This window comes from Nocardioides marmoriginsengisoli, from assembly GCF_003725695.1.
Lineage (GTDB): Bacteria > Actinomycetota > Actinomycetes > Propionibacteriales > Nocardioidaceae > Marmoricola > Marmoricola marmoriginsengisoli.
The window spans coordinates 167,539-218,941 of sequence record NZ_RJSE01000001.1; the positions used below are offsets into that span (position 1 = coordinate 167,539).

The window sequence follows — 51,403 nt, forward strand, 5'->3', positions numbered from 1 at the left end:
AGGTGCCGGTCGGGCCGGTGCTGTCGAGGGTGATCGCGGTGAACGGCACGGACTCCACTGCGCCGAGGGTTTCGCCGCTCTTCGCGCGCACCGCGAGCCAGTACTCGCCACCGGAGACGAGGTCGGCGGTAGCGAGGTCGGCGGTAGCGGGGGCACCCGCGTTCGCGGCGAAGTCCTTGCTCTTGACGACGGAGGTGGCTGCCTCGTCGTCGGTGATGAGCACCTTGTAGGTGGTCGCCGTGTCGTTCGCGGTCCAGGATGCGTTGACAACCCACTCCTGGCCGACCTGGCTCTGCGAGACGGCCAGGTTGGTGACCGGATCGGTCGGGGCGGCCTGAGCCGGCGCGATCACCGTCAGGCTGATCGCGGCGGTCGCAAAGGCGGCGACGGTCGCGGCGTACGGGCGGAACTTCACGGGTACCTCCGAGGGGGTGTTCGGGCCCGCAGGGCGTGCGGGCGCTCATTGATCAGACCCGATCCGGGGGTGGCTGTCACGCGAATACCGATATTCGGACCCGAAGGGAGCCGGAAACCTCCTCGACGGGCCGCGGGCCGGATGACATGGTGGTCACCGAAGTCGACGACGGAGGACGTACCCCATGGCTGAGCAGAATTCGAACGACGACCTCAAGGCGAAGATGCGCGAGGCGCTCGACCGCAAGAAGGCGAACGACCGCGGGGTCCCGAAGGACGCCCCGGGCAAGGAGAAGGCGCACGGCTCCGAGGTGGTCGGCGGCGCTCCGAAGATGCATCGCCGCAAGGCCGGGGGTGGCGGGTCGTGAGGAATGCCACGCCTGCCGGGCTCGCCTGAACGGCCCGCTTTCGGCACGATGGGACGGCCCCCGGAACGGGGAGCCGCCCCTGACGAAAGAGTGAGCCATGCAGTTCGGTCGTAGCTACGAGGAGTTCGAGGTCGGTGCGACCTACAAGCACTGGCCCGGCAAGACGGTCACCGAGTACGACGACCACCTGTTCTGCCTGCTCACGATGAACCATCACCCGCTGCACCTGGACGTCAACTACGCCGAGAAGACGACGCAGTTCGGCAAGAACGTCGTGGTCGGCAACTACGTGTACTCGATCCTGCTCGGCATGTCCGTCGCGGACATCTCCGGCAAGGCGATCGCGAACCTCGAGGTCGAGTCGCTGCGCCACGTCGCGCCGACCTTCCACGGCGACACCCTGTACGGCGAGACCACCGTGCTGGAGAAGACCGAGTCGAAGTCGAAGGACGACCGCGGCGTCGTCTACGTCGAGACCATCGGCTACAACCAGGACGGGAAGATCGTCTGCGTCTTCCGCCGCAAGGTGATGGTGCCGAAGAACAGCTACCTGGAGTCGCGCGGCGGCGAGCAGCCGGGTCGCCCGGTTCCGGTCCCGGACAAGAACTGGGCGGGTCCGAGCGCCTAGCGCCCCCGCGCGAAGGCTCGGGCCAGCGGCAGGATGCCGAGGATCAGCACCATCGGCACCGCGAACCCGATCCTCAGGTCGTTGTTGCCGACGGCACCGGTGAGCACGGAGCCGAGCAGGGCGCCGAGGTAGTTGAACTGGTTGAACCGGGCGATCACCGCATCGACGCGGGCCTGCCGGGTCACCGGGTCCTCGTCGACCCCGCCGGCGATCCGGGCGGCGGCGGAGAAGCTCAGCGGGGCGATCACGCCGACGCCGCTGCCGAGGATCAGGAAGCCGAGCACGGCCACCGGCCAGGTCGGCGCGAACACCACGATCGCCAGCGCGAGCGCAGCGACCACACCGCCGATGCGGAGGATGACGACCTCGCCGTACCGCCCCACCAGGTTGTCGCCGGCCAGGCGCATCCCGCCGCTGGAGATCAGGTACGGGACGACCGCCAGGGCGAAGAGCCCGGACGGGGTGTCGTCGAAGACGTGCTCCAGGTACAGCGGCCCCCAGGTGAACGCGGCCGTGTCGACCATGTAGAAGAGCACCATCCCCAGCCCCACCAGCAGGATCGGCCGCCACGGGATCTCCAGCTTCGGCGCGTCGGCGGCGGGGTCGCCGACCCGGCGCAGGAACGGGCGGGTCAGGACGATCAGCGGCACCACCGCGAGCACCGCCCCGGCCCCGATCGCCAGGTGCGAGGTGGCGAGGGTGACGCCCGCGCCGAGCAGCCCGCCGACCGTCCATGCGCCGTGGAAGGACGGCAGGATCGGCCGCCCGTACCGGTGCTCCAGGGCGACGCCCTGCATGTTGGTGGTGGCATCGACCATCCCGAGGGCGACGCCGTACACGGCCATCGACGCCGCGAAGAACCCGAACTCCGGCGCCAGCGACATCACCGGTACGGCGAGCGTGATCAGCGCCAGACCGGTGCGCAGCAGCGTCGCCGAGTCCCGGGTCCTGGCCAGCGTCTCGGCCAGGACCGAACCGGCGCCGGCGAGCAGCACCATCATCAGCAGCAGCAGGGTGAGCTCGTTGTCGGAGAGGTCCCACTTGTCGGTGAAGTCGGGCAACCGGGTGGTCAGGTTGATGAACACCATGCCCTGGGTCGCGAACGCGGCCGCCACCGCGAGCCGGGCGCGGCGGAGCTCGGGGCCGATCGTCGCGGGGGTGTCCGAGAAGTGGGGACTTGTCACCGAGCCAGGATCGCAGAAGGCTCGGGGCCATGAGTGCGAATGCAGCCGGTGAGCTCTGGGTCGTCCGGCACGGCGAGACCGAGTGGAGCGCGAGCGGCCGGCACACCTCGACGACCGACGTCCCGCTGACCGCGGCCGGCGAGGAGTCGGCCCGCGGGCTGGCGGCCAGGCTCTCCGGGACGGCGTTCGACCTGGTGCTGACCAGCCCGCGGCAACGGGCCCGTCGTACGGCGGAGCTGGCGGGGTTCGCGGACGCGGTCGTCTCCGCGGACCTGGTCGAGTGGGACTACGGCGACTACGAGGGCATCACCACGGCGCAGATCCGGGAGAGCGTGCCCGGCTGGACGGTGTGGAGCCATCCCTGCCCGGGCGGGGAGGACGCGGCCCGGGTGACGGCGCGGCTGGACCGGGTGGTGGCCGACGTACGGGCCCGCGGCGGCCGGGTGCTGGTCTTCGGCCACGGACACGCCTCCCGCGCGCTCGCTTGCCGCTGGCTGGACCAGCCGGTGACGGAGGGGCGGCTCTTCCGGCTCGACACCGCGACGGTCTCGGTCCTCGGGTACGAGCGGGAGTCGCCGGTCGTGGCGCGCTGGAACGCCTAGGCTTCAGCCGTGTCACTCGTGGCTTCCTGTCCCCGCTGCACGTCCGCCATCGTCGAGGCCGACGACGCCTGGACCTGCCCGGTGCACGGCACCATCCACCCGCTGTGGCGTCCGGACACGGCCGACTACGAGACCTTCGCCGAGCTGGTCGGCCGCTCCGCCGACCTGCCGACGTACCTGCCGTGGCCGATGAGCCCGGGCTGGTCGATCGCCGACTTCGGCTGCGTCGAGGGCGGCGACCGGACCTACGCGACGGTGACCACCACGGTCGGCACCAGCGACCTCGACGGACCGGTGGAGGTCACCGTGATCTCCGAGGACCCCGGAGTGGGGCTGGGGGCGCGATGCGCCGGGACCGCGTACGACGACCCGGGCGAGCAGATCGGGCTGGGACCGCACGCGATCCACGTCCGGGCCGGCGGGCGGGCGGTGCCGATGTGGGCCGTCGACCCGTCGATCGAGGACGACCTGCTGGCCAAGTCGGTCTTCGCCGGTGAGGCGGACGGCCGGTGGTTGTGGCTGGTGATCCGGCCGGCCTCGGCGGCGCTGCTGCTCCGCGACGACTGGCTGCTGGCCGACGTCACCGGGTTCGGCCCGGAGGCGCTGGAGATGCCGTTCGGCGGTGCCCGGCCGAGCTGGTGACGGGCTACTGCACCGGCTTGCAGTCGTAGACGCCGCCGCACCAGACCTTGCGCGCACCGGAGTCGCCGACCCGGAACACCTGGTAGGCGGTCGCGAGCGAGGCGACGATCGCCAGCGCGGCGACCACCTTGATCGCGGTGGAGGGCGTCGAGCTGCCGCTCTCCGAGGCCGGCGCGGCCTCCCGGCGGTCGAGGACGACCAGGGCGATCAGCAGGGCCAGCAGCGGCAGCGCGAACCAGATCAGCTGGTCGCCGAGCTGCTGGTGCTTGCCGACATCGAGCTGGAGGGTCTTCTCGAACTTCTTGCCGCTCTGGGTCGCGACCGGGACCAGCGCGGTGGCGACCACGCCGATACCGACCACCAGCGGCCCGTAGGTCCGGCGCCAGGCCGGCCGGAGCGCGATCGCCAGGGTGCCGAGCACCGTGAGCGGGAGCAGGACGACGACGCCGTGCACGACGAGCGGGTGCAGCGGGATCCCGGTGATGGTGTCGAACATGGTCCCAGCCTGACTCACGGAGCCTGAAAAGCCGAGCACCCGGCGCTGTCGGTCCTCCGGCTCGCGGTTCGTCAGGGATGCCTCGGCGGCTCTACCCTCAGGGCATGGAATTGGCCCTGTTCACGAGCGTCTTCGTGACACTTTTCGTGATCATGGATCCGGTCGGCACCATCCCGATCTTCCTCTCGCTCACCGGCGGCCGGTCGCCGCAGGTTGCCCGGCGGCTCGCCTGGCAGGCGGTCACGGTCTCGTTCGGCGTGATCAGCGCGTTCGCGTTCTTCGGCCAGCAGATCCTCGGCTACCTGCACATCTCGCTGCCGGCGCTGCAGTGCGCCGGCGGTCTGCTGCTGCTCCTGGTCGCCCTGGAGCTGCTCACCGGCAAGGAGTCCGAGCAGGTGGCGAGCGGCGAGACCAACGTCGCGCTGGTGCCGCTGGGCACGCCGCTGCTCGCCGGACCGGGCGCGATCGTGGCGACGATGGTGTTCAGCAAGCAGGTCGACGGGTGGGGGCAGTTCTCGGCGGTGGCGCTCGGCGTGATCGGCGTGCACCTGACGATCTGGCTGGCGATGCGGTTCTCGCTGCCGATCCTGCGGTTGATCCGGGAGAGCGGCGTGATGCTGGTGACGCGGATCGCCGGTCTGCTGCTCTCCGCGATCGCGGTGCAGATGGTGGCGAACGCAGTGCGGGCGTTCATCGCGGGCGAGGGGTAGCTACCTACGTCCCATGCTCTGGAACCGCTGCAGCAACCCGCCCGGCACGTACTTCGCCCCGGTGACGATCGCCTTGTAGCGCAGGGTCGGGACGCTGATCGCCTTGCCGGCGTCCAGGTCGGCGAGGGCGGCGCGCACGAACTCCTCGGCGTCCAACCACAGGAAGTCCGGGGCGGAGTCGCGGCCGACCTCCATCCGCTCGTGGAACTCGGTGCGGACGAACCCGGGGCAGAGCGCCATCACGTGCACCCCCTGCGGCTTGTACTCGTTGTGCGCCCACTCGCTGAACCGGGTGACGTAGGCCTTGGCGGCGGAGTACGTCCCGCGGGGGAGGTAGCCGGCGACCGAGGAGACGTTGACGATCTGGCCGCTGCCGCGCTCCACCATCGGCCCGAGGGCGGCGTGCGTCAGCCGCATCGGCGCGACCACCAGGACGTCGAGGTGCGCTTGCTCCTGCTCGACGGTGTTGTCCAGGAAGCGGCCCTTGAGGCCGAACCCGGCGTTGTTGACCAGCAGGTCGACCGGCCGGTACGCGTCGGCCAGCCGCTCCTCCACGACCTCCAGCGCCGCCCGGTCGGTCAAATCGGCAGCAATCACCTCGGTCCGGACACCGAACTCCTGGGTGAGCTGGAGAGCGACCTCGCCGAGCCGCTCCTCGTTGCGGGCGACCAGCACGATGTCGGTGCCGCGCGCGGCCAGCTGGCGGGCGAGCTCCAGGCCGATGCCGGCGGTGGCTCCGGTGATCAGGGCGGTACGAGAATTCGAGGGCGACATGCGCCACAGCATTCCCGGCAGTGGTCAACGGACACAAGGGGCGGCTGGCATGATGGTCCGTGATGTCCACGACCCGCGTGATCGCCGTCGCCAACCAGAAGGGTGGCGTCGCCAAGACGACCACTGTTGCCTCCCTCGGCACCGCGTTCGCCGAGCTGGGTCAGCGGGTGCTGCTCGTCGACCTGGATCCGCAGGCGTGCCTGACGTTCAGCCTCGGCATCGATCCGGAGGACCTGGACCTCTCGATCCACCACGTGCTGACCAAGGGGCTGCCGGTCACCGAGGTGATGGCCACCACCGAGGACGGCGTCGACCTGGTCCCGGCGACGATCGAGCTCGCCCGGGCGGAGGCCGACCTGCTCACCCGGACCGGCCGCGAGTACGTGATCCGCTCGATGGTCGAGGACCTCGACGGCGAGTACGACTGGGTCCTGCTGGACTGCCCGCCGTCGCTAGGCGTCCTCACCGTCGCCGCGCTGACCGCGGCGACCGGCGTCCTGATCCCGTTGCAGTGCGAGACGCTCTCGCACCGGGGCGTGGGGCAGCTGCTCGACACCGTCCACGACGTCCGCCGGTTCACCAACCGCGAGCTCGAGGTCTGGGGCGTCCTGCCCACCCTGTACGACGGCCGCACCACCCACGCGCGCGCGGTCCTGGACACCATCTCCGAGACTTACGACCTGGCCGTCATCGAGCCGCCGATCCCGAAGTCGATCCGGTTCGCCGAGGCCCCGGCCGCCGGCCGCTCGATCCTCACCACGGCGCGCTCCACCAAGGGCGCCGAGGCCTACCGCGCGGTCGCCAAGAACCTGGTCGAGCGAGGCTGATCGGCCGTGAGCAAGCACCGCCTCGAGCCTCCGCCGCGGGTACGCCCCCGGGTCGGTCGGATCGCCGCGGCGGTGGTCTCGCTGACGGTGACGGTTGTCGCGCTGCTCGGCGGGCTCGACGTGATCCCGCTCGGCGGGGCCGGATCGGCGCTCGAGGGCGACCAGACGCCGACCTCGGCGACCGCTGACCTCAAGGCCGACCCGCCCACCGGCTCCGACCCGGTGACCCCGAAGTCGACGCCGTCCTCGACCCCGACGCCGGCCGCCCCGAAGACGACCACGACCAGCGAGCAGCCGCCGTCGGACTCCTCGGCGCGGACCTCCGGCACGGCGCTGCCCGCCGGCTCCGGGTCCGGCCGCCGGGTGGTGTTCTCGATGAGCGGCCAGCGGGTCTGGCTGGTCGATGCGAAGGGCGCCACGATCTCGACGTACCTGGTCTCCGGCAGCCTCACGAACAACCTGAAGCCCGGCAAGTACGACGTGTACTCGCGGTCGCGCTGGGCCGTCGGCATCGACGACTCCGGGGTGATGCAGTACTTCGTCCGCTTCACCCGGGGCGACAACGCCGCGATCGGCTTCCACAGCATCCCGACCAAGGACGGCAAGGCGCTGCAGACCGAGAAGCAGCTGGGCACGCCGCAGTCGCACGGCTGCATCCGGCAGAAGCTGAGTGACGCCGTACGGATGTGGGGCTTCGCGCAGGACGGCACCGACGTGGTGGTCCTGGCGTAGGTCACCGGGCGCGGCGTGCGGGGACGCCCGCGCAGGCGCGGCGCCTGGTTGGCCGGCTACGCCCCGCTCGCCACTGCGGTGCTGCTACTCGGCGGCAGCCGCGGACGACCCGCCACCACCGCGGGTGCGGCGCCGGTTGCGGTTGCGCCGCGGGCGGGAGGCAGCGTCGCCGTCGGCCGCCGGGGCGGACGATCCGGCCTCGGTGCGCTCGCCGCGGCCCTCGCCACGGGAGCGCCCGCCGCCACGGCTGCCACCGTCACGTCCGCGACCACCGTCACGGCCGCCACGGTCGTCCTTGCGCGGCTGGCGCGGGATCACGATCTGACCCTCGGGAATGACGCGGCCCTTGGTGCCGGGCACGATGCCCATGTCGTGGAAGAAGTGCTCGGAGCTCGAGTAGGTCTCCGGCGGGTCCTCGAACGGCAGGTCGAGCGCCTTGTTGATCATCTTCCAGCGGTGCAGGTCCGCCCAGTCGACGAAGGTCACCGCGACCCCGGTGGCGCCGGCCCGGCCGGTCCGGCCGATCCGGTGGACGTAGGTCTTCTCGTCCTCGGGGCAGGTGTAGTTGATGACGTGGGTGACGCCGGTGACGTCGATGCCGCGGGCGGCGACGTCGGTCGCGACCAGGACCCGGAGCTTGCCCTCGCGGAACTTGGCCAGCGCCTTCTCGCGGGCGGCCTGGGCCATGTCGCCGTGCAGCGGGCTGGCGTCGAAGCCGCGCTCGGTCAGGTCGTCGGCGACCCGCTGCGACTGGCGCTTGGTGCGGGTGAAGACGATCGTCAGCCCGGAGCCCTCGGCCTGCAGCATCCGGCCGATCATCTCGGGCTTGTCGAGGTCGTGGGCCTGGTAGATGAACTGGGCCGTGGCCGGCACCGTCTGGTTGTCGTACGACGACTCGGCCCGGATGTTCATCGGGTGCCGCATGTGGGTGCGGGCCAGCGAGACGATCGCGGACGGCATCGTCGCCGAGAACAGCATCGTCTGCCGGGTCTCCGGCGTCTTGGCGAGCAGCCGCTCCACGTCGGGGAGGAAGCCGAGGTCGAGCATCTCGTCCGCCTCGTCGAGCACCAGGCTCTTGACGTGCGAGATGTCCAGCGCCCGGCGGTTCATCAGGTCGATCAGGCGGCCCGGCGTTCCGACGACCACCTCGACGCCGGTCTCGAGCGCCTCGAGCTGCGGCTCGTAGGGGACGCCGCCGTACACGGTGAGCACGCGGATGCCGCGGTCCGCACCGGCCAGCTGCAGGTCGCTGGAGACCTGGAGCGCGAGCTCGCGGGTCGGGGCGACGATCAGGGCCTGGGGCTTGCCCGGGGCGACCAGCTCGTCGTAGTCCGGGTCGTGCGGCGCGACGGAGCGCTGCAGCACCGGGATGCCGAAGGCCAGCGTCTTGCCGGTTCCGGTGCGGGCCTGGCCGATCAGGTCGGTCCCCATCAGGGCGACCGACAGGGTCATCTCCTGGATGGCGAAGGGAGTGGTGATGCCGCCGCGCTCAAGCGCGTCGCAAATCTCGGGGAGTACCCCGAGCTCTCGGAAGGTAGTCAGGATCTTGCCGTTCTGTGTGCTCGAATTTCTCGAGGGGTCGAAGGCGCGGCTGCCTCCCCGTTCGCCTGAGCGGTGTCGTCCAGGTGTATTCCCCGGTCGTGTCCGGGCGCTGACGGGGGCCGTCTGCCGTCCACAGTCTATCGGTACCCTGCCCTCATGACCGAAATCCCCGCTTCTGAGTCGACTTCTGGACCGACTTCTGGGCCCGCGACCGACGTCCCCGTGGCCTTCCAGGACTCCGGCTACCGAGCGGCCGTGGTGGACCTCCTCGGCGCGATCGCGTACGGCGAGATCTCGGCGTTCGAGCGGCTCGCCGAGGACGCCAAGCTGTCGCCGACGCTCGCCGACAAGCTGGCGCTGGGGAAGATGGCGACGATCCAGTTCAACCACGTCGAGCCGCTGATCGCCCGGATCGCCGACCTGGGGTCGGAGCCGATGGAGGCGATGGCGCCGTTCGTGAAGCCGTTCGACGCGTTCCACGCGAAGACCGCCCCGAGCAACTGGCTCGAAGGGCTGGCCAAGGCGTACGTCGGCGACGGGCTGGCCTCGGACTTCTACCGGGAGGTGGCCGCGTTCCTAGACGCGGACACCCGCAACCTGATCGTCACCTCGCTCGCCGACTCGGGGCACGCGAGCTTCGTGGTCGAGCGGGTCCGGGAGGCGATCGCGGCCGACGGCCGGGTCGCCGGGCCGCTGGCCCTGTGGGGGCGCCGGCTGATGGGGGAGGCGCTCTCCCAGGCGCAGCGCGTGGTGGCCGAGCGGGACTCCCTGGCGGCGCTGCTGGCCGGCGGGGTCGACCGGCCCGGCCTGGACCTGGTCGCGCTCGGCAGGATGTTCAACCGGCTCACCGAGAACCACGCCAACCGGATGGCGGAGCTGGGGCTGGCCTCCTAGAGACCAGCCCCGCTCGCTCAGGCCTTCTTGGCGCGCCCGGTCGCAGTGGCCGCGACCACGACCAGGACCGCAGCGGCGCCGATCTGCCAGACGTGCCGCCACCAGTCGACGCCCTTGCTGGTGTTCAGCCAGTCGTAGTCCGCGTTGTTCTTGACGTTGTCGGCGACGTCGAAGATCGCGAAGTAGAGGTAGCTGCCCAGGAAGATGCCGCCGATGCCGCAGAGCACGGTCAGCCACAGCGGGATGCTGTCCCGGTTGCCCGGTGCCACGAATTTGCCGAGAAGACCGATGATGACACCACCGATGATTGAGCCCACGATCGTCCAGAACATGATGAGTTCCCTTCGTGTCGTGCGACGGCCTGAACCGCCGCTGGGACTCACTATGCCGCTAAACGACCCCGAGAGGGCGTAGCCGGCGGCCGATCAGGAGCGGAAGCCGACCTGTCCGGCGGTGCTGGTCGAGATCTCGATGTAGGCGATCTTCTCGGCGGGGACGACGATCCGGCGGCCCTTCGCGTCGGTCAGGCTCAGCACGCCACCGTCGGTGAGCGCGCCGCGGACCTGATCCTCGACCGCGGCCGCGTCCAGGTCGGTGTCGACGACGAGCTCGCGGTTGGCGTGGGTCACGCCGATCTTGACCTCCATGCGGAGGACCTCCTGTGTTGTTCCGGTGTGGGTGGTGCGGTGGTTCGGGCGGACGCGGTCTCAGCCGGGTTCGTCGGTCCGCGGGTATCCGCGGATCCCGCGCCACGCGAGTCCGGCGACCAGGCTCGCGGCGTCCGCCTGCTCCATCGTGTCATTGCCCTGCAAACGGCTCTCCAGCCAGAACCGCGCGCTGACCTGGCCCATTCCCACCAGTGCCACGGCGAGCAGCCGGGAGGCCTCGTCGGGGAGGCCGGTGTCGTCGTGGATGACGTGCGCGATCAGCTCGGCGCACTCCAGGGTGACCCGGTCGATCCGCTCCCGGACGGCAGGCTCGTTGGTCAGGTCGGACTCGAAGACCAGCCGGAACTCGCCCTGCTCGCTGGCCACGTAGGTGTAGAACGCGGTCATCGTGGCCGCGACCCGCTGCTTGTTGTCCTCGGTCGACTCCAGTGCCTCGCGGGTGCCGGCGATCACCTTCTCGACGGCCTGGTCGAGGAGCGCCAGGTAGAGGTCGAGCTTGCCCGGGAAGTGCTGGTAGAGCACCGGCTTGGAGACGCCGGCGCTCTCGGCGATGTCGTCCATCGCGGCCGAGTGGTAGCCCTGGGCGACGAAGACCTCCAGTGCCGACTCCAGCAGCTGGGCGCGGCGGGCGCGCCGGGGCAGGCGCGCACCACGAGCGGGTTGGTCGCCGCTGGTCGAGCGGGTGGCCGGGGTGGTCACGCGAAGCCTCCGTGCGGTTCTGGTCAGGGGTGGGCGGTCCTGACTAGCGTCCAGACCGGTCTGCGGGGAGCCTACTCTCACGTACTGCCGGGTAGACGGAGGTTCCGGGGGTTCCAGATGGCGGACCCGGGGGTCTGCCGCCCGCCGGGGCGGGGAACACTGGAGGCTACGGCGGTGTTGCACCGGCGTACCGAGTTCCAGAAGATTCGCACCGAGGAGTGTCGTGTCCCTGCCCGCACTGGTCGAGCCGGCCGCTGAGCTGACCATCGACGAAGTACGCCGTTACAGCCGCCACCTGATCATCCCCGACGTGGGCATGACCGGGCAGAAGCGGCTCAAGAACGCCAAGGTCCTGGTGATCGGCGCCGGCGGACTCGGCAGCCCGGCGCTGCTGTACCTGGCCGCGGCCGGAGTCGGCACCCTCGGCATCGCCGAGTTCGACACCGTCGACGAGTCCAACCTGCAGCGCCAGGTGATCCACGGCGTCAGCGACATCGACAAGCCGAAGGGGCTCTCCGCGAAGGAGTCGATCGCCGAGATCAACCCGTACGTCGAGGTGATCCTGCACGAGGAGCGCCTCGACAACGACAACGTCTTCGACGTCTTCCGCGGCTACGACCTGATCGTCGACGGCACCGACAACTTCGCGACCCGCTACATGGTCAACGACGCGGCGTACTTCCTGAAGATCCCGTACATCTGGGGCTCGATCTACCGCTTCGACGGCCAGGCCAGCGTGTTCGCGCCGAACCTGGTCGACGACGCGCCCTGCTACCGCTGCCTCTACCCGGAGCCGCCCCCGCCGGGGATGGTCCCGAGCTGCGCCGAGGGCGGCGTGCTCGGCGTGCTCTGCGCGAGCATCGGCTCGATCCAGGTCAACGAGGCGATCAAGCTGCTGACCGGCATCGGCGACCCGCTGGTCGGGAAGCTGATGATCTACGACGCCCTGGAGATGGAGTACCGCAAGCTGAAGGTCCGCAAGGACCCGAACTGCGCGCTCTGCGGTGAGCACGCGACCGTCACCGAGCTGATCGACTACGACGCGTTCTGCGGCGCCGTCTCCGAGGAGGCCGCCGACGCCGCGGCCGACGCCACCATCTCGGTGGTGACGCTGGAGCACATGCTCAAGGAGCGTGAGGAGGGCACCCGGGACTTCGTCCTAGTCGACGTCCGCGAGCCGAACGAGTACGAGATCAACTCGATCCCGGGCTCGGTGCTGATCCCGAAGGGTGATTTCCTCAACGGGTCCGCGCTGGAGCAGCTGCCGTCCGACAAGCAGGTCGTGCTGCACTGCAAGAGCGGTGTCCGGTCGGCCGAGTGCCTCGCGATCGTGAAGGGCGCCGGGTACGCCGACGCCGTGCACGTGGGCGGTGGCGTGGTGGCGTGGGTCAACCAGATCGACCCGAGCCAGCCTTCCTACTGACGTCTCGACGAGCTCGACGTCCGAGCCTGACGCGCCCGCCCTCGTGACCGAGGGCGGGCGCTGTCGTTGTTCAGGGCCTCAACGTCGTCACGGGGGTTCCTGAATGCCTGCTCTGCCGAAACGCCTGCTCGCCGTCCTGCTCGGGCTGGTGACGGCAGCCGTCGTCCTGGTTCCGGCCGCCTCCACGCAGGCCGCCCGTGCCTGGGCGCCGGAGTCGACGGCGGTGATCAAGCCGGGCGTGCAGATGCTCACCGCGGGGGCGCAGTGCACCGCGAACTTCGTCTTCAGGGACGCCGCCGGGAACGTCTACGTCGGGTACGCCGCGCACTGCGCCGGCAAGGGCAAGTCCGACGACGTGAACGGCTGCACCACGCCGAGCCTGCCGATGGGCACGGCGGTCCAGTTCGTGACCGGCGGCAACTTCTTCCGGCCGGGCAAGGTCGTCGGCACCGGCCGGCTGGCCTACTCCTCGTGGGCGAGCATGCAGAAGCTCCGGACGAAGGACGCGAACCGCTGCGCGCTCAACGACTTCGCGCTGGTCCGGGTCGACCGGGCCAGCGTCGCCAAGGTGAACCCGACGATGCCGGTCTGGGGCGGGCCGAGCAGGATCGTCTCGGGAACGCTCGCGACCGGATCGGCGATCTACACCGTCGGCAACTCCTCGATGCGCACCGGCAAGGCGGTCGCCAAGACCGGCAAGATCCTCGGCTCGGCCGGCGGTGGACTCGGCTACCACATCCGGACCGGCAACCCGGGCATCCCCGGAGACTCCGGCAGCGGCTTCCTCGACGCCCAGGGCCGGGCCGCCGGGGTGCTCTCCACCCTCAACATCGGCATCTCGCTGATGCCGGTGACCAACACGATGGGCAACCTCGGCGCCGAGCTGGCCTGGGCGCAGCGGTACGCCGGCATCAAGGGCCTGGTCCTGGTGCCCGGCACCCGGCCGTTCAAGCGGTAGCGCCCGTCTAGGCTTCCGGGCATGGCCCGGCGTCTCGACCCCGACGACTACGTCGAGGCGGTGCTCTCGATCGTCGAGCAGGTGCCGCCGGGGATGGTGACGACGTACGGGCTGATCGCCGTGGCGATCGGTCAGGGCGGTCCGCGCCAGGTCGGTGCGGTGATGGCCGGGTACGGCGGACCGGTGCCGTGGTGGCGGGTCGTCCGCGCCGACGGGTCGTTGCCGCCGTCGCACGACCACCGGGCACACCAGGAGTACCTCGGCGAGGGCACGCCCTTGCGGCCGAGCGGTGCCGTCGACCTCAAGAAGGCGGTCTGGATCCCGTCGGATATCCACAGGCCGCTGCCCTGATCGGTGGACAACTCGACGTTTCTGTGGACAGCGGGACGCGAACTGTGGACGACACGCCGAGAAGCGAGATTTCCCTGAAATAGTTGGGGAAACCCCCTTGCGCCGGGGTCGAGAACTGGCATAGAACTTCTCTCACGCGAACCCTTCGGGGGGAGCCGATCAGCTAGGAGCAGGAGTTCCATCCGACGGGGCAACTCGTCGCCACGGCGGTGATGCGCGGTGGGGATCTCAGGCGAGCAGCAGGTCGATCGGAGGCATCACCCGAGGATCAACCCGAAGGCCCCGTCCAACTCATACTTGGACGGGGCCTTCACCCATTTGCGCTCAGTAGCCCTCGCTATGCATTGGTCGGGGAGCAACGGGGGAGCAACGCTGATCAGCGTTCCCTAGACGTGAAGCCCGCTCACCTGCAACGCTCGCAGCCATGAAGTTCGCCCTCGTCGCCGCTCTGCTCGTCCTAGGTGCTGGTTGCGGAGGAGGCGCGGCCAAGTCTGACGGCGGGAACAACGAGAACCCGGCATCGTCGTCGTCGTTGCGGGAGACCTGTCCGTTGATCGAGGCTGCGATTCCAGCGGACGTGATGGCCGAACCATCTGTATGGACCAAGGCCGGCGCCGAGCTGCGCGAGCTCTCGTCATCGGGGGATGCCGAGACGAAGAACGCGATCGACATCCTGCTCCCTGCGATTGACGCCCTGGCGGCTGATCCGGCGCCAGGGGCGGACGCCCTGGCGGCCTTCGATGGCCTTACGACTGCGATCAGGACGATGGCGGACCGTTGTGAGGCTGTCGGTTCATCAGCGCTGCAGTAGGTCGTCGTGGAGCTAGTCGCGGCGTACGGAGAGTAGGTGCCAGCCGTCGGGGACGCTGGCCTTGGCTTCGCCGACGAGGGTGTCGTAGTCGTCGCCTTCGAGGGTCCAGTGGTGGGCTTCGGCGGTGGTGTCGGCCGCCGGGCGGGAGGCGAAGTGCAGGATCACCAGGTGAGGGTACGCAGGATCGAGATCAAGCCTGGTCGGTGGGAGGCTCGTCGCCAGGCGCGTCTGCGGGCTTGGGCTGGGGCACGACGTACTCGGTCAGAGGCGGCATCGACTCGGTCGGATGGTCCGCGGGGCCCCCGATGATCGGCTGAGGGGGCGGGCCGGCCATGTGGAACTCGCTGACCCACTGCTTGTTGTGCTGGCCCTCGATCTCGAGCTTCCAGTGGTAGGTGACGCCTGGCTCGAGCTGGATGCCGTTCGGGAACTGCATCACGACCTGGACCCTGCCACCGAAATCGGGAGGCAGGTAGACCCCGGTGAGTCCGTTGGGCGATGCGCTCACCATCTGCTGGACTCGTAGCGAGTCTTGCTGCCCTGTAGGACCGATCATCTTCACGATTTGGTCGTTGTCGCTGCGCCGTAGTTCCAGCGAGATCGGGAACTGCTGGCCGATGTGCTTGGCGGGAACGTCGATCATTACGACGACGGTCTGAGGGGCGCTCAGCCCGTTGGGATTCATGCCGACGACACGGAATCCGATGCCGAGGGCGCCGACTTTGCCGTTGCCTTCATCTGATGCGTAGTCGGCGATGAAGATGACGGCTCGCGAGTCGGTGAAGATGCTCATGCGTGCTGGGGTACCCCGGAAGTGACCGAGACTGTGTGCTGGAGCGGAGCTCCGCCGACGCGGGTGATGGTGTGTGCGCCGAAGGTCATAGGCTGGGAGAGACGTCCTCCGGCCGGGATCGTGGGACCAGTCGTTTCGACGGGATCGAGTGCCTCGAAGCGAGCGAGGGTCTCTTCGCGCGAAAGGTTCTCGTCGTCTGTCCAGTCCTGGTCCATGTCCCCATTATGAGCACACGTTGGTAGCCGGGTGTAGACAGATGACCAAACGCGCGCCAGTTCAGCGCACCCAGCGCGCGGTCAGCACGACCCAGGTATCGGCGGCTGTCCCGGCCCAAGTTGGTACTGGAAGGAGGGTGGCGAGCACCGTGTCACCACACGCTGCAGTGCCGATGGCTACAACCCGCCACCCGTGTTCAGGGTGGGTCTCTTCAGCGGTGCGGGCCTTGGCGGGCCACTGGATGGCTTCCCTGACCTGCTCGAGCGTGATTGTGTGCTTCTCGTGGAGCTTGGCAACGACCGAGGGGTCCGCGATCACCAGTCCTAGGTAGATCGCTGGCCCCATGGCGGCATCCTTCCATGACCGCGAGCCGTTTCTCGAACATCTGTTCTATCGTGCGTTGATGAAGACCCGGCACGTGTGGATGCTGCCGCCGCTCGATGTCGGGCTGCCGCGGCAGGGTCTGGTGCTGACCTGGCGGCGCCGGGTGGTGAACGCCTCGCCGCCAATGTGGGAGGCGTACGTGCTTTGGATCGACGAGCGCCGCGAGGAAGCCCGGGTCGAGTGGGTGCCGGCGTCGTACCTGCAGCCGGTCGAGTCGGAGGCCCCGTTGGCTGGACGTCAGCGTGGACATCAAGGTGGTCCAGGAACGGGGTAGATAGCGCGTTCTTGCAGGTCAGGGCCGTACGTCGAGGGGACACTATCCGGGACATTCGGGGGCGCCCGAGCACGACGAAACGCCCCGCCGCTCTCCGAAGAGAGCGACGGGGCAGCGTCGTACAGCGGCAGGCTAGGTGCGTGGTCGGCAGATGTGGACCCAGTAGCCGGCGGCCAGGGCGGCGAGCGCGACCGCGAGGACCTGGTCGCCGTACGGGATCTGGTCCTTCACCGATCGGGTGATCTCGCTGATCGTGTCGCCGTCAGCGTCACCCCGGTTGCGGAGCAGGTTCCGGGCCCCGAGGTGGACGACGTCGAGGACGAGCTCGAGCGGCGGGGACTGCATCAGTCCTCCCGCCACGGCGGCAGGTCGACGGTCTGGCCAGCGAGGCCGTGGGTGCAGTCGCCGAGGAACTCGATCCGGCCGCCGCGGACGAACGAGTGACACAGCGGCGTCATCGTGATGTTCTCCGGGGCGGTCAGCGCGTCACCGTCCAGGTCGCCGTTCACAAACGTCCGATGCGGGTGCACGAGCACGGACGGCTCGAACGTGGGCCGCTGCAGGTCACCGTTCCAGGTCCAGCTGTTCGGGGCATCGACGGTCACGCCGTGGACGGTGCCGCAGCCCGGGCATCGGAAGTGGACCCGGCGGCCGGGCGCGGTGCCGTTGGTGGCCGTCTTGGCGACGTCGACCACGGATCAGTCCTGGAGCAGTGCCGGGTCGACGGGCTCGGGCCGGTTCCGGGCGGCGAGCAGGTCGGAGTCGAGCTTCCTCGTCGGGATGACCTTCCTCCGGGCGGTCTCGGCGCCGAAGATGATGAGCGCCGCGGCGCCGGCGAAGCGGACGTCGACCAGGTCGATCAGGCCGCGCTCGTGGAGGTACCCGGCGACCAGCACGGTCAGGCCGTAGATCCGGACCCGGATCGGCTCGTTGCGGAGGGCGTTCAGGATGGTCTTCAGCATGGGTGGCTCCTCAGTGCTCGATGATGTCGAAGTGCAGGGTCTGGTCCTCGCCGCGGCCTTGGGCGGTGGTGATCCGGTTGACGACCTCGTAGGACTGGCCGAGGGTGCCGCCGGAGAGCCAGATCGTGGCGGTGGTGTCGGTGTTGGCTTCGTCGGTCTTGGTCAGGCCGGCCGGGACGATCCACTCCGAGGTCGCGATGGTGTCGCCGTCCTTTAGCCACGGGCCCTTCGGCCCGGTCCCGGCCCAGTTCGCGAGGTAGTCGAGCTTGGAGTCCGGGTCCTTGGTGAAGTAGTTGTCGTCCTCCGGGCTGCAGGTACTCACTGGACCTCCACGGTTCGGTTCTCGGCGGGCACGTTGTAGGTCCGGGGACGGGCGAGGACCTGGACGGTTCGGTTCTCGGCGGGCACGTTGTAGGTGCGCTCTGGGGGTGTCGGTGCTGCGGGGACGAGCACGACGCCGTTGGCGATGAGGGAGCTGGTCCCGGCGAGCAGGAGCGGGCCGCTGGCCAGGACGCTGGCCGCGGTGGCGAGGAGGGTGCCGAGTCCGGCGAGGGTGAGGTTGGCGGGGATCTCGGCCTTGGTGCTGGCGCTGAGGGTCCCGTGACCGGCGAGCACGACGGCCGCGAGCTCCTGTACGAGCCCGGAGACTGTCAGCGAGCTGGTGCCCGAGATGATGACGGCCGCGGGCCGTACGAGCGCGCCGCCGACCGCGAGGGTGCTGGTGCCGGTGAAGGTTGCCGGGGCGGACACGGATCCGGCCGAGTCGGTCGCCAGGGTGCTTTCCCCGGCGAGCACGATCGCGGCAGGGATGCTCTGGTGACCGGCGACGGTGAGGCTGCTGGTTCCGGCGAGCACGACCGAGGCGGGCACCTCAGCGCGCGCGGTCGCCATGAGGGAACTGGTGCTGGCCAGCGCCACCGCGGCAGGGACGTCGACGCGCACCACGGCGGCCAGGGTGCTGGCCCCGGCCAGGATGAGAGCGCCGGTGATCGTCTGCTGTCCGGACGCCGCCAGAGACCCAGTTCCTACGAGCACGACCGAGGCGGGGACCTGCTGGGTGCTTCCCGCCGCCAGGGTGCTCGTGCCTGAGATCGCGATGGCCGCGGGGATGTCCTGGCGGCCGGCCGCGGTCAGGGCGCTGGTGCTGGCGAGTACGACCGTGGCGGGGATGCTCTGGCGTGCAGCTGCGGCGAGCGAGCTCGTACCCGCCAGGGTGACGGCGGCGGGACGCTGGACGACCGGGGCCACCGCGAGCGAGCTCGTGCCCGCCAGGGTGGCGGCGGCGACTGCTGCGCTGCTCGCCGAGGCGGCCAGGGTGCCCGTGCCAGCGATCATGACATCGCCAGGCACGTCCTGGCGGCCGGTCACCGTCAGAGCGCTGGTGCCGGCGATCGTGACAGCAGACGCGGTGTCCTGACGCCCGCTCGCAGTGAGCGTGCTCGTCCCGGCGAACGCAACCGTGCCGGGGACGTCCTGTCGGCCAGCTGCGGCGAGGGTGCTGGTCCCGGCCATCGTGACGGCGGCGGGGATGCTCTGCTGCCCGTTGGCCGCCAGGGTGCTGGTGCCTGCCAGCGTCGCAGCGGCGGTGACCGGCGCAGGAGGGTTGATCGAAGCCAGCAGGCCGGCCGTGACCGAGATCGTGGTCCAGGTCCACGTCCGGGTGCCGGTTGCTCCCGGTGTCGCGGTCTCGTGCGCGCCGGCGAACGACTGGGTGGAGTTGTCCTGGAAGTCCTGCGACATCGAGCCCGGCGGAGTCACCACGCCCGCCGACCCGACGCGGTAGAGGAGCGAGAGGAGGTAGGTGCCGGTGGCCACGGTGAGACCGGGGATCGCGTTGGAGGTCGCAGAGGCACCCTGCTGGAACGACGCGGCATCCCACGGTGAGATCGGGTCGGCGCCGGTGACGCAGTCGATCGCCGCGCGCAGGTTCGCCGTGCCGGAGGTGACCGAGAACGTGAACGACGACCCCTCGGACCCGTCCGCGATCCGGTAGAGGTACGCCGCCTGTGAACCCGCCGAGGTCCCGGGGACCAGCGCCCACCCCGCGGGGATGTTCCAGGTCTTCGCGACGTTCGCCGACAGCGCGGCGATGAGCAGATCGCCGACAGCGGTACCGGTCGGCTTGTTGACCGTGACCGAGGTGACGATGTTGGCGGTGCCGACGGTCGGAGTCCGGTGCGCGATCGCCACGAGTCACCCCTCCACAGTGTCGACGGTCAGGTACCAGCGCAGGGCCCCGACCCGGGGCCCCGCGCGGTGGTGCAACTGGTGCTACGCCTCGGTGCCGGTCAGCGACCCGGACGGGATCATCGCGGTGTCGCCGGCGTTGACGGTCTTCGCGAGGTTCGTCCCGCCTCGGAACGTCATGTTCTTCGGGGTGCCGGTGGAGTCGGCGACGAACACGTCGTTCCAGGTGCACGCCGGCATGTTCGAGAACGTGATCGCCGCGTTGCTGGACTTCGACCCGGCCGAGGCCGCGGCCATCGACCCGGCGATCGACTGCCGGGCGTAGGACCCACCGGCGACCTCGGTGCCGGCCGCGCTGGCCGTGCACAGGGTCGTCGTGAGGGCGACCTTCATCGGCAGGGTGTAGTTGACCCGCGCCGAGACCGGGCCCAGGGCGAGGGTGCCCGACGCGCCGGTGTCGTAGACCGCGTCGAGGACGTCGTTGGCGAAGGCGGTGAACTTGGACATCTCAGTTCTCCTCGAGGTCGTTGTCGTTGGGCTGGGCCTGGATGAACTCGCGCAGCGCCTCACCGCGGATCCCGGAGTGGGCGGCCTCGACGGCCGCCGCGGCGACCGCGTTCTGCGGGCCGACGAGCTCGGCCGCGAGCTCGTCCGGAAGGCAGTCGTGGTGGAACGAAGGCTCCGCGATCGTGGTCCGCTCGTCCTTCTTCCAGTTGATGAAGCCGACGTGGATCATCGGATCCGTGTCGGTCTGGCCGCAGCCGTCGCACGTGAACGGCTCGGGCGTCGGGGTCTCGCTCATCTGGATCTCCTTGCTTCGGGTACGACGAAGGCCCAGCCGGAGCGACTGGGCCTGAAGAGGAATCGGTGGTGCGGGTGCGCGCTACTTGTTCTTCGGGGTAGCGGCCAGACCGACCCGGATGGTTCGGAGGAACGCCCGGACCCGCGGGCGGGTGATCGGGATCTTCTTGGCGTCCGGGTGGTTGATCGCGTCGGTGAGGCGCTTCCGGGTGCGGGTCCAGGGAGTGCTCTGCGGTGTGGCCACGATGGGCTCCTTCGGTGGCTTGGGGTTGCGCGCGGCTCGGGCCGGGTCGGCGGAGACGATGCCTTCGGGGAACTGGGGGAGGCCGTAGCCCTCGATCGTGTCGAGCGTGCGCCGGCGCTTCAGCTGGTAGACACCGTTGCCCTGGGGAGAGCCGTCGGTGTTGGTGTTCCCCTCGACGGTCCAGATCCAGGTGTCGTCGAAGTCGATGACGAGGAAGGTGTGGAACATGTCGCCGTTGCGACCGAGGAAGCCCTGGCCGCCGATGGCCGGGTACTCCGACCACTGGCCGCGGGCCTTGAACCAGCGAGCGCCGGTATCGGTGCTCGCTGTGCACGGGTAGAGCCGCCCGAACCCCGCCTTCAGGGCCAGCCAGGAGATGAACGTGGCGCACCACGCCTGGAACTGGGACCACTTCAGGCTCGGCACAGCAGGGGAGTACTTCTGCTCGTTGGTCCAGGTGCCGTCCTCGCGGCCCTCGCGGTACCCGACCTCCCCCAGAGCGAGATCGATGATCTTCTTCGCAGACGGGCTGCGGTACTGGTGCTGCATCGGTCAGTCCTCCGTGACGGTGAAGCGGACGATCGGGTGGTCGGAGCCGAGGTTGTGCGGGGTCCGGTCGACCTCGATGTCGTCGAGGTGGCAGCCCCGCGACATCGGCCAGTCGATCCGAGCTCCGACCACGCGGTGCTTCTTCATCCCGGCCTTCCGGGCGACCCACGACGGGGTCCCCACCCCGTAGGCCGCGGTGCCGGCGTTCCAGTCCCCGGCGATCACCAGCGCCACCCCCGGAGTGCGGTTCGCGACCCGGCGGGCGTGCTTGACGAGCGCGGCCGCCGTGCGCCGGTACGCCGTGATCCGCCGAGCAGCCCCACGGAATCGGCTGGAGTGGTTCAGGACCTGCACCGGGGCGTGGACCGTGGTCACGCGGAGCCAGTCCGACAGGCCGACCGAGACGATCGAGCGGGCCGGGAACCGCTTCCCCTTGCGGGTGAACCAGTACGACTTCACCGCGATCGACATGCCGGGCCCGTGGGGGACCGCGTGACGGACCAGGATCCCGTTGTCACCCCGGTCGGGGGTGGCCGGGAACGCGATCAGGTCGTAGCCCTCGATCGTCCGCAGGGCCGCGTGGTGGCCGGCGATCTCCTGGAGCAGCACGAAGTCCAGGTGGTGGGCCTCGCAGTACCGCTTGAGCTGGTTCGCCAGCGCCTGCCGGCCCTCGGGGTCGCGGCGCAGGATGTTGAACGTCGCACCGCGAAGGACGCGGGGTGCTCTGCGTTCGGGCATGGGGAACCTCCGTGGGGTCGTGATGGGCCGCGCGGGTGAGCGGGTCAGGATCCGGGCGTTGCCGGGTCGGCCGGGGTGGACTCCACGGCGGCCTTGATGGCGGGCCAGACGAGGTTCTGGCCCTCGGCGAGGGTCCGGAGAATGTCCTCGAACCTGTCGAGGCGCTCGGTGCTGCCGGTCAGGACCTCGTCCATCTGGCCTTCGATCCGCTCGAACCGGTCATCACCAGAAGCGAGCCGGCCCTCGATGCGGTGCACCGAGTCCTTCAACGACGAGCCGTCGTTGTTCATGACCTCGTGCTCGATGACGTGGAGCTTCCCGATCGCGTACTCGACCTTGCGGTCGGTCTCAGCCTGGAGCTCGCCGATGCTCGGACGCTTCTCGGTGAGGACAGCCTTCGTGACGGTGTCGATGATGGGATCTCGCCCGATCAGGGTGTCGCGAACCGAGATGACGTCCTTGCGGAACTCGCGCCACTTCGGCCGTCCCCAACGCCACGCGGCACCGAGAAGACCTACGAGTCCGACAGCGATCGAGATCAGCTGGGCGGTCTCAGACACGAATGGTCTCCCTCTGCTGGGGCGGATGATCGACGCAGGGCGCAGGCCAGCGGACAACGCACGCCGTGACCGGTTCAGCTAGGCGGCGGCTTCGTAGGTGAACTGGCCGCTGATCCAGTCGCCGGCAGCCGGTACGACGGGGGCGGTGGACCCGAGGAGTGTGCTCGTGCCGGTCCCAGAGAGTCCGCGGATGTTCAGAGTCGACGCGGTCGGGAGGATCACGAACCCCGTGGGGTAGTCGAGGGACGCGGAGACGTCGCGGAACCAGATGTTGCCCCGGGCGATGTTCGAGCTCGGACTGTTCAACGCCGGCACCGGGAGGGTGAACGTCCAGGTGCCGGTCCCGATGTTCAGGCCGGTCGTGCCGAGCAGCATGTAGAAGTCGACCGTGACGAGGTTCCCAGGCTGGACGTTGTACCGCATCGAGAGAGCGCCGCCGGACCCGATCGCCGGGGAGCCCCCCGCGGCGGTCCACACCGGTGTGAACGGGGTGTACCCGTCCGAGGAGGAGTTTCCGTCCCAGCCCATCAGGACACCGCCAACGAGAGCACGTCCCCGAGGTTGCGAGCTGCGAGCTCGGTGGGTGCCAGCTGGATCGTGTCGGACCCGACCTCGTACTCAGCCTTGCCGATGATCCAGTCGACGTAGGGGAGCACGATGCCCTGCTCGTTGATCACGCTGAACGAGCGGACCATGTCGCCGGCCTTCACGAACGACAGGCAGGCAGGGGTTCCTCCCGGAGTGGTGAGCTGCAGTCGGGCCGGGTTGACCGCGTTGGTCCAGGCGTAGCGAGCCTTGCCCTTCGCGAGCATCCCGTTGCCGATGTTCGTGACGTTGCCGCTCGTGGTGACCCCGAGGCTGGTGACGTCGACCGGGACAGCGCGACGGCGGGTCGCGGTTGCCGTGGGGTCGTTGACGTGCACGGTGGCGTACGAGGCGGCACCGGACTTGTAACGCAGGTAGAGGTCAGAGGCGTAGTCGTCGTCGGCGAGCCCGATCTGCGTTGCCCCAGGCGCCAGATACCAGGTCGGGGTGGTCGGGTCTGTGGCGGCGATCACCCGACCGTCCGGGTCGACGCGCCACCGCTTGCTGACACTGGTTGCCCATGCGTCGAGCAGGTCACCGACGTAGTTCAGCTTGTCGGTGTCGTTCGACCCGGAGAACGGGACCGCGGAGAGGGATGCTGGCCGTGACCCTGCGAACCCATCGGCGATCGCCTGGTCCACGGCCACGTTCGGCGTGCTGGTCGTATCGCCTCCCGAGTCCAGGCACAGGTGTGCGGAGTAGAACTCGTCCGCGAGACCGATCGCCGAGAACTCCCACCCGTCCTCGGAGACCTTGGGCTGGTTGAGCATGCCCTTCCAGACGTTCACGGGACCGACCTTGATCTCGACGACCTTGCCCATCCGCAGCGACGGGTGCGTGAACGTCGGCGGCAGATCCATCTGCCAAGACGCGTCCTCGGATCCACCATCGGCGGTCGAGGAGTACTTCAGTCCACCCCATGCGCCGATGGTTGAGACCCAGGATCCACCAGCGGTGAGTTGCTCGCTCATGCTGCGGCCACGCGGGTATGGAAACGCGGGTAGTGGCTGAGTGTGATCGTCGTTTCTTGGGCGTAGGAGGTGACGGTGAAGACGTTCATCTCGGGCGGCACGAACTCGTGGTTCCCGAAGGACTTCAGCTCGGCTGCTGCGTGGTAGCTGTCGGACCGGTCGGCCTCGGTGCCGAGCCAGACGGTCGGAACGGGTGATTCTAGGGTGGGGGAGTCCAGCCAGAGGCGGTTAGCAAGCGTTCCGGGAGTCGGTGCACCGGTTCCGCACTCGACCCTGGTCAGCCGGCCGGTGTCGATGTTGAAGAGCCACGCCTCGTCGATCAGGCATGACGAGTTGCACGAGAGTTCGATCCGTACGAGGCCGCCTGAGCCCATCTTGCGGGGCGGCAGAGTCATCGTTCCGATCTCGTAGATGTCCCACTGAGGCGGGCTGGCGATGACGCGGGTGCCCGTCTGCACGCCAGGCAGGTTGACTCCGGCCTGTCGGGACTTCGCGGCCCAAGTGATCGTCCATGGCGAGATCAGGACTGACCCGATGCCCAGGCGGGCGAGCAACAGGTACCCGCCGGGCGGCAGTCCGGTTGTCGGAACGTCAAAGGTGTGCAGTGTGTTGATGTCGCTGCTGAACCCAGAGATGAGCGTCGAATCAACGGTCGGGGAGTTGCCTGACGTCAGCAGTCGCCGCAGTGATGGTTGCTCCAACCCAGGGGTCGCGGGGCACGTGTAGATCAGGGCGGTGCCAAGCGCCTTGGTCTCGTCCGAGAGTACGAGGCTGCCCTGAGTGCGGGCCGATCCAGCGACCTGGAGGATCCGGGAGAGCTGCCGGTTCGTTGCCTTCGTGCCGAGCATGTTGGATCGGGAGACGTCGTAGGCGTTGATGCGCACGCTGTTGGTTGAAGAGGTCCCGCCGGCTTGGACCGTGATCTCCAGCGAGTTCAGTGTCGAGATCCCGAGAGCGGCAGCGTCGAACCAGTAGAGGTTCCCCTCCTGGACCGCGACCGGCGCCACGATCCCGTTCAGCTTGAACGTCATGCCGCTCGTGCCGTAGGCGTACTTGGCGTTGGTCAACGTCGACGTAGCCTCGATGCGGATGTACGGACTCCCAGCCAGGCTCGTCGACAGGCCGGTCCGCACCATCGAAACTCGGGTGGCAAGGTTGGTGAAGATGTCCGACGCAACACCCGAGAGCCATCCTCCACCGATGACCCCAGGAGGCGCCGAGGTGGGGGGACCGCCCGCCGGCTGCTTCTGGAAGGCCCACCCAGTGGCCGACGTGCACGCGTCGATCGAGGTGATGACCTGCGTGCCCGACTGGGTCGACTTCGTCGCCGACACCATCGTCTGTGCGCGCACGTACGGCTCAGCCTGAATCTTCAGCCCGTACGTCGCGATGACCCGCAGGTCGTTCAGGTCGTTGGGCACCTCATCGAAGCTCGACATGACGACCGTGAACACGCACGGCTCACCAGCGCCGTCAGGCGGCGTCCACGTCAGGAGGTTCCGGCGGTAGGACTCGAACATCAGCGCCTGCTCAGCCACCGCCAGAGCGTTCGAGTCGTCCGCGAGCACCTGGATCCGCAGGAACATCTGCCGGTTGTCCTGGCCGGTGAGCGCGACGATCGCGCCGTCCTGGAGCCACGAGGTGATCTTCTGCTCGATCGGGACCGGGTTGCCCCAGTCAGCGTCATCGCCGAGTGCCTGGAACTGGAACCCGGTCGCCGCCTGCTCTGCATCCGTGCCGATCAGGTTCAGGGTTCCGAACGCGAGGGCGTGCTGTGGGTTCGAGATCATCGCTTCCCCTTCGGGCGCTTCGGGCCGACACCGTTGATGGCACGCGCGATCGCTGCACCGGTAGCGTTCGGGTTCTTCTCGAGCAAGTTGCCGACGCGCTGCATCGACCGGTCGAGGCGGTTCAGAGTTGCGAGCTGCGCCTTCGAGGTGGCAAGCGCCGGACCGAATGCAGCAGCCGCACCGGCGTTCCCGACGCTCGTGGTCAGCCGGTCGCGCTGGTTGTACAGCGACTCGTACCGCGCGACGTCAGCCTTCGGGCCAGTTGCAAAGTTCTGTACGTCCTGCAGCGACCCCTCGCTCAGCAGGTACGCCAACGCATCGCTGTCGAGACCCTTCGCCGTCAGCTGGTCGATCGCACTCTCAAGCGACCTCAAGCTGCCGATGTCGCCAGTCAGAGTCGAGAAGACATCCCCCTTGCCGGCCTTCATGCGGTCAGCCGCAGACATCCACACCGAGGAGTCCGTCTTGCCGAACAGGTCCGAGTTGTAGTTCGACGAGATCGAGTCCCGAACCGACTGCGCCTGATCGAGCAACGCCTGCCGCTTCGACGTCTCCTTCTCGACCACCTTCGTCGAGGCTGCGATCGCCTTGTTCCACTGACGAAGCGTCGTCGGGAACTTCATGTCCAGGTCGTCACGGATGTACGACGACAAGCCCGACGGGTACCTACCGGCAGTACCGCCGTCTGCAAGGCGGCCGTCGTTGATGGCCTTCAGCAGACCGCGGTGGCGGTCTGCCTGCCCGTGCCGGTTCGACACGACTTCTTCGCCGTCCGCGAGCAGGTACAGGTGCCGGTCGGCGTACGGGAGACCTGTCTTCGGGACCGTGGTCCCGTCAGCCGATTCGCCGAGGTTGCCCAGGATGTCGAACTTGCCCGAAGGCTTGTCCACGTTCAGCCCGACGTGGATAGTCCGCTTCTTGCGCACGAACCCGTCCAGGGCGACGCTGAACGTCGCAAGCTTGCGCTCGGCAGCAACCTTGTTCAGGTCGATCTTCGCCACGCCCTTGGCCTGATTGACGAGTCCCACCTGGTCCGCGAAAGCCTTCGCCGCGGCGCGGGACTTCCCAGCCGCGATCTGAGCCTTGATGAAGTCATCCCGCGCCTGGTCCATGAAGGTGAACTTCTCTTGGCCAGTGAGAGTCTTCGAGAGCTCCAACGCTTCCTTCGCGATCCGAGTCAAACCATCCCGGTTAGCTCGACCCTTCTCGGTATTGATGTCCAGGGTTCGACCGTTGTCCTTCAAGCCCTTGGTGAAGTCATCGACTGCGGCGGCATAGCTAGTTGCTGCATCGAACGAGTTGATCGCGTTGTACGCGCGCTCCAGGCTTGCGGTGAACTGGTCGACGGACATGGAGGCCGTGTCGATGCCGGCGGCGGTGGCCTTGAACCCAGCCGCGAGGAGGTCTGCCTGAGCGTTCGCGCGCGCCAGGTTGGTGCCGGTGTTGATCCGGTCGATCTTCTCCTGCGCCCGGTCCGCGGCGGTCTCGACACCGCCGAGGCTGCTGATCCACCCGCCGACGACGGGGATGAAGGTCGCCTTGCTGCGCCAGTCGCCGTTGAAGATGTCGGAGAGGGTGTCGCCCAGTCCGTCGTGGTGCTGGGCGTCGTCGAGCTCCTTGTTCGCTGCAGCGAGCTGTGCCTGGAGGGTGTCGAGGTTCCCTGAGGTGATCGCGCGGTCGATCTCGCGCAGGGAAGCGGCGAAGCTGTCGCTGCTGGCCTTGGCATCGAGGAGGAACCCAGCACCGGCGCCGAGCGCGGCACCCCAGGGGCCTGCCATGGTCCCGGCCAGTGCGAGGCTGACGGTGTTGGTGAGGCCGATCTTGTCCGCGGCGCCTGTGCTGGCCACGGCTAGACCCGCGAGCGGGGCGACGGATCGGCCAGCGGTTGCCCCGAACGTGCGGACGCTCTCGCGGGCCTTCAACGTCTCGTCGGAGGCGTACTTCGAGGACTGCCCAACGCGGTACGCCACGGTCCCGAACTGCTGCATGGTCGGGATCTGACTCTTCAGGGTGGACCCGGAGAACCCGCCCTCGGGGAGGTACTTCTGGCCCAGGGCGCTGGCCTGGAGGCTTGCGGTGACCTTCAGTGCCCGGTTGTACAGCGAGAGCGCTGCGAGGCCGGCGAAGATCGGGGTCCCAAGGTCGGAGTCCGCGATCGCCGAGAGGACGTTCGCGACGGCCTCCAACCCCTGGAGCACCGGACCGCCGAGCGGGGCAGCCGCTTCGACGATCTGCAGCGCGGCGTCGCCGAGCGCACCGAGGGTGTCAGCAACCTGGGGGCCGGTCTCTTCGACGTAGGCGAGGAACTCGGCGAACCCTTCGGTCTGGCCGAGCCCGTTTGCCCACCGGTCCAGGTCAGCAGTCGCCTCGATCAGCCACCGCGAGAAGTCCTGGTTCAGTGGGGTCGTGGACATCCCCAGCCCGGCGAGCGCGTGGGCGGTGTTCCCGGCCGCGGTCGCGAAGTCGGCCAACGCCGACGGGCCCTCGACTGCGACGAAGTCCAGGAACGGTGCCCACCGATCCGACCCCAGCGACTGGCCGGCGTCTCCGGCGATGGTGCCGAGTTCGGTGGAGATGGCCGACACGATCCGCTCGACCCGCGGCAGGGCACCTTCGAGGCCGTCGAGGCCCTCGGTCAGCCCGGGGAACAGGCCAGTCGCGGCAAGGTCGCGTAGTTCCTTGAGCTCGGGGACCATGCTGCGGAGCTCCCGGACGAACCGGCGAGCCTCGGGCGAGATCTGCGCCATGGCCTCACGTGCCGCGGTGAGGTTCGCGGTGGTCGGCTCGAGCGCAGCCTTGTTGACGGCCTTCAGTGCGTCCCCGACGCCCTGGAACGCCAGGACTGCGGTCCCGGCGCCGAAGGCAGCGAACCCGAGGGCTGAGGCCAGGCCGGTGACCGCCGGGACAGCGACCGCTCCGATCGGGACGAACGCTGGCCCGAGGATCGCAGCGACCTCGGCGAGGATCCGAAGCCGCCCGGAGAGTCGGTCGATATCCTTCTCGGTACGGCGCGACGTCTTCCCGACGCCGTCGACGTCCCGATCGAGATCGCGGGTCGCCTTCGATGACTGGACGGCCTCGTGCGAGAGCCCGTCGAGGCGCTTGTTCAGGAGCTCGGTCGCGGCGGCGGCCCGGATGATCGGTGCGGTGAACTGGTCCTCGAGTTCCAGCACCACACGCTCACGACGAGTCGCCATTCGGGTCACCTCCTTCGCCGTCAGATGAGTCGTGGTTGCCGAACACGCGGCGTGCGTTGAGGAAGTCGTCCGTGGGGTTCAGGTCGACCTCTGCGACGGAGATGTCGACGCCGTCGAGGTAGTGGAAAGGGGTCGCCGGTGTGGCCTCGGCCGACCAGTTCCTGAAGTCCCCGTTGTGGAACGGCCGCTCCTTGTGCAGTGCCTCGTAGCGGCGCTTCGCAGCGGCCTCGTTCATCGCCGCGAAGCAGACCTCCCGTTGCGGGTACCAGTCCTTGTGTGGGTCCGAACAGACGTCACGCTGGTTCCCGCAGGTGTGCTGGGTGGCCTTGTGCTGCCACTCCGAGACCCAGAGGTCCTGCTGGTCCTCGGGCAGGTCGTAGAACGCGGAGAGGCTGCTCAGGCCAACCGAGCGGGCGAGGTGGAGGTCTCGTCGGACGTCGGCGCGAGATGCGACGAGAGCCGCACTTTTGGGTCCGGCCCCGGGCTCTGGTTCAGGTTCACCGCCGCCGCGTACAGCTTGGAGAAGTCGCCGTCCGAGACGCTGTCGGTGAGCTCCACGATGTCGGTCGGCGGCACGTAGGTGCGCTCCACGACCTGGTCCAGGATCACCTTCCGGGCCTCGTCGTCATCACCGATCCGGCCAAGGTGCATCGAGACCGGAACCAGGTCGTCCCCGAAGGTCTCCCGGTTGAAGCCCTTCGCGGCATCCTCCGGGTGTGGTGTCGGGGGCCCGTCCTCGTTCTCGACCATCCGAGGCGGGTGGGCGTTCAGCAACACCCGGTACGCCTTCCGAGCCAGCGCGGTCAGCGTGACCTTCTCGGCACGTTCGGTGGCCTCGTCCATGAACTCGTCGAACGACGTCGTCGACTTCGTCAGGTTGGGGTCCTCCGCGTCCCCGACGCGCGCGGGTGCAGCGGACTTGACGGCCTTCTCGACGGCCTGAGCCTTCTCGGTCATCGGGTCCAGGTCGTCGCCCTGGAACAGGATCACGGTGGTCGTGCGGGGCTTGATCGCGCCCATGGATTCTCCTTCGACAGGTCGACAGGGATGGTCGACAGAAGGGCGTGGAGCCCCTGGGGCGTCGGCTGTCGAACCCGACGCCCCAGGGAGACGAATCAGGCCGTGATCGCGACCTTGAACGCCGGCGGTGCGGTGATCGCGAACGTCGAGGAGAACCCGACCTCCGCGGCCTCGCCGTCGCCCTGGACGATCGGGAACGGCGGGCCGAACTCGACCGGGAACGCGGACACGAACTGGCCCACGGCGAAGTCGGTCGCGACGAGGATCCCGAGGCGGCGGACCAGGAACCCGGCCGTGCCCTCGGGGAACTTCTCCCACGCCTTGACCCCGTTGGACAGGGCTGCACCCTGCTCGTCGAACGCGGCGAGCATCTCGCCGCCGCCGTAGGTGGTCGTCCCGATCTGCTGGAACGTGGTCGTGTCGCAGATCCGGCGCTCGCGGTCGACGAGGTTGGTGTTCTTCGACGGCTTCGTGGTCGAAGCGAACAGCATGCAGGACACGTCGAGTCCGGTCGCGGCGTTGATCTCCGCGATCGCCGGGGTCGGCAGGTTCGCGATCGCGGGGACCCACAGCCACTTCTCGCGGCCGTACGCCTTGGTCGAGGTCGGGCGAATCGGTGCGGCCATCAGTTGGCCTCCTTCTCGGGCGTGGCCTTCTGGCCGGACGAAGCGGAGGCAGGACTGCCGCCGCTGGCGTTGCTCGACAGGGACTCGGGGGATCGGTAGTACTTCGGCGGAAGCGGCGACCCGTCGGTGTGGACGGCGTCCTTCTTCAGGCGCTCGTGGACCTCGGAGCTGAGGGTCGAAGCGACGATGGAGTACTCGTGCTTCGTCTCTCGGTCCTTGACGCGGATGTAATCGGGCATGGCAGAACTCCCTTGCGGGTCGGGTGCGGAGAGGTGGGACCGGGCCAGAGCGGGCCGGTCAGAGGGTGTAGGTGAAGGCGTCGAGGCCGGTGAAGTAGCCGCCGTCATCTGGGGCGATGACCTCGGACGTCTCGAACAGCGGTCCGGTTGTGAGCTCGCCGGCGACCATGAGCGGGACGTCCTCGAGCGCGGTCGTGCACTTCGACTGCATCAGCCGGGCGTCGCTGACCCGCTTCGCGACGTAGCGGGCTGTGATCCGCCACCCGGTTGTTCCGGTCGTGCCGTCCTCACGGATCTCGCCGCCGAAGCGGCGCGTCACGGAAACCTCGACGTACTCGGCCGGGCGGGGCGATGGGACGTCGTCGAAGTCGTAGGCGTACCGGGGCTTGGTGCCCGGGTTCAGCGCAGCGTTCAAGACCGCGAGCACGGCTGTCGCGTGCTGCTCTGGGGTGGCGATCACCAGAACCACCGATCAGGGAGCTCGCCGACCTCGTGCGCGAAGGTCGCACCGATCAGGTCCGCCGAGCGGGCCAGATCCAGGTGTGGCTTCTGGTTCCGGGACCCGTACTCGAACGACATGTCGCCCTGGGCCTTCGACGCGTCAGGCCCGTACTCACCCGAGATCAGCCCGCCACCGGTCAGCGCCGACAGCGTCCCGTGCATCTCCGTGGAGAATGCCCGGTCGTAGAGCTTGCCGTGGGCCCCTGAGGACCGTCGGGCGAAGTCCCGAGCGACCGAGTTGCCGACCTTGAGGCCCTCACGGACCGTGCGGACCATGTCCTTGGCCGCGGTGACCGGGATCGAGGCCAGGTCGGATGCGAGGTCATCGATGCTGTGACGTACGCGGACCTGCATGCCAACCTCCCAGGGGTATCCTCAGAGTGAGTGGTCTGCGGTGTTGGCAACGGCAGACCAAAGCTGCTGACCTAGTTGTGTGGAGCGGTCCAACGTCAGTGAGGTGCCGCAGTTCGGGTTCGACTCCCGAGCGCAGACCACTCAGTCGGTCACCTCAACTACGTCCAAACGGCGCGCGGTAGCGAACGACTTCGCCGGAACCTCGACCACCAGGTAGCGGCGCCCCAGCAGCGCCGGGTCATCCGCGCACCCGACTGAAGTGACCTCGTACTCCCAACCGTGGCCACGCTGCCGGCCAGGCTTCGGGATCGCAGCTGAGATCGGGACGTGAAGGCCGGCCTCCAGGACCGGGCGTTCGACGTCACCGATCCGGAGGTACCGGGTCGCGGTGTCCCGGCCCTGCGCAGAACCAGACTGGATCTTCCCGCGCACCTGGCCCATGTCTTCGTAGTCGGGGACCTCGTACCCGTCAGGATCTTGAGTGAACGTCCCCGTTGGCCTGAACAGGGTCAGGCACAGCGTCATGAGGGACTCGGCGTCGGCTTGGTGCTCGGCGAGCTCGGCCGCGGTGAACATCTCAGAACCCCTGCCGGACGCGGATCGTGCCGTACCGCTTCCGACGGCGGGTGGTCCCGCCGAGCCGTGCGGCCTCTTCGGGGGTGAGGTAGATACCGGCCCGGGCGCCCTGCTCGGAGTACCGCTCGGTCCGGGAGGCGTCGTCGACCGACCGGGTCCAGGACTGCAACCCCTTCGGGTTCCGCGACGCCCGTGCGCCGACTTCGAACGCGATCGCGCGCACCCACGCCGGGACCGGCTCGACCGGGTTCTTCCACGCCTCGGTGACGACCCCGTTCACCAGCACGGCGTAGGTGCGTGCGTCCGCAGCCGAGGGTGACCCTGCACCGGGGTAGGAGGCGAGTTCGGGACCAGTGATGATCTGGATCGGGTCACTCATCCTGCTCGCCTCCTACCGCCGGTGGTGGGGTCAGTTGCCGGTGTCGGACTGGGCGACGTCGTCGGCCTGGAGCGCGGCCACGAGGTCGGCCACGTGGCCCTTGCCCTCGACCACGATCAGGTCGTCGTCCTCACGCCCCTGGTTCCGCTTCTCGACCTCGGCCTGCAGCTCGCCCTTCTTCAGCGCGCTGTAGTCCGGGGTCGGGGCGGCCGGAGGTGCACCGGCGCCGTGGTTGTCGTTCCCGGAGCCGTCCGCGCCGTCGTCGGTACCGTCGTCGTCGGTACCGGCAGCCGGATCGGCCGGCTCGACCGGGGCCGCGGGAGGCGTGGCCGGTACGACGGGCGTGGCTGCCGGTTCGGGCGTCGCAGGGGTCTCCTGGACGGCCTCGCCGTTGGCGGCGACGAGGTCCTCGGCCTGGACCAGGTCCTTGGCCCAGTCCGGGACCGGCTTCCCGGCGACCAGGGCGGTCGGGATGTCGGTGTCCGGGTGTCGACGCACCACGGTGTACCGCATCACCCGGGCGCTCATGCGAGCACCTGGATCGCCATCGACGCGTTCGGGTTCGCCAGGACGGGCTCACCGATCGAGTCACCCTCGACCTCGACGGACGAGCCGACCTTCTCGTCCTTGAAGACGCCGCAGACGATGCCCGGCTGCTCGTCGGGCTCGATGCCCCACGACGCGAACCCGGACGAGACCGTCTTGCCCCAGTAGGTGGCCCCGAGGATCGTGCCCTCCTCGTTCTCGACGTCCGTCGGCTCCGGGAGGAAGTAGATCTTCTTCGGGTCCAGGACCCGGGTCGCGACCCCTTCGACCTGGTAGGTCCGCTCGTACACCTCGTACTCCGGGATCCCGGCGCCGTCGGAGTACGACTGGACCTCCGAGGTCAGCGGCGGACGCGACGCGGAGGCCCCGACGAGGGTCTTGAACTGGTTGCCGGCCGCGTACGCGTTGTACGCCGCACGGGAACCGAAGACCACACGGCCCGGCGCCTCGTCGTTGTTGAACGACCGGTAGACGTCGATCCAGGTGTTCACCGCCGCGAGACGGTCGATGGCCGGGTCGGACCACCACTGGCCAGCGCCGGCCGCGATCGACAGCGCCACGTTGCGGCCGAAGTCGTCGAGGATCCAGAAGTTGTCGGCGTCGACGACAACCTTGCCCTGGTCGATCGCGATGCCCCGGGTCAGCTCCTGGCGCATCGAGATGGCCTGGACGTTCCGGCGGATCGCCGACTCGATGCTCTTCTTGACCCGGTCGTCGGAGAGACGAGCCAGCTCCTTCTGAGTGATCTCGTCGATCGGCTCGCTCCGGGCGATCGAGGGCAGGTCGATGGTCTTCGCCTGCGGGACCTGACCCTTCCCGATCTCGGGGCGAGCGTTGAACGCCCGGTAACGGGCCGCGTCCACCAGGCCGGTCTGGCCCGGGAAGAACTTCACGTGGTCGCTGTCGACGAACACGTTCGGAAGGAACCGGGCGAGAGTGCCGCCGCGGCTCTGCTCGACGAGGTACTGCTCGTCGCGCGCGATACCCGTCGCCTCGACGGGGTCAATCAGGTCAGTCCAAAGCGGCATGACGGATCAGCTCCCGAAGAAGAAGCGCGGCTGGACCGCGGTGGTGGGGACGGTGAAAGCGACCGGCAGCTTGACGGTCTTGATGTTTCCGCGGGTGATCACGGCGACGTTGACGTCCTCGACGCCGTCGGTCTTGTGGTCACCCTTGAGGAACCCGAGCACGGCGCCGGAGACGTCGGCCCAGGGGCGGATGTCATCGAGGTCGTCAATGCGGACGGGCAGACCGGACGGCAGGAAGCCGTTCGGGAAGTGCGTGCCGGCGGTGAAGTCCGAGATGTCGATGACACCGGTGATGGCCTCGTCGAGGCCGTCGGTGTTACGCATCCAGGAGAAGTCACCGGTGCCGTACTGCGTGGTCTTGAGACCGGGCATGATGGTGTCCTTTCGGGACGGGTGGATGGGCTACTTGTTCTTCGCCTCGCGTGCAGCGCGACGGGCTTCCTGGACGGCCTTGACGGACTGCTGCCCGCCGCCTCCGCCCTCGGTGCGGCTTCCGCCGCCGAAGTCGCGCTTGCGCTGCTCGGTGCCGCCCGTGCCGGGCTTGGTGAACTTCTTCGCGAAGTTCGTGATCTTGGTCGTGTCGACCCCGTCGTCGGTGATGAAGGCCGCGACGTTGAATCCGGTCACGAGCTCTTCGACCTCGGTGTCCGGCATGTCGCTGGACTCGAGTGCTCCACGGAAGAGTGCCGTGGCGGTCTTGATCCGCTCGGAGGCGATCGCCTCCTGCTTGCCCTCCTCCTTGGCGGCCGCGATGGCCTGCTCGGAGGGAGTCATCTGCTCGCGCTTGATCTTCGCGAGCTCCTCGAGGTCGGCCTTGACCTGCTCGTCGGTGCGATCGCCGACGACGCTCTTGTACCGGGACTCGTGCTTCTTCGAGTGGTACCGGTGGTAGGCCGCCTGCTGCGCGTCGGTCATCTCCGCGACTCGGGTGTCCTTGGGGTACCCGAGGTCCTTCCCGTCGGCGTCGAGCGCGTTCTTCGACTCCGCGGCCCGCTTCTCAGCGGCAGCCTTCTCCTCGGCCGCAGCCTTGTCGGCGGCAGCTTTCTCCTCGGCGGCCTTCGCCGCAGCGTCGTCGTCGGGACCCTCCATGAACCACCCACCGAAGCGGGACCGGTTCCGGGCGAAGGTCGCGTCGAGGAACGCGGCGTGGGCAGGGGTCAGCACGGACTTGTTCATGCGGGGGTGCTCCTTGTCGGAAAGGCATCGACCATGACGGTCTGGACATGCGAAACGCCCCAGACGTGACGTCAGGGGCGTTCAGGTGGTGCGTCTGAGGTTCCTAGTACGGACGCTGTTGCGGTGGAGCGTCGTGGCGACGTTCCAAGGACAGGCGGTGCCGGCTAGGAGGCGGCGGAGATCCCGTGGGACTCGAGCTCGGTCGCGGTGGGTGCGTCGGTGATCCCGACGTCACGCCGCAAGATGGTGCGGACCTGGCTGATGAGGTCGTTCAGAGCGGCCGGGGTGGTGGCGGTGAGGTCGATCGCGAGCTCTTGGCCGGGGTAGACCTCGGCGGGCTCGATGAGCAGCTCACCGGAGCCGAGACCGAGGGGCTGGAGGGCAGCACGGACCCGGTCCTGCACGGAACCGTCCGTCAGGACGAGAGTCTCCTCAGCGCCTGCCATGCCACCATCCTACGCTCGTGCGGTCCCCGAGGATCACGATCACCTCGACGAGTTCCTCCCCGTACACACCGAGGGCCTTCCGGATCCCGCGTGCTGCCGCACCAGGTTCCACACCCTGTCGGCGGCCGTCGATGATGATCCTCTTGGACTGCCCCCGTGCGCTCCGGATGGCGTTGTAGATCGCCGTCTCGGTGCCTACCGACTTGAGCGTCTTGATCTCCACGGTGACCGCAACGCCATCGAGGACCGAGTCCGGAGTTCGGATGTCCTGGACCTGGCGTACCGACCGGACGTTGCTCACGCCCCGGCGTGCCAGCCAGTCGACGACCGACTGCTCGCCCTCGTCGAAGTACTCGTACGGGTCGTCGCCCGCCAGCAGCCCGCGCTGCTCGAGGTCGGCGTAGGAGACGACCGGGTTCAGCGCCGGATCACGGATCAGCTGACGGGAGAACACCACCGACTCGTCAACGGGCAGATGACGCGACCCGTCGTCCTCCGGAACACCGGTTGCGCTCCTGGCCGGCGGGCGACCGTCTCCGCCGCCGCTGCCCTTCTCGGCAAGGTCCTTCGGCCCGGTGAACTTCTGCCCCTTGACCGTGAGGACCGGACCTAGCTCGCCATGCTCGTGGACCTGGACCCGGACGTTCGAGAGCGCCGACTTTCCGGTCTCCCCAGCCTCGGCGTACGCCGCGTTCCGGTCCTCCTCGTTCAGACCCTTCGCCGGGTCGACGCCGCCGATGATCGGCATCGTGAGGCACTTGCAGCGGACGTGGATCGGGAGGAGCTGCCCGATCGTGTAGACCTGCAGCGACGCCGCCAGACACAGCCCACAGGACCCGGTGACCGAGAGCTCCGGGCGCAGGATCCGCCGGTACCGTTCGACGTCGAGCTCGGCCATCGCGTCGGCCTGCGCCTGCCGGGCGGCGAGCATCAGGTCGGCCTCGATGAGGCTCATCTCCCGGGCCATGGCCGCAGCGATCGCCGCCGTGTCGTCCTGGGTCTTCGCGTAGTCGACCCGGTACGCCTTCGCCGTACGTGAGTGCACGGCCACCGGGTCGGCGCCGTTGCGGATCTCCGGGGTTACGATCCGCGGGATCTTCACGCCACGGGTGTCGGCCAGGATCGCGGTCATCTCGCCGAGGTACTGCGCCATCAGCTGGGTGACGACGTCCTGGGCGTTCCGGGAGACCTCCGCGGCCAACGCTGCCTGTGCGGCCACGGCGGCCGGGGTGTACCAGCTCGCGAACCCGGCCCATACGTCCGCTGCCTGCTGGGCGGCAGCGTCGGTCAGGCCGGCGACCTGGGATGCGGTCTGCTCGACCCAGAACGCGGCAGCCGCACCAGCAGCAGCCTCGTCGACCGTGGCCATACTCAGCCGCCGGCGGGAGCAGCGCGCCGCTCAGCAGCAGCCTTGGCGGCCGCGTCGGAGAGCATGTCGCGCGAACGCTGCGGGCGGAGCCGGTCGACCACGTCGCCGGGGGAATACTGCATGACGTCGGTCATGATCGCCTCCCACGGGAGGACGCCGTTGACCTTCGAGACGGTCTCGCCGATCTCCTGGAGGCTGTGCAGCTGCGTCGGCCCCCAGATCACCTCGATCTGGGAGACGTCCGCGCGGTCGGTGTCGCCCTGGAACTCGAACGCCATCGCCATCGTCTCGGCCCACGACGCGTCAGCACGGTCCTGGCGGTCCCAGAGCTCGAAGGTGTGCTCTTCCTTCTGGGTCGAGGCGCCTTCGGCGGACCCGTTCGCTGCGTCCGGGGTGATCAGGTGCAGCGGCTTCGACGCAGTGAACGCGAGCCACTGGAGTTCGCCCTTGATCGACTCGGTCAGCTGCTGGGTGTTGGTCTCCTTCGACTCCCAGATCTCAGCACCCTTGGGCAGCTTCCACATCGCATCCGGAGCAGAAGTGAAGACCTGAGCCCACTCCTCGTCGGACATCTCCATCGGGTCAGCGGCCTCGTCGCCATCAGCCGACGGCGGCACCTCGTCGTCTTCCTCGGCCATGACGATGGCCCGTTGCCGGAACGCCTGGATCTTGCCGATCCACCACTCGTTGAACAACTTGTCGTTGATCCGGTCGAGAGTGTTCAGCTCGCCCTCGATCTCCGAGACGCCGTTCTTGTTCTGGAACCGGACCATCGCGACCTTGTTGCCCGGGATGTCGTCCCACCGGTCGTAGTCCCACTCCCACCGCGACGACAGCGCCCACCGGCGGCCGGTGAACAGCGTCGAGGTTGGCACGTCACACCGGGCGACATACAGCTCGCCCGGCAGGAACAGGTACGCGTAGTCAGCGTTCTCGATCTCGTCGCGGAACATCTTCAGCCCGGCCAGCGTCTCCCCGGTCGCCGGGTCGTGTGCGGTGATGCACTCCAACGGCGACTCCGAGGTGATCAACGACCACGCCCGGGTGTCATCCGGAGGAGTGACGATCGTGTACGCGTCACCCAGGCCGAGCATGTTGTCGTGGACCTCACGGGCCCGCAGCTTCAGCTTGTTGTGCCGCATCAGGTCCCGGGCCTTGAGGTCGCCAAGCTCGTCGTCGACCGCCGCGGTCCGGAAGTCCCGCAGCCCCATCCGGTTCGTCGTCGACGACACCAGCTTCGGAGCGATGTTCATCCGCCCCATCCGCAGGAACTGCCGGAACGGCGCCGACCACTCCGAGTGGATGTCTTCGCGCAGCGGCGGATCCCCGGCCAGGTAGTCCGCCAGCAGATCCAGACCGGGCCGGACCCGGTTCGGCTTCAAGCCATGGCGGGCGAACTTGTACTTGCCCCGGATCCCTGCCCGCCGCTCGTGGAGCTTGACTCCCAGCGTCAGCAGCCACCAGCCGGGGGAGTACGGCTCTTCGGTCTCGATCGACACGGGCCAGCCCCCTTTCCAGGTCAGTGGTTCAGCGGATCCGCCCGATCGCGGCCTTCTTCTTCCGCCGCGGCGGCTTCGCGTTCGCCTTCAACGCGGCCAGCCGGGCCTCCCACGACAAGATCGCCGCCATCTGGGCGTCGAACTTCCGGTCGGGGTGCAGCTTCTGCAGGATCCAGAGCCGGCGAGGTTCCTCACCCGCGGCGTGCTCGTCCTCGTCCCAGATCTTCAGGTATCGCCGACCCGCCGCGGCGTAGTGCTGGGCGAAGGTGGCCTCGTTCGGGTGGTCCTCGCTGAACGTGACCGCCTCGGACCCGAGAGCCTCGTTGTAGGACTTGATGGCCCTGGCCATCGGGACCTTCCGGATCGTCCACCACTCCTCGACGCACGGCCACCGACCAGCCCACGACCCCAACGTCTCAGTCCAGTGCGGCGGGTCCCCGTTGAACCTCCACACGTTGTGCGTCTTCATCAGCTGCTCGACCGACGCGGTGACTTCGTCCTCGTCGATCTCCCACGGCTGATCGTCGGGGAGATTCGCCGGACGCTCCCAGCACGCCCAGAGCTCTTGGCGGCCGGTCACGATGTCGGTGATCACGATCGCGGTCGAGTCCCGGAACCGGGCCCCGTCGAACCCGGCCGTCACGAACGAACCCGGCTTGATCCGGCCCTTCCGCAACAGGTCCTTGCGTCGGTTCGGGTCGAACGCCTGCTCCGAGGACCGGGTCCACCGGTTAAGCCAGACCCGCTCGAGGAAGTTCGTGTCCGCGTTCGGCTGATCCCACTGCGACGCGATGTCATCGAACTGGCCCGGCCCGTACTCACCGATCGGACCAGTCGCCTCGCTGATCGCTTCGATCCGCTGCTTCTTGTCCTTCAGCTCGTAGGTCCCGCCGGCGTGCCGGTAGAAGTAGAAGAGCCGCGGGTCCTCGATCTCGCCCCGGTCGATCGCCGTTGCCTCGGCGTGCAGGTCCTCCTGGACCGAGTTCTCACCCGGCTCACCGGCCGTCCCGACGTAGAACTCCCACGCATCCTCGAGCGGCCGCTTCGGGAGGTTGGCCCGCATCGTCCGCACGGCCTTCTTCTGCCGCGGCAACGTCAGCTGGTGAGGCTCGTCGACCGCCTGGAACGTGGTCCGTGCACCATCACGAGCGGACGGACTGTTCGACACCGGGACCGCGACCCCAGCCTCAGCACCCGTCGGCGACAGCCGCTGGACCCGCTCGTTCGACACATCGAAGAGGTCCGCGTCCGGGCCCTCGCGGATGATGTACATCAGCGCGCCGTACGCCAGCTCCTCGACCTGGTCGACCGTGACCGACAGGATCGGGATGTACGGCCGCTTCACCGGCCGCCCGACCGGCTGCCCGTACGCGTCGAACCCGTCGCACCGAACCGGAGCCTCCGGGTGCAGCTCGGTCGCGATCACCCACGCGAGCTTCTCGGTCTTCGACAACCCCTTGCGGCACGAGTACCCGCCACGCTTGAACCGGCGCCGGCCAGCCCACTGGTGACCCTGCGGGTAGATCTCGTACAGCGAGTACAACGCCGCACGAATGTCGACGTCGAGCACCGCAGGTTCGCCCTCGATCGACCCCGGCCCGAAGATCATCCGCTCTTCGATGAAGTCGCACACCGAAGGACCGAGCGTCGGCCACGGGGCGTCCGGATCGAACTTCGGGACGACGAGGGTCGCCACGAGCTGGTCCCGCTACGCCGAAGAGACCAGGTGCAGCCGCGGATCCGGCTGGCCGGCCGCCGGCTTCGGCGCTGCCGGCCGGTCCGACTTCCGACGCTTCTCGCCCCGGGCCCGCGCCTCGTCCGCAGTCTCGATCGTCCACTCCAGACGACGACGCGCGTACGGCGACAACCCCAGGTCGACCCGCTGCAACCGGTACTCGGTCGCCGCTTCCTTGCGAGCCTTCGCCGTGTCCGCAGTCCAGATGTCGTTGTAGATCAACGCCAGCACCAGCATGTTGTGCTCGTCGGAGTCGTCCCACTCCATCGCCATCGGCGAGGTCCACGCGTCGAACCACCACGCGGTCGTCTGCGGATGCCAGTCACCCTCGAGCGCGAAGCCCTCTTCGTCGTACCCGGCGACGAACTTCGGCATGCACGGGACCTCGCGGTCGGTCGCGACGAGCCGCTCGACGAGCTCGGCCTTCGCGCCCTTCTTCGAGATCTGCTGGTCGGCCGGCCGGTCCATGTTCGCGACGTCGATCGCCTCACGCAGAACCGCGACCGTCATCGCCTCGAACTCCTCACGCGACGGCGCATCGGAGTCGACCCGGCGAAGGGTCGCAGCAGTGGTGGCGGTGTTCCGGCGCCGGCGAACCGACGGATCCTTCTTGCGAGCAGCCATGACGTGGACCTCCCGTGACGGGATGAGTGGGATGCCCGTGTCGGGCCGGGTGGTTTTCGCGCCGCGGCGACCACGGCTGGGCCCGTTCGAAAAGTCTGGGGAACCGTACGCGGCGGATTTCACAGCCGCCCTCGGTCCTCCACACGCGAGGCGGGGGAGGGGGTCCGAGGCGGGGTCTGGCTGCCGTTCTGCGGGCCTGGGGAGCGCCTCGGTGGGCTAGGGCACGCGCCCGGCGTTGGCTTGCTCCTGGGTGCGCCTGCGGTGGCAGTTGGAGCAGACTCCGCGGAGGTTCTTCGGGCTGTGGTCCTCGTTGCTACCGATGTGGTCCACCTCGGTCGAGGCGATGGTGCACGACACCCAGCCCTTGTTGGTGTGCCACTCACCTGGGTAGCGCAGCTTGCAGACTGGGTCGCGGTCGAGCATCCGCTTGGCCAGGCTGTTCCACCAGGGCGGGAGCGTGGCTCTGCGGTTGCTGCCTGCCCAGGGCTTGGGCTTGTGCTCGGCGCAGGGCATCGGCTCGTCGCACCCTGCCCGACCGCAACGCTGCAGAGCGCGAGGCATCAGTCTGGTGCCGACACCGTCAGGCCGTCGAGCAGCCACTCGGTGAGCCATCCCACAAGGTAGGCGTGGGGTTCGTCGTGAGAGCCGATCTGGTGACCGAGGTGCTCGAACAGCATCCCGGCGGCGTGGGCCGCTTCGTGGGCGGCGGTGTTGATCAACGAGCCTTGGGAGGTGTGCTGCTTCAGGTTGATCCAGACCACGATGTGGGGCTCGACAAGGCCGGGACCGTCAGGGTTCCAGGTCACGAACTGGGTGAAGCCGGCCGAACCTGGTGCCTTCTCGTCGAGGAACGGACGGAGCTTCCTCAGCTTGCTCCACTGCTTGGCGGTGGTCGTCCGGTAGACGTACGTCTCGTAGATGTCGAGGAGGTGGTGGCGCGCTCGGGACACTGCGATTCACCCCCTGGACGCACGAAACCGGCCTGTGTGGGTATGCGGTCGCCACCAGTCCGGTGATGTAACGCTAGCACTCAGGTCGTGGTTTGTCCGTCTCTATGGTCCGAGTCGCCAGGTCTGGTCGTAGTCGGCGTGGTCGGCGTAGATGGCTGCGAGGGCGCGGAGGTTGAGGCAGCCTTGCGGGTGCTCGGTCTCCATTCCGCAGCCGTCGCAGTAGCGAGCACGAATGGGGTGCATCGAGATGATCTGCCGTTTGGCTTCGCAATCGGCGAGCACGCGGGGCCGGATGCCTCGATACTGCGGCTTGAAGTCAGGACCCGGCCCGACGAACAGCGAGACGTTCGCGGCCTGCGCCTCATCATCGGATACCCGCGCCAGTAGGAACTCGATCAGGGTCATGAGTTAGGTTCCAGACGGACGCCGTGGTTGCTGTTGATGACGGTGCCGATCGGGTTGCCCTTGGCGTCGTAGACGACGCCGTTTGTGGCGTTGATCCGGTCCCACATCGCAGCCAGTGCAGCATTGCGGGTTGCCGCTTCGGCCTCGCGCTCACGTGCGATGCGTCGACGTTCTTCCTGCTCGGCTGCTTCTCGGTCCTTTCGCTTCTGCTCGGCGCGTTCGCGGGCAACCTGCTGGGCAGCCTCGTACAGCGCTGCGAGCTCTCCCTGAGCCCTGGTGAACTCGTCGAAGGTTCGTTTCCATCGGTCGACTTGGTCCGGTGATGCTTCGACCTCGTGCTCGCCGTCGGGTCGGATGGAGTAGACCGGGTACCACTCGTCGGCGTCGATCCTCGTCTTCATGCGGTCAGCCTTCCACGGTTTCGGGTTCGGGTGGTGAGGTGGAGTCGCCAGAGGTCGGGCCACCAGATCATGCGGCGCCGGGTGCCGAGCTCGCACCAGCCTTCGGTGATGTCGTCCAGGCTGGGGGACCAGACCCGTCGCAGGTCACCTCCGCAGAGGATTGGTTCGCCGTCTCGGTCGTAGCGGTACTGCTTGGTCGTCTTGTCCTTGAGGTGTCGGGGGCAGGCCGCATACTCGGCCGGGTCGTACTTCGCTCGGCAGAGCGTGCACTGGTCGGCCTTGTGCTCTGGCACCTTCAGCCACTGCCTGACCGATGCCTCGGGGCGTCCTTGGGCCTTCAGGGTCGCGATCGCCTCGCTGAGGACGACGAACTTCGCGGCGCCTTCGGAGCGGAGCTGCTTGGCGTGGGCTTCCTGGTACGCCTTGTCGTCGTACCGGGCCTTGCAGGCGGGGCACTTCCATCGGTCCATGGCGGGGTCGCTGGCCCAGACGGGTCGGGGCGGCGCGACGGTGTGGCACCACGGGTTCGGGCAGTGGTCGCCTTGGTGGTCGAGGGGGACCTCGGTCGAGCAGCTGATGCAGGACCAGGCGGCCGGTGCTCGTGGTGCGCGGACGCGGATCAGCTGGCGCGGGTTCTTCGTGCAGGTGGGTCGGTCGCAGACGACTCGGGTCCGGTCGGGTCGGCTTCCGGCGTGGAGGAGGTTCTCGAGGCGACGGCGGGCGGTGTTGATGTCCTCGGCGCAGGCGTTCCAGTTCGGTTCGTTGGTGTGGGCCCAGCCGAGTGCCCAGCGGATGAAGTTCGCCTCGGTCTCCAGGGTCGGGTGTTCGGGGCTGGCGGTGTCCCAGTGCTTGCGCCAGCGGTCGGACCAGTACCGGAGGGTCTGGAGCGGTGGTTCCCAGTCGTCGTCGTCGGTCTCGATGTCCCGCTCGATCTTGGTCGGGTTCAGGCCGGCGCGGAGGGCCGCGGCGATCGCGTTCTCCTCGGCGTCGTCGACCCACTCGGCGTGCGCTGTGGGGCTCGCTACGGATGCGAGGGCGACCATGGCGTACCCGCCGGGCATGAGGCGGTCGTTCGCGAGCTGGATCGCCTGGTGCGTCAGCGCGGCGGAGAGTTCCAGGATCTCGGTGAGGTCGCGGTTGACCTTGGTGACCGGGTCGGCGGGGGAGTTCTGGGTCATCGAGTGGCCTCCTGGTTGGCGAGTTCAAGTAGCACGTCGGCGTGGCAGGGCTGATCGAGCGGGCACCAGCAGACGAGATCCCGGCCAATGAGCTCAGTTCGTGCCATCTCCGGCGAGATGGGCATCGTGACGCTGGGGACGCCACGGAACCCGGCCATCCGCATCGACGGCGACAGGCTTCCAGTGAGCAGGCGCCGGAAGCAGTCGACGACCTCCGCTGGAGTCATGTATCGGACGGTGCACCGTGTGACGCGGCCGTCAGGGTGGAAGTAGTCGTGCCGGGATCCGTCTGCGCTGATCCGGCCTTCGTACTCCCACGGCGCGGTGGGGTCGGTTGCCCCGGGGACGCGGGCCAGGCCGGTGTGGTGACGGAGCTTGAACGGGTTACCCCACTTCGTGCCGCGTCCGACGTAGACAGCACCTTCGGGCATCTTCCAGCCCTTCTCTCGGCGGCGCTGGATTCGTTTCGGGGTGCTCACGGTGCCTCCAGGAGGAGTTGCTGGCGGATCAGGGACTCAAGGTCGTGTCCGGGAGTCCAGAGCCCGAGGCGGCCGGTCGCCGGGATCGGGGTCGGAAGCGGGCGGGGGTTCTCCAGCACCAGGTGCACGAGCTCGCGCCTGGTCTTCCCGCCGTGCTCCTCGTAGGACTGCTCGGCCCACGGGGAGTCGCAGCATGCGGCGTTGGTCGGCTGGCCGGGGTGTTCGGGTTCCCCCTCGGGCAAGGCCCGGTGCACGTCGACGAGATCGACGACGCCGATGATGCCGCCGAGCGGGACGGTCGGCTCGTGGCGCCACGGACGGCCCGCGTAGGAGTAGACCGCCGGCGACTCGGAGTCGACCTTCATTGCAGAGTCGAGCACGAGCTGGCTTTCTAGGCCGCGCTCGCTGACCCTGGCGCCGGCGTGGATCGCGAGGAGACCCCGGTAGGTCCATGCTTGGGTGCGGTTCTCGACGTCCTTGCCGCCGTGGATGATGGCCCACGCCCACGGCTGCTGTACCGTCAACGCCTTCATGCTGCCCTCCCGCGGTAGTTGATGGTGATCGGGACGATCAGGTGGCCGTCGCGCATGTGCACGCCGCGGCGGCGGCAGAGAGCGCAGATCCGGTCCTTGTGCCTGGTGCGGCGTGACTTGGTGAACGGGGTGTTCGTGACGGTCTCGTCCCAGCAGGCCAGGCAGGGGTGGGTGCGGCGGCTCATCGGGGTGCGTCCAGCTGTTCGGCCTTCGCGATGGCCTGTTCGGCCTCCTTCTTCAGGCGGGCGGCCTCGTTCAGCTCGTCCTGTCGCTCCGACGCTTCGGCGAGGGACTCGTACCAGCGCTTGTCCGGCATCGCGGCGTCCGGGTCGGGCATCAGGACCCGGGGGTCAACGCCCGTGATCAGGGTGACGTCGGCGAGCTCGGCCAGCTTCTTGACGGTCTTGCTGACGTTGATGGTGTTGTCGTCTTCGCGGTCGAGCACGAACATTCGCTCGCGCTTCCCGTTCAGGAACAGCGAGCAGTAGCCGAGGCTGGTGTTGCTGACGAGAAGGATCCGCTCGGCGTCGGTCGGGATGGTGGTGGGGCGCTTCGAGTGGACGGGGCAGGGCAGCGATGGGTAGCCCAGGCACGGGATGCACGTGGTCATGCGGACTCCTCGAGGGTGATGGGTGGCTGCTCGGTGTCGCCGGCGGCGTTGTTGCAGTCGGTGCACTCGGTTCGGAGGTTGGTGTGGTGGTCGGACCCGCCGCGGCTGTAGGGGATCGGGTGGTGGCCGAGGGTGAGCTGCTCCTGGTCGCGGCAGTCGCAGAGGACGCAGGCCCAGCCGTCGCGGTTGTAGACGTAGGCGCGGGTGCGCTTGGGGATCTTGATCCGGGACAGGGGCCGGAACTGGCCGGCGAACACGGACCCGCGGATGTCTTGTTCGGCGAACTTGACCTGGTCGCGGGTGAGACCGGTCAGGGTGATCGCGCGGTTTCGGTTGTAGTAGCGGCCGAGGTTCCCGGTGCCCCGGATGTCCTCGAGGAGGGTCAGGGCGGTGTCGGTCAGGGACGTGGCGGGGGTGGTGTCTTCGAAGGATCGGGGGCGGAGGCGGCGCTTCTTGGCCCAGGTCAGGCTCATGCGTTCTCCAGGGTTGCGGCGGCGATCCGTGCTCCGAGGAGGGCACGGTCGGCGAGGTCGGGGCGTTTCCGGATGAGGTTCACGAGCCGTGGGGTTTCCATGAGCTCGGTCAGGGACCAGGCCGCGGCCCGGGTCTTGGGGAGCGGGTTCGCGTTGGGCTTGGTCCGGGGGTGGGTGCGGTGTCCGCACCTGGTGCAGCTCATCGGAACTCGTTCTCGGTGCGGCGCCGGTAGGGGCGGGCGGGTTTCATCACGATGTTGTCCCAGGTCTCGGTGCCGTTCTTTCCCGTGCCGGTGTAGGCGAACTCGTAGCGGATGATCCGGTTCGTGACGGGGTCGCGGGTGATCTGACCGGGCCGTACGTCGAGGTATCGGCGCATGGATTGCAGGTCGCGGAGGATCTCGGTCGCGACTTCCTCGACGGTGCCCTTCGCGATCGACGCCTCGGGGGTGTTCGTGCCGCGTTGGATGCGGAGGTGGATCACGTGGGTCAGGATCGGGTCCGGCAGCCGGAACGTCTCGGTCGGGAGGGCGGTCATCGGCGGGACCGTCCCTTCGTGCGGCGCCGGATGGCTTGTACGAACTTGGTGGTGTCGACCGTGAGGTTCACCAGCACCATTCCGGGGTGGGCGACGCGCCGGCGGCCCTGAGGGATCGACGCGCGGGCGGCTTCGGGTGCACCGCAGCGCATGGCGTCCGGGCCGACTTCCCAGTCGGAGATCGCGTCGTTGATTTGGTCGAGTACTTCCTTGGTGCTCACGGGGTTGCCTCCTGGGGTTGCCTGGTCGGGTAGCCAGCTGCGGCGCGGGCCTTGTCGGCGGGGGTGAGGTCGGCCGGGATGTCGGGGTCGGGTGGTGGGCCGTCGTGCTCGCCGTAGCCGACGGCGTACTCGGTCTTGTGGACCCGGCAGTACGGCTCCGCGAGCTCGTCGGGGTGATCCCGGCACCTCGTGGGGTCCTTCGGCACCGTGGTGGCGGGCTTCGGGAGGAACGGCCGCGTGATCGCGGCCGGGGTCTTCGCGTCCGGGTCCGAGGCGTGCGCGACGACGATCTCGATCGCGGTCATCAGATGCATGCCCGTCAGCTCGCGGGTGAAGACCGTGTGGATGCCCTGCCGGTCCCAGGTTCCGCAGCCGTAGGTGTCTTCCCGGATCCGGCACGCCAGGTGCACGAGAGCGGAGATGTCGCGGTCGTTGACGGCCATCAGGCTCCTCCGAGGATCAGGCGGAGGCGGGGCAGGACCTCGACGGGTGCGCCTTCGCCTTCGGGTGGCGGGGTCCAGTCCGGGTCGAGCTTCTTCCAGGTGTGCTCCCAGTCGATCTCGGGGATGTGTCGGGCGAGTACTCCGCCGGCGTTCGCGGCCGGGATCGTGATCTCCTCGACCTGGCCGATCGCGTCTCGGTTGGCGCGTACCCGGTCGTTGAACCAGTCGCGGTGTCGGCGGCACGCGGCGAGCCACTGCTTGCGGCCGGTCGTGGGGTCGGTCATCAGACCGCGGATGCTCCCGGACTGGTTGCAGGGTCCTTCGCGGCGGATCATCGGTGCACCGCAGCGACGGCCCGGGTTGGTCAGCTCTGCGTCACGGATCGCGTCGTAGCGGCGGATGTCCTTGCGCAGGACCTCCTTCAGCTTCCAGTTGCCGCGGGTCGGGCCCCAGGCCCGTTCGGCGTAGTCCGACCACTTCCGGGTGCTCTTGGGCTTCCGGTTGCCGCGGGTCGGGAGCTTGACGATGTTCGGGTCCGGGTCGGGGGCGGTCTCGTCGGCGACGATCTTCAGGACTGCGTAGTCGAGCAGCGATACCCCGAGGGCGAGGAGATCACCGGTGCAGTCCGGGTCGGCGAGCATCGCCGCGATCCGGGTTTGGTAGGTCCGCAGCTGGCTGTAGGTCCGGGTCGGGGCGGTCATCAACGACCACCTCCGAGCATCGCCGCGGAGCGGCTCATCCATCCCGCTCGCGGGTAGCAAAAGTGACGATGGATGCGGGCTTCGCCCGAGCGCTCTCCGGGAACTAGGGAACAAGGGGGTAGGGGAGTTGGGGTCCGCATTGGTGATTGGTTCGTCAATGGCATTCGGGATCGCATTAGGGGTCACTTCCCGGATGCCAGAGGGAACGGGATGGTCGATGACAACGCCGTGATCGTGGCGAACTCGGCGGGGTACAACTCGTCCAATCCCGCCCAGCCTGGGGCTTTCGGGCGCTCGGCGTAGAGGCGGCCGAGCTCGGTGTGGATGGCGGATCGGAGGCTGGTGGAGACGATCTTGACCATCGCGCGGCCCATTGCCTTGCCCATGTTGCGTCGGTCGAGGAGCCCGTCGTGCCTCACGTAGGTCCGGACGAGGAGCTCTTCGGTGCCTCGGTCGACGACGACGAACCGATTTCGTTCGAGAACCTTGATCGCGGCGTCGATTTTGGTGGCGGTGGAGTCCTTCGCGAGGGCGGCTAGGCGGCCCGGTCGGAAGTCCAATCTGCCGGCGTAGGAGAGCTCTTCTTGGGACACCACGGTGAGGTAGGCGTGCTGGGCGGACGCGGGGAGCGCACGGAAGTCCTCGTCGCGCCAGATCGCGGTCAGGATGCGTGCGTGGTCGCGGGCCATCAGGGGGTCTCCTTCGTGGTGGTGTTGGCGTCCAGGAGTGCCTGGGCGAGGCGCTGGACGTGGTTGGTGTCGCTGCGGGCGGCGGTGAAAAGCGCGGCCTGGGGGTCGATGAGTGGGGCGGCCTGCTGCTTCTTGATCTCGAGGACGTCGGCGACTACGGGGTCGGATCCGGAGTCGGTGGTCAGGTAGTAGGCCACGACGGTGGAGTCCTGGCCGTCGCGGTTGAAGCGGCCGATGACCTGGTGGTGGATCGCGGGGGACCAGTCGAGTTCGCCGAACACGACGTTGGAGCAGACGGTTTGGAGGCCGTCGAGGCCGGCGCCGGAGCGCAGGGATCCGATGAAGATGCGGGAGGTGCCGTTGATGAAGGCGTCGGCGGCCTTGTCCTTCTGGTTCGGTGATTCGGAGCCGGTGTAGAGGACGGGGTCGAATTCGGCGAGGGCGTCCATCCAGATCTCGTAGACGTCGCGGTGCCAGCCCCAGAGGGAGACCTTCTCGTCGGATTCGAGGAGGAGTCGGACGAACTCGGCGACGAACGGGGCCTTGGCGATGCCGGTGGCTTGGCGGACCTTCCAGTCGAGTTGCCCGGCGAGGGACCAGCGGTCTTTCTGGGCGGTGCTGGTGTCGAGGATCAGGCGGGCCATCTCGGTGATGTCGCCGCGGACTTGGTCGATCGCGGCGGCGTCGGCTGAGACTTCGTGTTCGATCTCGATGGGGTCGGGGAGTTCGCGGTGGACGTCCTTGCGGGTGCGGCGCAGCAGGAGGCCCTGGTCGCGGAGGTAGGCGCCGAGGGCGCCCATGTTCTCGACGTGGATGTTGCCGCCGGACTGCTCGTGGCCGTTCCACTCGCGGACGAACTCGGATCGGGTGCCGAGGGCGCCGCGGTTGAGGACGTCGAAGATGGTGTGGGTCTCGCCGCCGTAGTTGTAGATCGGGGTCGCGGAGAGCCCGATCCGGAGTCCGGCTTTGTCGGCGATCGCTGCGGCGGCGGAGTACTTCACGGTGTTGTCGCGGCGGAGCTCTTGGATCTCGTCGAAGATGATCGTGTTGATGTTGCCCTGGAGGTGGTATCGCCAGCCGCCGAGCTTGTGGTAGTTCGTGATGAGGACGTCGGCGTCGACGGGGTAGGGCTGGCCCTTGGTGATGATGTGTCCGGTGAGCCAGGGCATGAACTTGTTGAGCTCGCGGAGCCACTGCCTGGGGAGGTGGGTCAGGGTGACGACGAGGGCGGGGAGGTTCGCGGGGTCGCGGAGCGTGAGGAGCGAGGTGAAGGTCTTCCCGAGGCCGACGTCGTCACTGATCAGGAGGCCGCGGGTGGTGAGGGCCAGGTCGGCGCCGGTGACCTGGTAGTCCCGGGGCGGGACGGCTGGGTCGCGGAGGCCGGTGATGGTCCGGGTCCCGGTGATGATCGCGGCGATCTGCTCCTCGGTGGCCCGGTGCTCGTCGGCGCGCTTCTGCAGCCGGGCCTGGGCCGCTGTGTCGATGGTCAGGGGGTGGCGCATCAGGAGCATCTCGAGGTCGCGGGCGACGTCGGGGGTGTCGGTGAGCCGGATCGTGGCGGTGCGGCCTTGGTAGGCGCGGGGGAAGAGCCGCTTGACTCGGATCGCGATGTGCGGGGCCACGTCGAGGGCCCAGCTGGCGTCTTCGTAGGTCAGGGTGCCGTTGGAAGTCACGAGAGCCCACCTCCGACCACGAGGACGGTCACCGGGATCCCGGAGATGCTGGTGGGGAGTTCCCGGTGCCGGCGGAGCGTGGTGACTACGAGGAGCTGCTGGATCGTGGGGTGGGTGGCGTACCGGGTGAGCTGGCGGCGCAGCGCGGCGGTGCTGCCCTTGACCTTGACCTCGATCCCAACGGTCCCGGCGACGTAGTCGATCCGGTCCCGGGACGACAGGTTCACCTCCGGCACGAACTGGATACCGGCGACGGTCAGGGCGGCGTCGATCCCACGGTGCAGGGCGTGCTCGTCGGTGTACGCGTACCGGTACCCGGTCAGCGTCGAGATGACCTGATCAAGGGTGGCTGTCGTCGTGGACATCAGGACTCCTCTGCGGGCTCGGGTACGTCGAAGAGCGGCACGTCGTCCGGGCCCGGGATCCGGCGGGCGTCTTCCTCGTTTGGGTCGCGGGGGATGGCGTAGCTCAGGTGGCGTTGGTTCACGCGGCACCTCCGAAGAGGGAGTCCTGGGCGAGGCGTCGCGCAGCTCCCTCGCACTGGCTCTCGCGGATCTCGAACCCGATCGCCTTGCGGCCGGTCATCTTCGCGGCCATCAGCGCTGCGCCGGATCCAGAGAACAGGTCTACGAGCAGACCGCCCCCTGGGCATCCGTACTCGATCAGTGGCTCGAGGAGGCCGGTGGGCTTCTCGGTCTCGTTGATCGCTCGCCCGTGCATGGAGCGGCAGTAGATGACCGACCGCATCAGCCTGGGGCCGCCGTCTTCGGAGACGTAGGAGGAGGCTCCACGGGCGCCCTGGTGGTAGGCCGGCTTGGCCTTCCGCCGGACAGCCCGGGCGGTCGCGTCGGGTGTTGTCGGGGTCTGGTGGTAGATCTCGACCCAGGGGCCGCGGTACCAGAACAGGGCGTGCTCGTGGACCCGGGAGAACCGGTCGGAGGCGAGCGATGAGCCGTTGTGCTTCTCCCAGACGATGTCCTGGGACAGGTGCCAGTCGTTGAACTCGTGCCGTTGGGT

The 51,403-nt window shown here is 68.6% G+C and carries 75 protein-coding genes (2 of these 75 running past the window's edge); 13 read left to right on the top strand and 62 right to left on the bottom strand.

The window, feature by feature from the left end:
* Positions 1-415 carry the start of a PKD domain-containing protein gene (locus EFK50_RS00835; protein WP_123225649.1) on the bottom strand. 674 nt of this gene lie to the left of the window's left edge, so 415 of the gene's 1,089 nt are visible here — the first part of the coding sequence; it begins with the start codon at positions 413-415; its stop codon lies beyond the left edge, outside the window.
* Positions 416-599: 184 nt separating this feature from the next.
* Here EFK50_RS00835 and EFK50_RS00840 point away from each other — a divergent pair, with 184 nt between their 5' ends.
* Both EFK50_RS00840 and EFK50_RS00845 read left to right on the top strand, forming a co-directional pair.
* Complete coding sequence (locus tag EFK50_RS00840) at positions 600-782, top strand: DUF5302 domain-containing protein (RefSeq protein WP_123225650.1); 183 nt, start codon at positions 600-602, stop codon at positions 780-782.
* A gap of 97 nt (positions 783-879) precedes the next feature.
* Positions 880-1,410: a MaoC family dehydratase gene (locus tag EFK50_RS00845; protein ID WP_123225651.1), complete on the top strand. Its 531-nt coding sequence runs from the start codon at positions 880-882 to the stop codon at positions 1,408-1,410.
* Here EFK50_RS00845 and EFK50_RS00850 read toward each other — a convergent pair.
* Positions 1,407-2,594 carry an MFS transporter gene (locus EFK50_RS00850; RefSeq protein WP_246003969.1) on the bottom strand — a complete coding sequence of 396 codons (1,188 nt, stop codon included), beginning with the start codon at positions 2,592-2,594 and terminating at the stop codon, positions 1,407-1,409. The genes EFK50_RS00845 and EFK50_RS00850 overlap by 4 nt on opposite strands.
* A 29-nt stretch (positions 2,595-2,623) precedes the next feature.
* Here EFK50_RS00850 and EFK50_RS00855 point away from each other — a divergent pair, with 29 nt between their 5' ends.
* Together EFK50_RS00855 and EFK50_RS00860 are read left to right on the top strand one after the other, a co-directional pair.
* Positions 2,624-3,196, top strand: a complete 573-nt coding sequence (locus EFK50_RS00855; RefSeq protein ID WP_123225652.1) for a histidine phosphatase family protein — start codon at positions 2,624-2,626, stop codon at positions 3,194-3,196.
* A gap of 9 nt (positions 3,197-3,205) precedes the next feature.
* Positions 3,206-3,838 (top strand): DUF6758 family protein, encoded by a 633-nt coding sequence (locus tag EFK50_RS00860; RefSeq protein WP_123225653.1) that lies wholly within the window; start codon positions 3,206-3,208, stop codon positions 3,836-3,838.
* A 4-nt stretch (positions 3,839-3,842) separates the two neighbouring features.
* Here EFK50_RS00860 and EFK50_RS00865 read toward each other — a convergent pair whose 3' ends face one another.
* Positions 3,843-4,334 carry a DUF2231 domain-containing protein gene (locus tag EFK50_RS00865; protein WP_123225654.1) on the bottom strand — a complete coding sequence of 164 codons (492 nt, stop codon included), beginning with the start codon at positions 4,332-4,334 and terminating at the stop codon, positions 3,843-3,845.
* A gap of 104 nt (positions 4,335-4,438) precedes the next feature.
* On the opposite strand from EFK50_RS00865, the gene EFK50_RS00870 reads away from it, so the two are divergent.
* On the top strand, positions 4,439-5,044 hold the full coding sequence (locus EFK50_RS00870) for a MarC family protein (RefSeq protein WP_123225655.1): 606 nt from the start codon (positions 4,439-4,441) through the stop codon (positions 5,042-5,044).
* Here the strand turns inward: EFK50_RS00870 and EFK50_RS00875 are convergent, their stop codons facing one another.
* Positions 5,045-5,818 (bottom strand): SDR family NAD(P)-dependent oxidoreductase, encoded by a 774-nt coding sequence (locus EFK50_RS00875; RefSeq protein WP_123225656.1) that lies wholly within the window; start codon positions 5,816-5,818, stop codon positions 5,045-5,047.
* A 62-nt stretch (positions 5,819-5,880) separates the two neighbouring features.
* Between EFK50_RS00875 and EFK50_RS00880 the strand changes: the two genes are divergently transcribed.
* On the top strand, positions 5,881-6,645 hold the full coding sequence (locus tag EFK50_RS00880) for a ParA family protein (RefSeq protein WP_123225657.1): 765 nt from the start codon (positions 5,881-5,883) through the stop codon (positions 6,643-6,645).
* A 6-nt stretch (positions 6,646-6,651) separates the two neighbouring features.
* On the top strand, positions 6,652-7,377 hold the full coding sequence (locus EFK50_RS00885; RefSeq protein WP_123225658.1) for a L,D-transpeptidase: 726 nt from the start codon (positions 6,652-6,654) through the stop codon (positions 7,375-7,377).
* An 84-nt stretch (positions 7,378-7,461) separates the two neighbouring features.
* Here the strand turns inward: EFK50_RS00885 and EFK50_RS00890 are convergent, their stop codons facing one another.
* Positions 7,462-8,829 (bottom strand): DEAD/DEAH box helicase, encoded by a 1,368-nt coding sequence (locus EFK50_RS00890; RefSeq protein WP_123225659.1) that lies wholly within the window; start codon positions 8,827-8,829, stop codon positions 7,462-7,464.
* Between the two features lie 246 nt (positions 8,830-9,075).
* Between EFK50_RS00890 and EFK50_RS00900 the strand changes: the two genes are divergently transcribed.
* Complete coding sequence (locus EFK50_RS00900) at positions 9,076-9,813, top strand: ferritin-like fold-containing protein (RefSeq protein WP_123225660.1); 738 nt, start codon at positions 9,076-9,078, stop codon at positions 9,811-9,813.
* Positions 9,814-9,830: 17 nt separating this feature from the next.
* Here EFK50_RS00900 and EFK50_RS00905 read toward each other — a convergent pair whose 3' ends face one another.
* The 3 genes from EFK50_RS00905 to EFK50_RS00915 form a co-directional block, all read right to left on the bottom strand.
* Positions 9,831-10,145, bottom strand: a complete 315-nt coding sequence (locus EFK50_RS00905; RefSeq protein WP_123225661.1) for a hypothetical protein — start codon at positions 10,143-10,145, stop codon at positions 9,831-9,833.
* A 93-nt stretch (positions 10,146-10,238) separates the two neighbouring features.
* On the bottom strand, positions 10,239-10,460 hold the full coding sequence (locus tag EFK50_RS00910; RefSeq protein ID WP_123225662.1) for a DUF3107 domain-containing protein: 222 nt from the start codon (positions 10,458-10,460) through the stop codon (positions 10,239-10,241).
* Between the two features lie 60 nt (positions 10,461-10,520).
* On the bottom strand, positions 10,521-11,180 hold the full coding sequence (locus EFK50_RS00915; protein WP_246003970.1) for a TetR/AcrR family transcriptional regulator: 660 nt from the start codon (positions 11,178-11,180) through the stop codon (positions 10,521-10,523).
* 223 nt (positions 11,181-11,403) lie between these two features.
* On the opposite strand from EFK50_RS00915, the gene moeZ reads away from it, so the two are divergent.
* The 4 genes from moeZ (at position 11,404) to EFK50_RS21770 (ending at position 14,723) form a co-directional block, all read left to right on the top strand.
* Positions 11,404-12,603 carry an adenylyltransferase/sulfurtransferase MoeZ gene (moeZ, locus tag EFK50_RS00920; RefSeq protein ID WP_123225663.1) on the top strand — a complete coding sequence of 400 codons (1,200 nt, stop codon included), beginning with the start codon at positions 11,404-11,406 and terminating at the stop codon, positions 12,601-12,603.
* A gap of 103 nt (positions 12,604-12,706) precedes the next feature.
* Complete coding sequence (locus EFK50_RS00925; RefSeq protein ID WP_123225664.1) at positions 12,707-13,561, top strand: trypsin-like peptidase domain-containing protein; 855 nt, start codon at positions 12,707-12,709, stop codon at positions 13,559-13,561.
* Positions 13,562-13,582: 21 nt separating this feature from the next.
* Positions 13,583-13,912 carry an MGMT family protein gene (locus EFK50_RS00930; RefSeq protein ID WP_123225665.1) on the top strand — a complete coding sequence of 110 codons (330 nt, stop codon included), beginning with the start codon at positions 13,583-13,585 and terminating at the stop codon, positions 13,910-13,912.
* 424 nt (positions 13,913-14,336) lie between these two features.
* Positions 14,337-14,723: a hypothetical protein gene (locus EFK50_RS21770; RefSeq protein ID WP_148046009.1), complete on the top strand. Its 387-nt coding sequence runs from the start codon at positions 14,337-14,339 to the stop codon at positions 14,721-14,723.
* A gap of 12 nt (positions 14,724-14,735) precedes the next feature.
* Here the strand turns inward: EFK50_RS21770 and EFK50_RS21985 are convergent, their stop codons facing one another.
* The 3 genes from EFK50_RS21985 to EFK50_RS00945 form a co-directional block, all read right to left on the bottom strand.
* The gene (locus EFK50_RS21985) at positions 14,736-14,888 is read right to left on the bottom strand and encodes a hypothetical protein (RefSeq protein ID WP_183407632.1); all 153 of its coding nucleotides are present in this window, start codon (positions 14,886-14,888) and stop codon (positions 14,736-14,738) included.
* Between the two features lie 25 nt (positions 14,889-14,913).
* Positions 14,914-15,516 (bottom strand): hypothetical protein, encoded by a 603-nt coding sequence (locus tag EFK50_RS00940; protein WP_123225667.1) that lies wholly within the window; start codon positions 15,514-15,516, stop codon positions 14,914-14,916.
* 276 nt (positions 15,517-15,792) lie between these two features.
* Positions 15,793-16,077, bottom strand: coding sequence for a hypothetical protein (locus EFK50_RS00945; RefSeq protein WP_123225668.1), 285 nt, complete (start codon positions 16,075-16,077; stop codon positions 15,793-15,795).
* A 58-nt stretch (positions 16,078-16,135) separates the two neighbouring features.
* On the opposite strand from EFK50_RS00945, the gene EFK50_RS00950 reads away from it, so the two are divergent.
* The gene (locus EFK50_RS00950; protein WP_148046010.1) at positions 16,136-16,390 is read left to right on the top strand and encodes a hypothetical protein; all 255 of its coding nucleotides are present in this window, start codon (positions 16,136-16,138) and stop codon (positions 16,388-16,390) included.
* Between the two features lie 132 nt (positions 16,391-16,522).
* On the opposite strand, the gene EFK50_RS00955 is transcribed toward EFK50_RS00950, so the two are convergent.
* The 51 genes from EFK50_RS00955 to EFK50_RS01200 form a co-directional block, all read right to left on the bottom strand.
* Positions 16,523-16,735, bottom strand: coding sequence for a hypothetical protein (locus tag EFK50_RS00955; RefSeq protein ID WP_123225670.1), 213 nt, complete (start codon positions 16,733-16,735; stop codon positions 16,523-16,525).
* A complete protein-coding gene (locus EFK50_RS00960) occupies positions 16,735-17,085 on the bottom strand; it encodes a ubiquitination-like system serine protease family protein (RefSeq protein ID WP_123225671.1) in 351 nt (116 codons plus the stop codon). The genes EFK50_RS00955 and EFK50_RS00960 overlap by 1 nt, the downstream gene beginning before the upstream one ends.
* Positions 17,086-17,088: 3 nt before the next feature.
* On the bottom strand, positions 17,089-17,352 hold the full coding sequence (locus tag EFK50_RS00965) for a hypothetical protein (RefSeq protein WP_123225672.1): 264 nt from the start codon (positions 17,350-17,352) through the stop codon (positions 17,089-17,091).
* A gap of 10 nt (positions 17,353-17,362) precedes the next feature.
* Positions 17,363-17,674 carry a phage fiber-tail adaptor protein gene (locus EFK50_RS00970; RefSeq protein WP_123225673.1) on the bottom strand — a complete coding sequence of 104 codons (312 nt, stop codon included), beginning with the start codon at positions 17,672-17,674 and terminating at the stop codon, positions 17,363-17,365.
* Entirely contained in the window at positions 17,671-19,542 is a 1,872-nt protein-coding gene (locus EFK50_RS00975; protein WP_123225674.1) for a hypothetical protein, read from the bottom strand. The genes EFK50_RS00970 and EFK50_RS00975 overlap by 4 nt, the downstream gene beginning before the upstream one ends.
* A gap of 81 nt (positions 19,543-19,623) precedes the next feature.
* Positions 19,624-20,046, bottom strand: a complete 423-nt coding sequence (locus tag EFK50_RS00980) for a phage tail fiber protein (protein WP_123225675.1) — start codon at positions 20,044-20,046, stop codon at positions 19,624-19,626.
* 1 nt (position 20,047) lies between these two features.
* The gene (locus EFK50_RS00985; protein WP_123225676.1) at positions 20,048-20,341 is read right to left on the bottom strand and encodes a hypothetical protein; all 294 of its coding nucleotides are present in this window, start codon (positions 20,339-20,341) and stop codon (positions 20,048-20,050) included.
* An 81-nt stretch (positions 20,342-20,422) separates the two neighbouring features.
* Positions 20,423-21,133, bottom strand: coding sequence for a hypothetical protein (locus EFK50_RS00990; RefSeq protein WP_123225677.1), 711 nt, complete (start codon positions 21,131-21,133; stop codon positions 20,423-20,425).
* A gap of 3 nt (positions 21,134-21,136) precedes the next feature.
* Positions 21,137-21,871: an endonuclease/exonuclease/phosphatase family protein gene (locus EFK50_RS00995; protein ID WP_123225678.1), complete on the bottom strand. Its 735-nt coding sequence runs from the start codon at positions 21,869-21,871 to the stop codon at positions 21,137-21,139.
* A gap of 44 nt (positions 21,872-21,915) precedes the next feature.
* Entirely contained in the window at positions 21,916-22,431 is a 516-nt protein-coding gene (locus EFK50_RS01000) for a hypothetical protein (protein ID WP_123225679.1), read from the bottom strand.
* 78 nt (positions 22,432-22,509) lie between these two features.
* Positions 22,510-22,959: a hypothetical protein gene (locus EFK50_RS01005; RefSeq protein WP_123225680.1), complete on the bottom strand. Its 450-nt coding sequence runs from the start codon at positions 22,957-22,959 to the stop codon at positions 22,510-22,512.
* Positions 22,959-23,876, bottom strand: coding sequence for a hypothetical protein (locus EFK50_RS01010; RefSeq protein WP_123225681.1), 918 nt, complete (start codon positions 23,874-23,876; stop codon positions 22,959-22,961). The genes EFK50_RS01005 and EFK50_RS01010 overlap by 1 nt, the downstream gene beginning before the upstream one ends.
* A gap of 107 nt (positions 23,877-23,983) precedes the next feature.
* Entirely contained in the window at positions 23,984-25,573 is a 1,590-nt protein-coding gene (locus tag EFK50_RS01015) for a hypothetical protein (protein WP_148046011.1), read from the bottom strand.
* Positions 25,574-25,773: 200 nt separating this feature from the next.
* On the bottom strand, positions 25,774-28,974 hold the full coding sequence (locus EFK50_RS01020; protein WP_148046012.1) for a hypothetical protein: 3,201 nt from the start codon (positions 28,972-28,974) through the stop codon (positions 25,774-25,776).
* On the bottom strand, positions 28,958-29,209 hold the full coding sequence (locus EFK50_RS01025) for a hypothetical protein (protein ID WP_123225684.1): 252 nt from the start codon (positions 29,207-29,209) through the stop codon (positions 28,958-28,960). Before EFK50_RS01025 ends, EFK50_RS01020 begins: the two co-directional genes overlap by 17 nt.
* Positions 29,210-29,370: 161 nt before the next feature.
* Entirely contained in the window at positions 29,371-29,994 is a 624-nt protein-coding gene (locus tag EFK50_RS01030) for a hypothetical protein (protein ID WP_123225685.1), read from the bottom strand.
* A 95-nt stretch (positions 29,995-30,089) separates the two neighbouring features.
* Complete coding sequence (locus EFK50_RS01035) at positions 30,090-30,620, bottom strand: phage tail tube protein (protein WP_123225686.1); 531 nt, start codon at positions 30,618-30,620, stop codon at positions 30,090-30,092.
* Entirely contained in the window at positions 30,620-30,859 is a 240-nt protein-coding gene (locus EFK50_RS01040; protein WP_123225687.1) for a hypothetical protein, read from the bottom strand. Before EFK50_RS01040 ends, EFK50_RS01035 begins: the two co-directional genes overlap by 1 nt.
* Positions 30,860-30,917: 58 nt before the next feature.
* Complete coding sequence (locus EFK50_RS01045; protein ID WP_123225688.1) at positions 30,918-31,319, bottom strand: hypothetical protein; 402 nt, start codon at positions 31,317-31,319, stop codon at positions 30,918-30,920.
* The gene (locus EFK50_RS01050; RefSeq protein WP_123225689.1) at positions 31,316-31,714 is read right to left on the bottom strand and encodes a hypothetical protein; all 399 of its coding nucleotides are present in this window, start codon (positions 31,712-31,714) and stop codon (positions 31,316-31,318) included. Before EFK50_RS01050 ends, EFK50_RS01045 begins: the two co-directional genes overlap by 4 nt.
* A 141-nt stretch (positions 31,715-31,855) precedes the next feature.
* Complete coding sequence (locus EFK50_RS01055; protein ID WP_123225690.1) at positions 31,856-32,290, bottom strand: DUF6093 family protein; 435 nt, start codon at positions 32,288-32,290, stop codon at positions 31,856-31,858.
* Position 32,291: 1 nt separating this feature from the next.
* Positions 32,292-32,669, bottom strand: coding sequence for a hypothetical protein (locus EFK50_RS01060; protein ID WP_123225691.1), 378 nt, complete (start codon positions 32,667-32,669; stop codon positions 32,292-32,294).
* 30 nt (positions 32,670-32,699) lie between these two features.
* Positions 32,700-33,197: a hypothetical protein gene (locus EFK50_RS01065; RefSeq protein ID WP_123225692.1), complete on the bottom strand. Its 498-nt coding sequence runs from the start codon at positions 33,195-33,197 to the stop codon at positions 32,700-32,702.
* Complete coding sequence (locus EFK50_RS01070; protein WP_123225693.1) at positions 33,194-34,243, bottom strand: major capsid protein; 1,050 nt, start codon at positions 34,241-34,243, stop codon at positions 33,194-33,196. Before EFK50_RS01070 ends, EFK50_RS01065 begins: the two co-directional genes overlap by 4 nt.
* A gap of 6 nt (positions 34,244-34,249) precedes the next feature.
* Complete coding sequence (locus EFK50_RS01075; protein WP_123225694.1) at positions 34,250-34,615, bottom strand: hypothetical protein; 366 nt, start codon at positions 34,613-34,615, stop codon at positions 34,250-34,252.
* 30 nt (positions 34,616-34,645) lie between these two features.
* Positions 34,646-35,419: a hypothetical protein gene (locus EFK50_RS21990; protein ID WP_183407633.1), complete on the bottom strand. Its 774-nt coding sequence runs from the start codon at positions 35,417-35,419 to the stop codon at positions 34,646-34,648.
* Between the two features lie 164 nt (positions 35,420-35,583).
* Positions 35,584-35,865, bottom strand: coding sequence for a hypothetical protein (locus tag EFK50_RS01085; RefSeq protein ID WP_123225695.1), 282 nt, complete (start codon positions 35,863-35,865; stop codon positions 35,584-35,586).
* Entirely contained in the window at positions 35,852-37,234 is a 1,383-nt protein-coding gene (locus EFK50_RS01090; RefSeq protein ID WP_123225696.1) for a CdiA C-terminal domain-containing protein, read from the bottom strand. Before EFK50_RS01090 ends, EFK50_RS01085 begins: the two co-directional genes overlap by 14 nt.
* A 2-nt stretch (positions 37,235-37,236) precedes the next feature.
* A complete protein-coding gene (locus tag EFK50_RS01095) occupies positions 37,237-38,733 on the bottom strand; it encodes a phage portal protein (protein WP_183407634.1) in 1,497 nt (498 codons plus the stop codon).
* Positions 38,734-38,761: 28 nt separating this feature from the next.
* Complete coding sequence (locus EFK50_RS01100) at positions 38,762-40,429, bottom strand: large terminase (protein WP_123225698.1); 1,668 nt, start codon at positions 40,427-40,429, stop codon at positions 38,762-38,764.
* 12 nt (positions 40,430-40,441) lie between these two features.
* Positions 40,442-41,092, bottom strand: coding sequence for a phage terminase small subunit (locus tag EFK50_RS01105; RefSeq protein ID WP_123225699.1), 651 nt, complete (start codon positions 41,090-41,092; stop codon positions 40,442-40,444).
* A 216-nt stretch (positions 41,093-41,308) separates the two neighbouring features.
* Positions 41,309-41,653 carry an HNH endonuclease signature motif containing protein gene (locus tag EFK50_RS01110; protein WP_148046013.1) on the bottom strand — a complete coding sequence of 115 codons (345 nt, stop codon included), beginning with the start codon at positions 41,651-41,653 and terminating at the stop codon, positions 41,309-41,311.
* Complete coding sequence (locus EFK50_RS01115; RefSeq protein ID WP_123225701.1) at positions 41,653-42,042, bottom strand: hypothetical protein; 390 nt, start codon at positions 42,040-42,042, stop codon at positions 41,653-41,655. Before EFK50_RS01115 ends, EFK50_RS01110 begins: the two co-directional genes overlap by 1 nt.
* A 102-nt stretch (positions 42,043-42,144) precedes the next feature.
* Complete coding sequence (locus EFK50_RS01120) at positions 42,145-42,447, bottom strand: DUF6221 family protein (RefSeq protein WP_123225702.1); 303 nt, start codon at positions 42,445-42,447, stop codon at positions 42,145-42,147.
* Positions 42,444-42,848: a hypothetical protein gene (locus tag EFK50_RS01125; RefSeq protein ID WP_123225703.1), complete on the bottom strand. Its 405-nt coding sequence runs from the start codon at positions 42,846-42,848 to the stop codon at positions 42,444-42,446. The genes EFK50_RS01120 and EFK50_RS01125 overlap by 4 nt, the downstream gene beginning before the upstream one ends.
* Positions 42,845-44,026: a hypothetical protein gene (locus tag EFK50_RS01130; RefSeq protein WP_123225704.1), complete on the bottom strand. Its 1,182-nt coding sequence runs from the start codon at positions 44,024-44,026 to the stop codon at positions 42,845-42,847. The genes EFK50_RS01125 and EFK50_RS01130 overlap by 4 nt, the downstream gene beginning before the upstream one ends.
* Entirely contained in the window at positions 44,023-44,505 is a 483-nt protein-coding gene (locus EFK50_RS01135; protein WP_123225705.1) for a DUF4326 domain-containing protein, read from the bottom strand. The genes EFK50_RS01130 and EFK50_RS01135 overlap by 4 nt, the downstream gene beginning before the upstream one ends.
* Positions 44,502-45,038: an ASCH domain-containing protein gene (locus tag EFK50_RS01140; protein WP_123225706.1), complete on the bottom strand. Its 537-nt coding sequence runs from the start codon at positions 45,036-45,038 to the stop codon at positions 44,502-44,504. The genes EFK50_RS01135 and EFK50_RS01140 overlap by 4 nt, the downstream gene beginning before the upstream one ends.
* Positions 45,035-45,223 (bottom strand): hypothetical protein, encoded by a 189-nt coding sequence (locus EFK50_RS01145; protein WP_123225707.1) that lies wholly within the window; start codon positions 45,221-45,223, stop codon positions 45,035-45,037. The genes EFK50_RS01140 and EFK50_RS01145 overlap by 4 nt, the downstream gene beginning before the upstream one ends.
* On the bottom strand, positions 45,220-45,648 hold the full coding sequence (locus EFK50_RS01150) for a hypothetical protein (protein ID WP_123225708.1): 429 nt from the start codon (positions 45,646-45,648) through the stop codon (positions 45,220-45,222). Before EFK50_RS01150 ends, EFK50_RS01145 begins: the two co-directional genes overlap by 4 nt.
* A complete protein-coding gene (locus EFK50_RS01155) occupies positions 45,645-46,121 on the bottom strand; it encodes an HNH endonuclease (RefSeq protein ID WP_123225709.1) in 477 nt (158 codons plus the stop codon). Before EFK50_RS01155 ends, EFK50_RS01150 begins: the two co-directional genes overlap by 4 nt.
* Complete coding sequence (locus EFK50_RS01160; RefSeq protein WP_123225710.1) at positions 46,118-46,324, bottom strand: hypothetical protein; 207 nt, start codon at positions 46,322-46,324, stop codon at positions 46,118-46,120. Before EFK50_RS01160 ends, EFK50_RS01155 begins: the two co-directional genes overlap by 4 nt.
* Positions 46,321-46,659: a hypothetical protein gene (locus EFK50_RS01165; protein ID WP_123225711.1), complete on the bottom strand. Its 339-nt coding sequence runs from the start codon at positions 46,657-46,659 to the stop codon at positions 46,321-46,323. Before EFK50_RS01165 ends, EFK50_RS01160 begins: the two co-directional genes overlap by 4 nt.
* Positions 46,656-46,880 carry a hypothetical protein gene (locus EFK50_RS01170; protein ID WP_123225712.1) on the bottom strand — a complete coding sequence of 75 codons (225 nt, stop codon included), beginning with the start codon at positions 46,878-46,880 and terminating at the stop codon, positions 46,656-46,658. Before EFK50_RS01170 ends, EFK50_RS01165 begins: the two co-directional genes overlap by 4 nt.
* Complete coding sequence (locus EFK50_RS01175) at positions 46,877-47,323, bottom strand: hypothetical protein (protein ID WP_123225713.1); 447 nt, start codon at positions 47,321-47,323, stop codon at positions 46,877-46,879. Before EFK50_RS01175 ends, EFK50_RS01170 begins: the two co-directional genes overlap by 4 nt.
* Entirely contained in the window at positions 47,323-48,024 is a 702-nt protein-coding gene (locus EFK50_RS01180) for a hypothetical protein (protein ID WP_123225714.1), read from the bottom strand. The genes EFK50_RS01175 and EFK50_RS01180 overlap by 1 nt, the downstream gene beginning before the upstream one ends.
* 182 nt (positions 48,025-48,206) lie before the next feature.
* Positions 48,207-48,713 carry a hypothetical protein gene (locus tag EFK50_RS01185; RefSeq protein ID WP_123225715.1) on the bottom strand — a complete coding sequence of 169 codons (507 nt, stop codon included), beginning with the start codon at positions 48,711-48,713 and terminating at the stop codon, positions 48,207-48,209.
* Positions 48,713-50,386 carry an SNF2-related protein gene (locus EFK50_RS01190; protein WP_123225716.1) on the bottom strand — a complete coding sequence of 558 codons (1,674 nt, stop codon included), beginning with the start codon at positions 50,384-50,386 and terminating at the stop codon, positions 48,713-48,715. The genes EFK50_RS01185 and EFK50_RS01190 overlap by 1 nt, the downstream gene beginning before the upstream one ends.
* On the bottom strand, positions 50,383-50,751 hold the full coding sequence (locus tag EFK50_RS01195) for a hypothetical protein (RefSeq protein ID WP_123225717.1): 369 nt from the start codon (positions 50,749-50,751) through the stop codon (positions 50,383-50,385). The genes EFK50_RS01190 and EFK50_RS01195 overlap by 4 nt, the downstream gene beginning before the upstream one ends.
* The gene (locus EFK50_RS22790; protein ID WP_281273972.1) at positions 50,751-50,873 is read right to left on the bottom strand and encodes a hypothetical protein; all 123 of its coding nucleotides are present in this window, start codon (positions 50,871-50,873) and stop codon (positions 50,751-50,753) included. Before EFK50_RS22790 ends, EFK50_RS01195 begins: the two co-directional genes overlap by 1 nt.
* A protein-coding gene (locus EFK50_RS01200; RefSeq protein WP_123225718.1) for a DNA-methyltransferase crosses the window boundary here: on the bottom strand, positions 50,870-51,403 show its 3' portion. 216 nt of this gene lie beyond the right edge of the window; the window shows 534 of its 750 coding nt (coding positions 217-750); its start codon lies off the right edge, out of view; the stop codon is at positions 50,870-50,872. Before EFK50_RS01200 ends, EFK50_RS22790 begins: the two co-directional genes overlap by 4 nt.

Bases quoted from the DNA above. Each gene is read 5' to 3' on its own strand.
- EFK50_RS00840 (WP_123225650.1), top strand. From the start codon at position 600: ATGGCTGAGCAGAATTCGAACGACGACCTCAAGGCGAAGATGCGCGAG.
- EFK50_RS00845 (WP_123225651.1), top strand. From the start codon at position 880: ATGCAGTTCGGTCGTAGCTACGAGGAGTTCGAGGTCGGTGCGACCTAC.
- EFK50_RS00855 (WP_123225652.1), top strand. From the start codon at position 2,624: ATGAGTGCGAATGCAGCCGGTGAGCTCTGGGTCGTCCGGCACGGCGAG.
- EFK50_RS00865 (WP_123225654.1), bottom strand. From the start codon at position 4,334: ATGTTCGACACCATCACCGGGATCCCGCTGCACCCGCTCGTCGTGCAC.
- EFK50_RS00870 (WP_123225655.1), top strand. From the start codon at position 4,439: ATGGAATTGGCCCTGTTCACGAGCGTCTTCGTGACACTTTTCGTGATC.
- EFK50_RS00875 (WP_123225656.1), bottom strand. From the start codon at position 5,818: ATGTCGCCCTCGAATTCTCGTACCGCCCTGATCACCGGAGCCACCGCC.
- EFK50_RS00880 (WP_123225657.1), top strand. From the start codon at position 5,881: ATGTCCACGACCCGCGTGATCGCCGTCGCCAACCAGAAGGGTGGCGTC.
- EFK50_RS00890 (WP_123225659.1), bottom strand. From the start codon at position 8,829: ATGACCCTGTCGGTCGCCCTGATGGGGACCGACCTGATCGGCCAGGCC.
- EFK50_RS00900 (WP_123225660.1), top strand. From the start codon at position 9,076: ATGACCGAAATCCCCGCTTCTGAGTCGACTTCTGGACCGACTTCTGGG.
- EFK50_RS00905 (WP_123225661.1), bottom strand. From the start codon at position 10,145: ATGTTCTGGACGATCGTGGGCTCAATCATCGGTGGTGTCATCATCGGT.
- EFK50_RS00910 (WP_123225662.1), bottom strand. From the start codon at position 10,460: ATGGAGGTCAAGATCGGCGTGACCCACGCCAACCGCGAGCTCGTCGTC.
- EFK50_RS00925 (WP_123225664.1), top strand. From the start codon at position 12,707: ATGCCTGCTCTGCCGAAACGCCTGCTCGCCGTCCTGCTCGGGCTGGTG.
- EFK50_RS00930 (WP_123225665.1), top strand. From the start codon at position 13,583: ATGGCCCGGCGTCTCGACCCCGACGACTACGTCGAGGCGGTGCTCTCG.
- EFK50_RS21770 (WP_148046009.1), top strand. From the start codon at position 14,337: ATGAAGTTCGCCCTCGTCGCCGCTCTGCTCGTCCTAGGTGCTGGTTGC.
- EFK50_RS00940 (WP_123225667.1), bottom strand. From the start codon at position 15,516: ATGAGCATCTTCACCGACTCGCGAGCCGTCATCTTCATCGCCGACTAC.
- EFK50_RS00945 (WP_123225668.1), bottom strand. From the start codon at position 16,077: ATGGGGCCAGCGATCTACCTAGGACTGGTGATCGCGGACCCCTCGGTC.
- EFK50_RS00950 (WP_148046010.1), top strand. From the start codon at position 16,136: ATGAAGACCCGGCACGTGTGGATGCTGCCGCCGCTCGATGTCGGGCTG.
- EFK50_RS00955 (WP_123225670.1), bottom strand. From the start codon at position 16,735: ATGCAGTCCCCGCCGCTCGAGCTCGTCCTCGACGTCGTCCACCTCGGG.
- EFK50_RS00965 (WP_123225672.1), bottom strand. From the start codon at position 17,352: ATGCTGAAGACCATCCTGAACGCCCTCCGCAACGAGCCGATCCGGGTC.
- EFK50_RS00980 (WP_123225675.1), bottom strand. From the start codon at position 20,046: ATGTCCAAGTTCACCGCCTTCGCCAACGACGTCCTCGACGCGGTCTAC.
- EFK50_RS00985 (WP_123225676.1), bottom strand. From the start codon at position 20,341: ATGAGCGAGACCCCGACGCCCGAGCCGTTCACGTGCGACGGCTGCGGC.
- EFK50_RS00990 (WP_123225677.1), bottom strand. From the start codon at position 21,133: ATGCAGCACCAGTACCGCAGCCCGTCTGCGAAGAAGATCATCGATCTC.
- EFK50_RS00995 (WP_123225678.1), bottom strand. From the start codon at position 21,871: ATGCCCGAACGCAGAGCACCCCGCGTCCTTCGCGGTGCGACGTTCAAC.
- EFK50_RS01005 (WP_123225680.1), bottom strand. From the start codon at position 22,959: ATGGGCTGGGACGGAAACTCCTCCTCGGACGGGTACACCCCGTTCACA.
- EFK50_RS01010 (WP_123225681.1), bottom strand. From the start codon at position 23,876: ATGGATCTGCCGCCGACGTTCACGCACCCGTCGCTGCGGATGGGCAAG.
- EFK50_RS01015 (WP_148046011.1), bottom strand. From the start codon at position 25,573: ATGTTCCTGCGGATCCAGGTGCTCGCGGACGACTCGAACGCTCTGGCG.
- EFK50_RS01020 (WP_148046012.1), bottom strand. From the start codon at position 28,974: ATGGCGACTCGTCGTGAGCGTGTGGTGCTGGAACTCGAGGACCAGTTC.
- EFK50_RS01025 (WP_123225684.1), bottom strand. From the start codon at position 29,209: ATGAACGAGGCCGCTGCGAAGCGCCGCTACGAGGCACTGCACAAGGAG.
- EFK50_RS01030 (WP_123225685.1), bottom strand. From the start codon at position 29,994: ATGGGCGCGATCAAGCCCCGCACGACCACCGTGATCCTGTTCCAGGGC.
- EFK50_RS01035 (WP_123225686.1), bottom strand. From the start codon at position 30,620: ATGGCCGCACCGATTCGCCCGACCTCGACCAAGGCGTACGGCCGCGAG.
- EFK50_RS01040 (WP_123225687.1), bottom strand. From the start codon at position 30,859: ATGCCCGATTACATCCGCGTCAAGGACCGAGAGACGAAGCACGAGTAC.
- EFK50_RS01050 (WP_123225689.1), bottom strand. From the start codon at position 31,714: ATGCAGGTCCGCGTACGTCACAGCATCGATGACCTCGCATCCGACCTG.
- EFK50_RS01055 (WP_123225690.1), bottom strand. From the start codon at position 32,290: ATGTTCACCGCGGCCGAGCTCGCCGAGCACCAAGCCGACGCCGAGTCC.
- EFK50_RS01060 (WP_123225691.1), bottom strand. From the start codon at position 32,669: ATGAGTGACCCGATCCAGATCATCACTGGTCCCGAACTCGCCTCCTAC.
- EFK50_RS01065 (WP_123225692.1), bottom strand. From the start codon at position 33,197: ATGAGCGCCCGGGTGATGCGGTACACCGTGGTGCGTCGACACCCGGAC.
- EFK50_RS01070 (WP_123225693.1), bottom strand. From the start codon at position 34,243: ATGCCGCTTTGGACTGACCTGATTGACCCCGTCGAGGCGACGGGTATC.
- EFK50_RS01075 (WP_123225694.1), bottom strand. From the start codon at position 34,615: ATGCCCGGTCTCAAGACCACGCAGTACGGCACCGGTGACTTCTCCTGG.
- EFK50_RS21990 (WP_183407633.1), bottom strand. From the start codon at position 35,419: ATGAACAAGTCCGTGCTGACCCCTGCCCACGCCGCGTTCCTCGACGCG.
- EFK50_RS01085 (WP_123225695.1), bottom strand. From the start codon at position 35,865: ATGGCAGGCGCTGAGGAGACTCTCGTCCTGACGGACGGTTCCGTGCAG.
- EFK50_RS01090 (WP_123225696.1), bottom strand. From the start codon at position 37,234: ATGGCCACGGTCGACGAGGCTGCTGCTGGTGCGGCTGCCGCGTTCTGG.
- EFK50_RS01105 (WP_123225699.1), bottom strand. From the start codon at position 41,092: ATGGCTGCTCGCAAGAAGGATCCGTCGGTTCGCCGGCGCCGGAACACC.
- EFK50_RS01110 (WP_148046013.1), bottom strand. From the start codon at position 41,653: ATGCCTCGCGCTCTGCAGCGTTGCGGTCGGGCAGGGTGCGACGAGCCG.
- EFK50_RS01120 (WP_123225702.1), bottom strand. From the start codon at position 42,447: ATGACCCTGATCGAGTTCCTACTGGCGCGGGTATCCGATGATGAGGCG.
- EFK50_RS01125 (WP_123225703.1), bottom strand. From the start codon at position 42,848: ATGAAGACGAGGATCGACGCCGACGAGTGGTACCCGGTCTACTCCATC.
- EFK50_RS01130 (WP_123225704.1), bottom strand. From the start codon at position 44,026: ATGACCCAGAACTCCCCCGCCGACCCGGTCACCAAGGTCAACCGCGAC.
- EFK50_RS01140 (WP_123225706.1), bottom strand. From the start codon at position 45,038: ATGAAGGCGTTGACGGTACAGCAGCCGTGGGCGTGGGCCATCATCCAC.
- EFK50_RS01145 (WP_123225707.1), bottom strand. From the start codon at position 45,223: ATGAGCCGCCGCACCCACCCCTGCCTGGCCTGCTGGGACGAGACCGTC.
- EFK50_RS01150 (WP_123225708.1), bottom strand. From the start codon at position 45,648: ATGACCACGTGCATCCCGTGCCTGGGCTACCCATCGCTGCCCTGCCCC.
- EFK50_RS01155 (WP_123225709.1), bottom strand. From the start codon at position 46,121: ATGAGCCTGACCTGGGCCAAGAAGCGCCGCCTCCGCCCCCGATCCTTC.
- EFK50_RS01160 (WP_123225710.1), bottom strand. From the start codon at position 46,324: ATGAGCTGCACCAGGTGCGGACACCGCACCCACCCCCGGACCAAGCCC.
- EFK50_RS01165 (WP_123225711.1), bottom strand. From the start codon at position 46,659: ATGACCGCCCTCCCGACCGAGACGTTCCGGCTGCCGGACCCGATCCTG.
- EFK50_RS01175 (WP_123225713.1), bottom strand. From the start codon at position 47,323: ATGGCCGTCAACGACCGCGACATCTCCGCTCTCGTGCACCTGGCGTGC.
- EFK50_RS01180 (WP_123225714.1), bottom strand. From the start codon at position 48,024: ATGACCGCCCCGACCCGGACCTACAGCCAGCTGCGGACCTACCAAACC.
- EFK50_RS01185 (WP_123225715.1), bottom strand. From the start codon at position 48,713: ATGGCCCGCGACCACGCACGCATCCTGACCGCGATCTGGCGCGACGAG.
- EFK50_RS01195 (WP_123225717.1), bottom strand. From the start codon at position 50,751: ATGTCCACGACGACAGCCACCCTTGATCAGGTCATCTCGACGCTGACC.